40 protein-coding genes and 2 tRNA genes are annotated in these 47,080 nt (G+C 55.5%); 20 read left to right on the top strand and 22 right to left on the bottom strand.

Annotated features, from left to right (window positions below):
* Positions 1 to 376 precede the first annotated feature (376 nt).
* Positions 377 to 1,261 carry a sulfite exporter TauE/SafE family protein gene (locus tag ACXJJY_RS11075; RefSeq protein ID WP_456387739.1) on the bottom strand — a complete coding sequence of 295 codons (885 nt, stop codon included), beginning with the start codon at positions 1,259 to 1,261 and terminating at the stop codon, positions 377 to 379.
* Positions 1,262 to 1,278: 17 nt separating this feature from the next.
* Positions 1,279 to 1,566: a hypothetical protein gene (locus ACXJJY_RS11080; RefSeq protein WP_456387741.1), complete on the bottom strand. Its 288-nt coding sequence runs from the start codon at positions 1,564 to 1,566 to the stop codon at positions 1,279 to 1,281.
* A 264-nt stretch (positions 1,567 to 1,830) separates the two neighbouring features.
* Between ACXJJY_RS11080 and ACXJJY_RS11085 the strand changes: the two genes are divergently transcribed.
* Positions 1,831 to 3,243 (top strand): NAD(P)/FAD-dependent oxidoreductase, encoded by a 1,413-nt coding sequence (locus ACXJJY_RS11085; protein ID WP_456387743.1) that lies wholly within the window; start codon positions 1,831 to 1,833, stop codon positions 3,241 to 3,243.
* A 35-nt stretch (positions 3,244 to 3,278) separates the two neighbouring features.
* Here the strand turns inward: ACXJJY_RS11085 and ACXJJY_RS11090 are convergent, their stop codons facing one another.
* The 3 genes from ACXJJY_RS11090 to ACXJJY_RS11100 all read right to left on the bottom strand — a co-directional run bounded on the left by ACXJJY_RS11090 (position 3,279) and on the right by ACXJJY_RS11100 (position 7,182).
* A complete protein-coding gene (locus ACXJJY_RS11090) occupies positions 3,279 to 3,782 on the bottom strand; it encodes an acyl-CoA thioesterase (protein WP_456387745.1) in 504 nt (167 codons plus the stop codon).
* A gap of 167 nt (positions 3,783 to 3,949) precedes the next feature.
* Positions 3,950 to 6,541 (bottom strand): ATP-dependent chaperone ClpB, encoded by a 2,592-nt coding sequence (gene clpB / locus ACXJJY_RS11095; RefSeq protein ID WP_456387747.1) that lies wholly within the window; start codon positions 6,539 to 6,541, stop codon positions 3,950 to 3,952.
* 305 nt (positions 6,542 to 6,846) lie between these two features.
* Positions 6,847 to 7,182 carry an IscA/HesB family protein gene (locus ACXJJY_RS11100; protein ID WP_326491555.1) on the bottom strand — a complete coding sequence of 112 codons (336 nt, stop codon included), beginning with the start codon at positions 7,180 to 7,182 and terminating at the stop codon, positions 6,847 to 6,849.
* A 301-nt stretch (positions 7,183 to 7,483) separates the two neighbouring features.
* Here ACXJJY_RS11100 and ACXJJY_RS11105 point away from each other — a divergent pair, with 301 nt between their 5' ends.
* Positions 7,484 to 8,569: a 6-phosphofructokinase gene (locus ACXJJY_RS11105; RefSeq protein ID WP_456387749.1), complete on the top strand. Its 1,086-nt coding sequence runs from the start codon at positions 7,484 to 7,486 to the stop codon at positions 8,567 to 8,569.
* A gap of 28 nt (positions 8,570 to 8,597) precedes the next feature.
* Entirely contained in the window at positions 8,598 to 9,242 is a 645-nt protein-coding gene (locus ACXJJY_RS11110; RefSeq protein ID WP_456387751.1) for an endonuclease III domain-containing protein, read from the top strand.
* 269 nt (positions 9,243 to 9,511) lie between these two features.
* Here the strand turns inward: ACXJJY_RS11110 and ACXJJY_RS11115 are convergent, their stop codons facing one another.
* The 5 genes from ACXJJY_RS11115 to rnr all read right to left on the bottom strand — a co-directional run bounded on the left by ACXJJY_RS11115 (position 9,512) and on the right by rnr (position 14,882).
* Positions 9,512 to 10,333 carry an RNA methyltransferase gene (locus tag ACXJJY_RS11115; protein ID WP_456387753.1) on the bottom strand — a complete coding sequence of 274 codons (822 nt, stop codon included), beginning with the start codon at positions 10,331 to 10,333 and terminating at the stop codon, positions 9,512 to 9,514.
* A complete protein-coding gene (locus ACXJJY_RS11120) occupies positions 10,305 to 10,826 on the bottom strand; it encodes a hypothetical protein (RefSeq protein ID WP_456387755.1) in 522 nt (173 codons plus the stop codon). The genes ACXJJY_RS11115 and ACXJJY_RS11120 overlap by 29 nt, the downstream gene beginning before the upstream one ends.
* A gap of 180 nt (positions 10,827 to 11,006) precedes the next feature.
* A complete protein-coding gene (locus tag ACXJJY_RS11125) occupies positions 11,007 to 11,873 on the bottom strand; it encodes a metal ABC transporter permease (protein WP_456387757.1) in 867 nt (288 codons plus the stop codon).
* A complete protein-coding gene (locus tag ACXJJY_RS11130) occupies positions 11,858 to 12,565 on the bottom strand; it encodes a metal ABC transporter ATP-binding protein (protein WP_456387814.1) in 708 nt (235 codons plus the stop codon). The genes ACXJJY_RS11125 and ACXJJY_RS11130 overlap by 16 nt, the downstream gene beginning before the upstream one ends.
* A gap of 106 nt (positions 12,566 to 12,671) precedes the next feature.
* Positions 12,672 to 14,882, bottom strand: coding sequence for a ribonuclease R (gene rnr, locus ACXJJY_RS11135; RefSeq protein WP_456387759.1), 2,211 nt, complete (start codon positions 14,880 to 14,882; stop codon positions 12,672 to 12,674).
* Positions 14,883 to 15,143: 261 nt separating this feature from the next.
* Between rnr and ACXJJY_RS11140 the strand changes: the two genes are divergently transcribed.
* Positions 15,144 to 17,249, top strand: a complete 2,106-nt coding sequence (locus tag ACXJJY_RS11140) for a RelA/SpoT family protein (RefSeq protein ID WP_456387761.1) — start codon at positions 15,144 to 15,146, stop codon at positions 17,247 to 17,249.
* A 292-nt stretch (positions 17,250 to 17,541) separates the two neighbouring features.
* On the opposite strand, the gene aat is transcribed toward ACXJJY_RS11140, so the two are convergent.
* From aat to ACXJJY_RS11155, 3 genes are all read right to left on the bottom strand, one after another.
* On the bottom strand, positions 17,542 to 18,234 hold the full coding sequence (gene aat / locus ACXJJY_RS11145) for a leucyl/phenylalanyl-tRNA--protein transferase (protein ID WP_456387763.1): 693 nt from the start codon (positions 18,232 to 18,234) through the stop codon (positions 17,542 to 17,544).
* Between the two features lie 72 nt (positions 18,235 to 18,306).
* Positions 18,307 to 18,669 carry a PilZ domain-containing protein gene (locus ACXJJY_RS11150; RefSeq protein ID WP_456387765.1) on the bottom strand — a complete coding sequence of 121 codons (363 nt, stop codon included), beginning with the start codon at positions 18,667 to 18,669 and terminating at the stop codon, positions 18,307 to 18,309.
* A gap of 116 nt (positions 18,670 to 18,785) precedes the next feature.
* The gene (locus ACXJJY_RS11155; RefSeq protein WP_456387767.1) at positions 18,786 to 20,426 is read right to left on the bottom strand and encodes an acetolactate synthase large subunit; all 1,641 of its coding nucleotides are present in this window, start codon (positions 20,424 to 20,426) and stop codon (positions 18,786 to 18,788) included.
* 288 nt (positions 20,427 to 20,714) lie between these two features.
* Between ACXJJY_RS11155 and ACXJJY_RS11160 the strand changes: the two genes are divergently transcribed.
* Positions 20,715 to 22,298 (top strand): AAA family ATPase, encoded by a 1,584-nt coding sequence (locus tag ACXJJY_RS11160; RefSeq protein ID WP_456387769.1) that lies wholly within the window; start codon positions 20,715 to 20,717, stop codon positions 22,296 to 22,298.
* A gap of 49 nt (positions 22,299 to 22,347) precedes the next feature.
* Here the strand turns inward: ACXJJY_RS11160 and ACXJJY_RS11165 are convergent, their stop codons facing one another.
* Positions 22,348 to 22,503 (bottom strand): hypothetical protein, encoded by a 156-nt coding sequence (locus tag ACXJJY_RS11165; RefSeq protein ID WP_456387771.1) that lies wholly within the window; start codon positions 22,501 to 22,503, stop codon positions 22,348 to 22,350.
* Between the two features lie 382 nt (positions 22,504 to 22,885).
* Positions 22,886 to 22,961 (bottom strand) — tRNA-Ala (locus ACXJJY_RS11170).
* 389 nt (positions 22,962 to 23,350) lie between these two features.
* Here ACXJJY_RS11170 and ACXJJY_RS11175 point away from each other — a divergent pair.
* The 5 genes from ACXJJY_RS11175 to rodA all read left to right on the top strand — a co-directional run bounded on the left by ACXJJY_RS11175 (position 23,351) and on the right by rodA (position 28,981).
* Positions 23,351 to 24,388, top strand: a complete 1,038-nt coding sequence (locus tag ACXJJY_RS11175) for a rod shape-determining protein (protein WP_456387773.1) — start codon at positions 23,351 to 23,353, stop codon at positions 24,386 to 24,388.
* A 71-nt stretch (positions 24,389 to 24,459) separates the two neighbouring features.
* Complete coding sequence (mreC, locus tag ACXJJY_RS11180; protein WP_456387775.1) at positions 24,460 to 25,320, top strand: rod shape-determining protein MreC; 861 nt, start codon at positions 24,460 to 24,462, stop codon at positions 25,318 to 25,320.
* Positions 25,317 to 25,850: a hypothetical protein gene (locus ACXJJY_RS11185; RefSeq protein WP_456387777.1), complete on the top strand. Its 534-nt coding sequence runs from the start codon at positions 25,317 to 25,319 to the stop codon at positions 25,848 to 25,850. The genes mreC and ACXJJY_RS11185 overlap by 4 nt, the downstream gene beginning before the upstream one ends.
* Positions 25,851 to 25,858: 8 nt before the next feature.
* Entirely contained in the window at positions 25,859 to 27,841 is a 1,983-nt protein-coding gene (gene mrdA, locus ACXJJY_RS11190) for a penicillin-binding protein 2 (protein ID WP_456387779.1), read from the top strand.
* 30 nt (positions 27,842 to 27,871) lie between these two features.
* Complete coding sequence (gene rodA, locus ACXJJY_RS11195) at positions 27,872 to 28,981, top strand: rod shape-determining protein RodA (protein ID WP_456387781.1); 1,110 nt, start codon at positions 27,872 to 27,874, stop codon at positions 28,979 to 28,981.
* Between the two features lie 213 nt (positions 28,982 to 29,194).
* On the opposite strand, the gene hemH is transcribed toward rodA, so the two are convergent.
* Positions 29,195 to 30,160, bottom strand: coding sequence for a ferrochelatase (gene hemH, locus ACXJJY_RS11200; protein WP_456387783.1), 966 nt, complete (start codon positions 30,158 to 30,160; stop codon positions 29,195 to 29,197).
* A gap of 334 nt (positions 30,161 to 30,494) precedes the next feature.
* On the opposite strand from hemH, the gene ACXJJY_RS11205 reads away from it, so the two are divergent.
* The 3 genes from ACXJJY_RS11205 (at position 30,495) to ACXJJY_RS11215 (ending at position 34,962) form a co-directional block, all read left to right on the top strand.
* The gene (locus tag ACXJJY_RS11205) at positions 30,495 to 31,037 is read left to right on the top strand and encodes a cold-shock protein (protein WP_456387785.1); all 543 of its coding nucleotides are present in this window, start codon (positions 30,495 to 30,497) and stop codon (positions 31,035 to 31,037) included.
* A 251-nt stretch (positions 31,038 to 31,288) separates the two neighbouring features.
* On the top strand, positions 31,289 to 33,982 hold the full coding sequence (gene polA, locus ACXJJY_RS11210) for a DNA polymerase I (RefSeq protein ID WP_456387787.1): 2,694 nt from the start codon (positions 31,289 to 31,291) through the stop codon (positions 33,980 to 33,982).
* A 626-nt stretch (positions 33,983 to 34,608) separates the two neighbouring features.
* Positions 34,609 to 34,962, top strand: a complete 354-nt coding sequence (locus ACXJJY_RS11215) for a PilZ domain-containing protein (protein ID WP_456387789.1) — start codon at positions 34,609 to 34,611, stop codon at positions 34,960 to 34,962.
* Between the two features lie 27 nt (positions 34,963 to 34,989).
* Here ACXJJY_RS11215 and ACXJJY_RS11220 read toward each other — a convergent pair whose 3' ends face one another.
* The gene (locus tag ACXJJY_RS11220) at positions 34,990 to 36,294 is read right to left on the bottom strand and encodes a citrate synthase (RefSeq protein WP_456387790.1); all 1,305 of its coding nucleotides are present in this window, start codon (positions 36,292 to 36,294) and stop codon (positions 34,990 to 34,992) included.
* A 309-nt stretch (positions 36,295 to 36,603) separates the two neighbouring features.
* Here ACXJJY_RS11220 and thiE point away from each other — a divergent pair, with 309 nt between their 5' ends.
* Positions 36,604 to 37,299 (top strand): thiamine phosphate synthase, encoded by a 696-nt coding sequence (thiE, locus tag ACXJJY_RS11225; protein WP_456387792.1) that lies wholly within the window; start codon positions 36,604 to 36,606, stop codon positions 37,297 to 37,299.
* A complete protein-coding gene (locus ACXJJY_RS11230) occupies positions 37,292 to 37,963 on the top strand; it encodes a hypothetical protein (RefSeq protein WP_456387794.1) in 672 nt (223 codons plus the stop codon). The genes thiE and ACXJJY_RS11230 overlap by 8 nt, the downstream gene beginning before the upstream one ends.
* Positions 37,964 to 38,102: 139 nt before the next feature.
* Here ACXJJY_RS11230 and hflC read toward each other — a convergent pair whose 3' ends face one another.
* The 5 genes from hflC to ACXJJY_RS11255 all read right to left on the bottom strand — a co-directional run bounded on the left by hflC (position 38,103) and on the right by ACXJJY_RS11255 (position 42,338).
* Positions 38,103 to 39,050, bottom strand: a complete 948-nt coding sequence (hflC, locus tag ACXJJY_RS11235) for a protease modulator HflC (protein WP_456387796.1) — start codon at positions 39,048 to 39,050, stop codon at positions 38,103 to 38,105.
* A 93-nt stretch (positions 39,051 to 39,143) separates the two neighbouring features.
* Positions 39,144 to 40,256, bottom strand: a complete 1,113-nt coding sequence (gene hflK / locus ACXJJY_RS11240) for an FtsH protease activity modulator HflK (protein WP_456387798.1) — start codon at positions 40,254 to 40,256, stop codon at positions 39,144 to 39,146.
* 136 nt (positions 40,257 to 40,392) lie between these two features.
* On the bottom strand, positions 40,393 to 41,346 hold the full coding sequence (locus tag ACXJJY_RS11245) for a rhomboid family intramembrane serine protease (protein WP_456387800.1): 954 nt from the start codon (positions 41,344 to 41,346) through the stop codon (positions 40,393 to 40,395).
* A complete protein-coding gene (locus ACXJJY_RS11250) occupies positions 41,343 to 42,140 on the bottom strand; it encodes an esterase/lipase family protein (protein ID WP_456387802.1) in 798 nt (265 codons plus the stop codon). Before ACXJJY_RS11250 ends, ACXJJY_RS11245 begins: the two co-directional genes overlap by 4 nt.
* A gap of 111 nt (positions 42,141 to 42,251) precedes the next feature.
* Positions 42,252 to 42,338 (bottom strand) — tRNA-Leu (locus tag ACXJJY_RS11255).
* Between the two features lie 257 nt (positions 42,339 to 42,595).
* Between ACXJJY_RS11255 and ACXJJY_RS11260 the strand changes: the two genes are divergently transcribed.
* The 5 genes from ACXJJY_RS11260 (at position 42,596) to ACXJJY_RS11280 (ending at position 46,989) form a co-directional block, all read left to right on the top strand.
* On the top strand, positions 42,596 to 43,558 hold the full coding sequence (locus ACXJJY_RS11260) for a bifunctional riboflavin kinase/FAD synthetase (RefSeq protein ID WP_456387804.1): 963 nt from the start codon (positions 42,596 to 42,598) through the stop codon (positions 43,556 to 43,558).
* Positions 43,559 to 43,717: 159 nt separating this feature from the next.
* Positions 43,718 to 44,353, top strand: a complete 636-nt coding sequence (locus ACXJJY_RS11265) for a tetratricopeptide repeat protein (protein ID WP_456387806.1) — start codon at positions 43,718 to 43,720, stop codon at positions 44,351 to 44,353.
* Positions 44,353 to 45,486 (top strand): DVU0298 family protein, encoded by a 1,134-nt coding sequence (locus tag ACXJJY_RS11270; RefSeq protein WP_456387808.1) that lies wholly within the window; start codon positions 44,353 to 44,355, stop codon positions 45,484 to 45,486. Before ACXJJY_RS11265 ends, ACXJJY_RS11270 begins: the two co-directional genes overlap by 1 nt.
* Before the next feature lie 111 nt (positions 45,487 to 45,597).
* Positions 45,598 to 46,215 carry a tetratricopeptide repeat protein gene (locus ACXJJY_RS11275; protein WP_456387810.1) on the top strand — a complete coding sequence of 206 codons (618 nt, stop codon included), beginning with the start codon at positions 45,598 to 45,600 and terminating at the stop codon, positions 46,213 to 46,215.
* Between the two features lie 117 nt (positions 46,216 to 46,332).
* The gene (locus tag ACXJJY_RS11280) at positions 46,333 to 46,989 is read left to right on the top strand and encodes a riboflavin synthase (protein WP_456387812.1); all 657 of its coding nucleotides are present in this window, start codon (positions 46,333 to 46,335) and stop codon (positions 46,987 to 46,989) included.
* Positions 46,990 to 47,080: the final 91 nt, after the last annotated feature.

A 47,080-nucleotide genomic window follows, 5' to 3' on the forward strand; every position in this document is an offset into this window, starting at 1 on the left:
ACCAATCACATGAATTGATTTCAAGGATTGGACTTCAACAAAAAAGCCTAACCAGCTCTCACCGGTCAGGTTCGTTTCGGCCCGCTTGAATGCTGTTCAGTTTTCAAAGATCAATCCCGCTTGACCAAGTGGTCAAGTGGTTTGCCACTTTTTGCTTGCAGCGGCAGATACTATAAAGAGCTTTTTTTGTTGTGTCAATCAAAAAAGCTCTTGGTCGAAGCTTTTTTTGTTGCCTGCGAAGTCATCCGCAGCAACGAGGCGAGAAGATACATGGGTTGAGGGACCCTGTCAACAGCAAATGTTGAGGTTTTTCTTTTTCTTCTTTTTCGCGTGGTTTCATGAAAAGTTTTTGTTCCGTTATCTTGCCGGAAATTAGTTAAAAAAGGCCAAGGTAGCGACCAGAGGTAAAAAGGATGCATAAGGCAAGAATGATCTTGATCAGCCTGGCGGGAACAAATCGTTGCAGCCTGGCACCGCAGTACATTCCGACAAAACCACCCAGTCCGAAGAGCATTCCGAGCTTCCAGTCTGGAGCTACAGCCATGTCCGGATAGACCGGGGCCAGGATTTCAAAGATCGTTACTCCTGCCACCGAGGTCAAGAGAGTACCCATCAGGGCTGCTCCGGCAACCGTGTAAACCGGCAGGCCGAAAAAAGAGACAAAAAAGGGAGCGATTATCGCCCCGCCACCGATGCCGTAGACACCGCCGATTATGCCGACAATCAGGCTCAATGTCATGATGCTGGCAGTGGATACGCGGTACCTCGATCCTTTATATATATAGGAGATCGACCTCAGGTTTATGGCAGGTTCGCTGACCACGTCCTCGCCTTTCATGGAAACTTCAGTCGATTTTTTGTCCTTTTTGTTCCAGATGTCCCGGAACAGGCGCATCGCAATGTACAGCAGAACCAGGGCTGCGAATCGTTTGAACATTGCCGGGTCCGGAAGGTATTTGATCCTGATGAAGGCGCCGGCTATCACTCCGGGCAATGTGCCGATGACTACAGCCCAGGTAAGAGGCCAGACCATTCGTCCTTCCCTGACATAGCGATAAACACCGCTTGGAATGGCGACGATGTTGAAGATATGATTGGTGGCGCTGACCGCTGGAGAGTCGAAATGAAGCACCGATACCTGGAAGGGCAGGAGCAGGAAGGCTCCTGATACCCCTCCCATGGAGGTGAAAAGGGAAATCACGAAGGCGACCAGGGGGGGGAGCCAGGGATGTACCTCTATGTCAGCAGTAGGGAAATACATTTTTCCCTGGTCATCTTTCAGTCATCATCCAGCCACCTGCTGAGCGTTTTGACAATTTTTTCGGCCTGAGCCGGACTGGAGATATTGAACTTTGATTTGGGAATATACTTGCCGTCCCTCTTCTGGTAGCGTCGGATGGTGAACTTGTCCGGGCCATATTCTCCCTTGCTGCGGTTGAAATCCTGATACCGGAATAAAATGGTTGTCCAGGCACCTTTGGAAAGAATCTCTTTGTCCAGTTCTTTGACGATCAGGGTGCCGTCTTCTTCGTAGTTGATGCTCAGGTCTTCTATATCGCTGCTCATGACATATCTCCAGGCGGGTTGTTCAGGTCTGCGGGACGATATCTTGTCCCGTTGCAGGATATCGTAGTTCTGAGGCCGTTATAGCACAGCGGCAGAAAAAGACAACTATTGCAACTTGTGGTTGCCAGGGCTTCTGTATGCGTTTACAACGCTGTAGCGTGGCTTGGCCGTCTTTTTCTTGGTGAGCGGCCTGGAGAGCTTCAGTATGCCCGGACAGATCCGGGCAGAGCCTGTGCTTGTATTTCATGGAACCGGGAGAATACCATGCAGAAATCAAAGGGATTACCGCAGTCTGCAACACAGTATGATGTCATCATTGTCGGAGCCGGACCAGCCGGTCTTTTTTCCGCTTTCTACTTGTGTGAACATACCAGCCTCAGGGTCCTGCTGCTGGAAAAGGGCAAGGGGCCTCTCAAGCGAACCTGTCCCATCACTGACAACCGTCTCTGTCAGGAATGCAGGCCCTGTAACATTCTCTGCGGGGTCGGTGGGGCTGGTCTTTTTTCAGACGGTAAGCTCAACTATATCCATAAACTGGGTAAGACCGATCTGACCCAGTTCATGCCGGTGGCCGAGGCCCGCACTCTCATCAATGAAACAGAGTCGATCTTCAATCGTTTCGGTATGGATGGGGTGGTCTATCCCACGGATATGCAGGCAGCCAGGAATATCCGGAAGGAGGCCAAGCGGCATGGTATTGATCTGCTGCTCATCCGGCAAAAGCATCTTGGCAGCGACAGGTTGCCAGGCTACATCACCACCATGGCCGATTATATTACTTCCCGGGGGGTGGAACTCCATACCTTGGAATATGCCAGGGACATTATTGTCCAGGATGGCCGGGTGCAGGGCGTGGTCACCGATCGTGGGGAGTATCGGGCCAGATTTGTCATTCTGGCCCCAGGCCGCGGAGGGGCCGACTGGATGGGACAGGTGGCGGAGCGCTACGGCCTGGGGCTGCACCAGCGCGGCATCGAGGTGGGGGTCCGGGTCGAGGTGCACAATGATATTATGCAGGATCTCTGCGAAACAATTTATGATCCCACCTTTTTTATCCAGACCAATAAATATGACGACCAGACCAGAACCTTCTGTACAAATTTCGGAGGGTTTGTGGCCCTGGAAAACTACAGGCGGTTTGTCTGTGTCAACGGGCATGCCCTCCAGGACAAAAAATCGGAAAACACCAACTTTGCCTTTCTTTCCAAGGTGGTGCTCACCGAACCGGTAACCGACAACCAGGCCTACGGAGAATCCATAGGCCAACTGGCAACACTGATCGGCGGTGGCAGGCCGATTCTGCAGCGGTTTGGTGACCTGCGGCGGGGACGGCGCAGTACCTGGCATCGGATCCGCAAGGGGTACATCACTCCGACCCTGGACAAGGTCGTTTGTGGTGATATTGCCATGGCCCTGCCGGAACGGATTTTGACCAACCTGGTGGAGGGGTTGACCAAACTCAATCGGGTAGTCCCCGGGGTGGCCAATGACGAGACCCTTCTCTATGCACCGGAGATCAAATTTTTTGCGACCCAGGTCGAGACCTCAGGTCCATTGGAGACCAGGATCGAGAATCTCTTTGTGGCTGGCGATGGACCTGGGGTGGCCGGCAATATCGTCTCGGCAAGTGCCACCGGACTTATCCCGGCCAGGGAAATCTGTCGTCGGGCGTCCTGAGGCGCAATATGTAACCGGAGACTTCGGCAGTCGCCTCATGTCGTACGTTGCTGTCGGAGCAGCCTGTCCTGTCGGCGCTGCAGCGCTTCCCGGTTGCGGCGGCGGCTGTTTTGGTCCCGGGGCTCGTAGGCCGGGATGGGGGTGGGGAGGCCGTCGCCGTCCAGAGCGACAAAGGTGAGGTAGGCCGAGGCGATGTGGCGTATAACACCGGTTCTCATGTCCTCGCTTTCCACCCGAACTCCGATCTCCATGGAGGAACGATGGGTCATGTTGATACTGCCCTTGAGGGTGAGCAGGTCACCAATATGGACCGGCCGGTGGAAGTCGATCCGTTCGATGGACGCGGTGACCACGTTGGCCCGGGCATAGCGGGTGGCGATGACAAAGGCTGCGTCGTCGATGAGCTGCATGATGACGCCGCCGTTGACATTGCCCGAAGGATTGGCGTGGTATGGCATCATGACATGGGAAATTACGGCAGTGCCGCACTGGTCCGCGTTGGCGGGAGGTACTGCTCCCGCAGAGCTGGTGATTGTCACTGGCAGGAACCTCGTGCAAAGGTGAATGGGGAATCCGTCCGGTTCTCGGGCGCAGGGAGTCGCGTCGGGCCGCCTGAGTGACGGCATGCCGGACAGAGCCGGAGACAGAAAAGACAGAAGGCCCATCCCGGCAGCATCCGGAATGGGCCTTCTGTCAGCATGGTGTTTTACTGTTTTCTGAACACCAGTTTGTTGTTCAGGCCCTTGTCGACCACGATATGGTCGCCTTCCTTGAACTGGCCTTCCAGGATCTCCAGGGCCAGCGGATCCTCGATATGGCGCTGGATCGCCCGTTTGAGCGGCCGGGCACCAAAGGATGGATCGTACCCCACTTCAACCAGGAACTGTTTGGCCTCGTCGGTGAGAGTGATCGTGTACTTGTGCTCAGCCAGCCGCCTGGCCATCCGGCCGATCTGGATATCGACGATCTGGAGCAGGTCTTCCCTGGTTAGTCCGTGGAAGGTTATGATCTCGTCGATTCGGTTGAGAAATTCAGGCTTGAACTGCTTGTGGAGCAACTCGTCGATCTGTCGGTGCATCTCCTCCGGATCGGTCTGTCCGAGCTCCATGATGATGTGGCTGCCCAGATTCGAGGTCATGATCAGAATCGTATTCTTGAAATCCACGGTCCGTCCCTTGCCGTCGGTCATCCGACCGTCGTCCAGGACCTGGAGCAGGACATTGAATACATCCGGATGTGCCTTCTCGATCTCGTCGAACAGGACTACGGAATAGGGACGCCTCCGGACCGCCTCGGTCAGGGCACCGCCCTCGTCGTAGCCCACATAGCCGGGAGGGGCGCCGATGAGCCGGGCCACCGAGTGCTTCTCCATATATTCGGACATGTCGATACGGATCATCGCGTGTTCTGAATCAAAGAGGAAGTCGGCCAGGCTCCGGGCCAGTTCGGTCTTGCCCACTCCGGTGGGGCCAAGAAAGATGAACGAGCCCAGTGGCCGGTCCGGATCCTGCAATCCGGCCCGGGCCCTCCGGATGGCGTTGGCTACCGCCCGGATGGCCTCTTTCTGGCCAATCACCCGCTTGGAGAGCTCCTCTTCGGCGTGGATAAGCTTTTCCCGCTCGCCTTCCAGGAGCCTGTCCACCGGAATGCCGGTCCACTTGGCCACCACGGCGGCGACATCCTCCGCCGACACTTCTTCCTTGAGCATGGGATGGTCCTGCTGGATCTCGGCCAGCCTTTTCTGTTCCTCTTCCAGTTGTTTTTCCAGCTCGACAATCCGTCCATAGCGGATTTCGGCCACCTTGCTCAGATCGCCGGCCCGCTCGGCCCGCTGCTCCTCCATGTGGGCCTCGTCGATCCGGCTCTTGATCTGCCGGATACGCTGGATCACGTCTTTTTCCAGCTGCCACTGGCCTTTCATGGCGTTGAGCTGATCGTTGAGTTCGGCCAGCTCTTTGTGCAGTTTGTCAAGACGATCCCTTGAGGCCTCGTCTTTTTCCTTTTTCAGGGCCTCGATCTCGATCTCCATCTTGATCTTTTTCCGCTCCAGCTCGTCGATCTCCGTCGGCATGGAGTCGATCTCGATTCGGAGTCGGGAGGCCGCCTCGTCGATAAGATCAATGGCCTTGTCAGGCAGGAACCGGTCTGTAATATAGCGTTGCGAGAGTGTCACCGCGGCAACGGTTGCTGAATCCTGGATACGGACTCCATGGTGCACTTCGTATTTTTCTTTGATCCCGCGCAGGATAGCAATGGCATCCTCTACACTTGGCTCCTCTACAAGCACCGGCTGGAACCGCCGCTCCAGGGCGGCGTCCTTTTCAATGTATTTACGGTACTCGTCCAGGGTGGTGGCGCCGACGCAGTGTAGCTCACCCCGGGCCAGGGCCGGTTTCAACATGTTGGAGGCGTCCATGGAGCCTTCGGAAGCACCCGCCCCGACCAGGGTGTGGATCTCGTCGATAAAGAGGATGATTTCACCGGCTTTGTCTTCCACCTCCTTGAGGACGGCCTTGAGTCGGTCTTCGAATTCACCGCGATATTTGGCTCCAGCGACAAGAGCGCCCAGATCCAGGGAAATAACCTGTTTGCCTTCCAGGGTTGCCGGGATGTCGCCATTGACGATGCGCTGGGCCAGCCCCTCGACAATGGCCGTTTTACCGACGCCCGGTTCGCCGATGAGGACCGGGTTGTTCTTGGTACGGCGGGAGAGGACCTGGATCACCCGGCGGATTTCCTCGTCCCGGCCGATGACCGGATCCAGCTTGCCCTGTCGGGCTGCGTCGGTGAGGTTGCGGGCATATTTTTCCAGGGCCTGGTATTTGTCTTCGGGGTAGGGGTCGGTGACCCGCTGGCTGCCCCGGACAGTGGTCAGGGCCTGGAGAAAGGCGTCGCTGGTTACGCCGAGCCGACCCAGTGAATTGTTCACTTTAAGCGAAGAGTCGGCAAGCATGGCCATGAAAAGGTGTTCCTGGCTGACATACTCATCCTGCATATTGGTTGCGATCTTGAACGCTTCGTCCATCAGTTTCTTGAACTGAGACGAAGCATAGACCTGTCCGGCACCACTGCCGGACACCCTGGGCAGGGCCTCGATCAGCTGGTTGGCCTCCGCAAGGACAACGGAAGGCTCAATGCCCATTTTTTGCAGGACCGGTACAACCACGCCTTCGGGCTGTTCCAGGATTGCCTTGAGCAGGTGCTCGGGTTGGAGCTCCTGGTTGGAGTTGTTCTGAGCCAGGGTATGGGCCGTCTGGATGGCCTCCTGGGATTTCAGGGTAAATTTATCAAGTTGCATATGTTTCCTCCTCTCCTGTTCTCAACCATGTTGGGCAGCGCTGCCCGTTTTTTTCATGTATCGTTGTTCATAGTTTCTTACATATCGGGCACTTTATGTGTCTGCGTCATGAATCAGGTTTAAGAACAAGGATTTGTGTGTTCGAGTTTTGTTCACAGGAGAAAATAAGTCTGTTTTTCGAGGTGTCAAGAATATGGCAGGAAAATTGCTTGGTTGGCCGTGAAACTGGTTTAAGCGCAAAAGATAAAAAAAGGCCCCTGCCGTTTCCGGCAGGGGCCTTGTGCTGACGAGCTGTGACAGGGTTATCAGCCGCAGGATCCTGACCCGCAGGAGCCGGAGCTGCATCCTCCTCCACCGCCTACCGGGTTGGTCGAGGTGATGGAGAATCCGGAGCGGTAGCCGGCATCGATAAAGTCGATCTTGATATTGCCACACGAAGAGAGTAGTCCCTGTTCCACAAGGAATGTCAGACCGTCTTCTTCGAACTTCTGATCGTTTTCTTTAGGCTCATCCAGAGCCAGACCCAGCGAGGGACCGGCTCAGCCGCCCTGCATCAGGGCGACCCGGACCGCCGAGTCAATGTTGTTTTGTGAGAGATAATTTTTTAAGTTCTGGATTGCAGAACTTGTCACTTCGAGCATGACATCCTCCTTGCAGTATTGAAAAATTCCAGCATCCTGATTCAGGATGTAGTTGTCTCTATTTTAGACTGTATAAGATACGTCACTTCACTCCGGAAGTCAACTGTAAATGAAAATGATTCCTGCCGTACCCTGGTGAGGTCCACGAAATTTTCCCTCCAGGAATGTTTTTGTGCGGGCAAGATTGCCTTGGGGACGGGCCCTGGCGTAGCAAAAGAGGTTGCCAAAAGGTGGGCTACTTCCTACAATTGAGACAACCATTCGGTATCAGGTATATTTCACATAACATCAAGGGGGAGGCATGCGCAAGATAGTTATTTCCACAGGTGGAGGAGATGCACCGGGTCTCAACGCTGTTATCCATGCGGTGGTCAAGTCGGCTTCCATGCGGGGGTGGGAGGTCTACGGCAGCCGCAGCGGCTACCGGGGCCTGCTTGACTATGATGACCTTGTCCGCCTGACCCCCAAGGAGGTGGAGGGTATTACCCCCATCGGGGGTACCATTCTCGGCTCGACCAATAAGGAAAATCCCTTTGCCATGCCGATTACCAATCTCGCCGGTGAGGTTAAGGTGGTGGATGTCTCCAACCGGGTGATGGAAAACTTTAAACGGATGGGATTCTATTGCCACATTGCCGTCGGAGGAGATGGCAGTCTGGAGATAGCCCACCGGTTTGCCCAGAAGGGGATGCCGGTCATCGGGGTCCCAAAGACCATCGACAATGATCTTGAGGCTACTGACCGGACCTTTGGTTTTGATACCGCGGTGGCCACCGCCACCGAGGCCCTGGACAAGCTCCATTCCACAGCCAAATCCCATGACCGGGTTATGGTGGTAGAGGTTATGGGGCGGGAGTCGGGCTGGATCGCGCTCTACTCTGGGATCTCCGGGGGAGCCGATGTTATCCTTATCCCCGAGATTCCCTTTGATATCGATAGGGTCTGCGAAAAGATAACCGATAACGAACTCCACGATAAACACTATTCCATTGTTGTTGTGGCCGAGGGGGCCAAGGCCAAGGACGGCACGGTTGTCGTCAAGGAAAAAGGGGAACTTGGGCGCCAGGAGGTAGTGTTGGGCGGGATCGGAGAACGGGTGGCCCGGCAGATTCGGGAAAAACTGGGAAAGGATACCAGATCCCTGGTTCTTGGACATCTGCAGCGTGGTGGTTCGCCAACCACTTTTGACCGGCTGCTCGCCCTTCGTTTTGGTGCGGCCTCTGTTCGGATGGCTGAGGCCGGTACTTTTGATCACATGGTGGCCTGGACACCTCCGGTCATGTCAGCAGTACCCCTCGCCGAAGCGGTCAGCTCCCGTAAGATGGTTGACCTGGAGAGCGACAAGGTCCTGACAGCCCGGGAAATCGGTATCTGTCTGGGAGACTGAACCCGGTTGAAAAAACAGGACCTAAAGCATGACGACAGCCCGCCTTCTCGAGGAAATATATACTCGTCTTCTTGACCATTTCGGCCCGCAGAACTGGTGGCCTGGTGATACTCCGTTCGAGGTCATGGTGGGGGCGGTGCTGACTCAGAATACCAGCTGGCACAATGTGGAAAAGGCTGTCACCAATCTCAAGGGTGCCGGGCTGATGAGCTTTGAGGCCATGGCAAACCTGGACAGGGAAAGTCTGGCCGCATATATCCGGCCGGCCGGATATTATAATATCAAGGCCGGGCGGCTGCAGAATCTGTTTGCCCATATCAGGGACAACTGGGGTGGAGACCTGGAGTCTTTTCTTTCTCTGCCCAGAGGACAGTTGCGGGAAGAACTACTCGCGGTCAAAGGTATCGGTCCGGAAACAGCGGATTCCATTGTCCTCTATGCTGCCGGGCAGCCGGTGTTCGTTGTTGACGCCTATACCCACCGTATCCTTTCCCGGCATGAGGTGGTCGATGAAAGTTTCGGCTATTACGAGCTCCAGGAGCTGTTCATGGACAACCTTGATGAAAACGTGGCGCTGTTCAACGAATATCACGCCCTGCTGGTACGGGTGGGAAAAGAATTTTGCAAGAAGTCCAGGCCCAACTGTGCGACCTGTCCCCTGGAAGGGCTCTAGGTTATGTGATTGTCATCAACATTCAGAAAGATATTTTTTTTGATTACCACCGAAACTCAGCACCGGTGCGGAAAAGGATAACATCGCTTTGCCATGGAAAAACTATTTGTCAGGGAGTACCAATGAGAGGCCATTTTTTTCACAGTCTCCGTGAGAATGGCGATATTATCTCCCGGCTCAGCCATTTTCTGAATTTTGATGGTAATCACATATTTTTTTGGACAGGGGACAACCTTTCTCCTGGTCAGGTTGCGTGTTCATCTCAACCGTTATTTCACTGATTCCTTTTCGTGCCAGAGCAGTTTGCGGCAGATGCCGCGGATCATGCTTGCCTCCTTTTTCTTGAGTTTGACCCGGCTCAGGAACTGGCGGATGTTGCGCATCCAGTAGGTACGGTTGGTATCATGGAGAAAGGTGATTCTGGTCAGGGCTTCCTCGATATGCTCATACATGCCCTCGAGTTCAAAGGAGTTGGCATACTCGGCATCCGCAGGCGGATGGCTCATGGTTCCGGTCAGGGCCATGGAGAGTTCGTAGCAGTGAATGGCCACAGCCTGGGCTAGGTTGAGGGAGGAGAAGTTGACAGTGGGAATGGTGGACTGGAACTGGCAGAGATCCAGGTCCTCGTTGGTGAGTCCGGTGTTCTCGGGCCCGAACATAAGCGCTATGCGGTTGCCGCCCCTGACCAGGGGTGCCAGTTCTTCCATGACCTCCCGGGGCGTCTTTTCCAGCACGCGATGTCGGCCCTGGCGGGCGGTGGTCCCGACGATGAACTGGAATGGCTCGGCTGCGGCCGCAGTGGTTCTGGCAAGTTGCAGGGAATGGATGAGATGGGCGGCCTTGTGGGTGGCCATCTTGAGCATCCGTTCCTGCTCAGGTTCTTCCCGGCTGACAACAATAAGCTGCTCGATACCGAAATTGCACGCAATCCGTGCCGAAGCGCCAATGTTTTCCGGGTAGCGCGGGCCGACAAGAATCAGGGCCGAACCGGGAACTATGCCGGGTCGCTGAGCATCAGGGTCCATGGCAGGTGTGGGAGAGTGGCCTTTGGGCAGGGGACTTTCAGGAAGATGCAGGGTCTTCCAGTTCAAGGGTCGATTTCTTGTCCCTGGCCCTGTCTGAGTCACTACCGGTCAGGCTCGTGGAACCCTTGAATCGCTTGAAAAAGGGAATAATGCCTTTCTCGGCATTTTTCATCTCTTCTTCAGCTTCTTTCAGGGTGATTTGCCAGGCCGGAGCAAAGCCGGGCGCCTTTTCGAACATGATGTCGATGGCCTTCTGGTAGATATGGGCCTGGCGGATCTCCTGCTTGCCCGGTTTCTGGTTGAGGACCTGGACCATATTGCGGAGATTGTCCCTTTCCTGTTTGAGGCGCTCCATCTCTTTCTTGCGCCGCTCCATCTCTTCCGAGTCGATTTCCAGCTTGGTGTGCAGGTGTTCGCGCAGTTTCCTGATGTCTCTGTGCAATTTTCTGATGGTCAGCTGACCGCGCAGCCACATGAAGAGCGCAAATAACAGGAGCAGAGTGGGCACCAGGGCATAGGGGTTGGTAATGATTTTTGTGATCCAGCTTGTCTCTTCCATGGGAAGTACCTCTGTCGGAAAAGGAAAATTATCATGCCCATGTCCGGGCGGGTGCTGAACTCTTTTTTCAAAGAGCCGCGGTTCCGAGCGAAAAGTTTCGTCCGGGCACAGGCCGTTTCTCCGCTTCTGAGAAGTCAAGCGGAAAACCACATTCATCTTTATTTGAAAAGCGGATTTTCGTCAAGGCAAAGATCCAGAGAGCTTGCCGTGCCGGAGGCCTAGACGCTTCAGGAGGCCACTGGTTGCAAAGATGGCCGCGCAGACAAGAATGATGGTGGCCCCGGTGGGCAGGTCCGGTCCATAACTCAGGGCCAGCCCCCCGCCGGTGGCCAGCATGGAAAAAAACACGCTGACAAGCATCATGGCCGGTAACCGGGAGGTGAGCTTTGAGGCGGCTGCTGCCGGCAGGGCAAGGAGCGCCACCACCAGGACGATACCCACCACTTGAACCAGAAGCACCACGGTCAGGGCAACCAGGCAGAGAAACAGGGTGTTGTACCGTTCGACCAGGACACCGGTGAGACGGGCGAATTCCTCATCAAAACCAAGGGCCAGCAGGCGCGGGTAGCAGAGATACATGGTTCCCAGGACCAGCAGGTCGAGCAGGGTGATCAGCAGCAGATCGGCGCTGGAAACCATAAGAATGTCTCCAAAGAGATAACTCATCAGGTCCTCGTTGTATCCTGGTGTCCGGGCGATAAAGAGGATGCCAATCGCCATTCCCACGGCCCAGATACCGCTCAGAACACTGTCCTGGCGTGCTCTTGTCCGGTGCTGCAGGAAGGAGATGGTAAGTGCCGCCGCAAGGGCAGCCAGAATGGCGCCCAGGAGCGGGCTGAACCAGTCGATGTCCCGGGTTTTCTGCAGGTAGCGGGCAATACCCATGCCTCCCAGCGTGCAGTGGGCAATGGCCCCGGTGACATAGGTCATGCGCCGGACCGTAACGTAAGAGCCGATGATGCCGCAGGCAACCGAGGCCAGCATGCCGGCCAGCAGGGCATGCTGGAGGAAGGTGAACTGCTGGAAGTCTCTCAGGAACTGGAGCATGAGTGCCCCTCCGGCGAGCAGCGGTGATCGTGGCGGATCAAGGCCATATCCCGTCCGTAAAGATCAATGATGTTGTGGCCGGCCAGTTCGCTGGTCGGATGGATCTGGACCTGCTGGTTGACACAGACCACAGAGGTTATCTGCTGGTTGACAAAGCCGATGTCGTGGGACACCACCAGGATGGTCATTTCCTGGTTGAGCTGGTGCAGTATGGCGTAGAGTTTTTCCCCGGCCCTGGAGTCCACGTTAGCCGTGGGTTCGTCAAAAAGGAGCATCTCGGGCTCCCCGGCCAGTGCCCTGGCGATGAGGACCCGCTGGCGCTGGCCGCCGGAAAGATCGGCAAAAGGATGGTGCGCATATTTAATCAGTTCGACCCGATCCAGGGTCTGCAGGGCTTTTTTCTTCATTTTTCGGGGCAGGGGCCCCAGGCCGCTGCGGCCGGCCAGCCCCATGAGTACCACGTCAAGAACCGAGACCGGGAAACGGTCATCAAACTGCATGTGCTGCGGCACATAGCCAATCCGGTGGGCCACTTTTTCCGGTGGCTGGCCAAAGACCATGATCGAGCCCTGGTCCGGTTTGAGCAGGCCAAGAATGAGTTTGAGCAGGGTGGTCTTGCCGCCGCCGTTTGGGCCGATGATACCAATCATCTCCCGCTCATGGATGACCAGACTTACGTTTTCGAGAATCATCCTTTCCCTGTAGGAAAAGCTGAGATTCCGGATGACGATAACCGGTTTTCCCGGCCGGGCTTTCTTTTTGGTCATGCAGTTCCTCTGCTGGTGGCTGGGGATCGGGTCAGCCCGCCTGTCTGTCGGCGGTGTCGGCAGAGATGGAAAAGGTGAGACGTTTGGCCAGTATATCCACACGATCGAGCCGAACCCGGAGCAGGTCTCCCAGTTGGTAGGTGATACCGGTGCGTTCGCCGATCAGCCGGTTGGCCCGGCTGTCATGGATGTAATAATCGTTTTGCATTTCCTGGACCGGGACCGCGCCGCTGATGAAATATTCCAGCAGCTCCACGAACAGGCCAAAGGGGGTGACCCCGGAAATAATGGCATCAAAGGTCTCGCCAACCCGGTCTTTGAGGAAGAGGGCATTGAGTCGAGACTGGACGTTGCGTTCGATAGTTATCGCGATCCGCTCCCGTTTCGAGAGATACAGGGCCGCATCGGCCAGGGTGGTGCCCTTGGGAACAGGCGGTTTTTTCCTTCCCCCCTTTTTCCTGGTCAGGAGGTGCTGCAGGGCCCGATGGGCGACCAGGTCGGGATAGCGGCGGATGGGCGAGGTGAAGTGGAGATAATACTCTGCTGCCAGTCCGAAATGGCCCAGGTTTTCCGGTGAATAGCGGGCCTGCTGCATGGTACGCAGGAGGAGATTGTTGATGACATACTCGGCCGGTGATTTGTGGGCCTCGTCCAGGATCCGGGCGAACCACGCCGGTTCGTTGGAGGTCTTCGGCAGCTCCAGGCCCAGGGACTGGGCCGCCTCGGTGAATTGCTCCACCTTGGCCGGATCCGGGTATTCGTGTACCCGGTAGAGGACCGGCTCTCCGGCCTCGGCCATGGTCTGGGCCACGGCCTCGTTGGCGGCCAGCATGTACTCCTCGATCAGCTGGTGGGCCTGGTTCCGTTCGGCCCGGGTGATGGAGATGATCTTGTCGCCGTCGAGCTGAACAAAGGGTTCCGGGATGTTGAAGCCGAGGCTGCCCCTGCGCCTGCGGCGATCAAAGAGCAGGGTGGCCAGCCGTCTGGCATTGTCCAGCATGGGCAGCAGGTGACGGTACCGGTTGCGCACCTGGTTGTCCCGCAGGTACAGGATGGCATTTACCGTGTTATAGGTGAACCGCTGGTGGGAGCGGATCATGGATTTTGTATATTTTTCTCCGATCCGGTTCCCTTCCCGGTCAAAGTCGAGAATAGCGGTGAAGGCGGGTCGGTCCTGCTCAGGAACCAGGCTGCAGAGATCGTTGGAAAGTCGTTCCGGGAGCATGGGCAGGACAAGGTTGGGCAGATAGACACTGGTGCCCCGCTTATAGGCCTCTTTATCGATTATCGAACCCGGGGTGACATAATAGCTGACATCGGCAATGGAAACATAGAGCCGGTATCCACTGGTTGTCTCCTCTACCGCAATGGCATCGTCGAAATCCCTGGCTGTTTCGCCATCAATGGTGACATGCTGAATATGACGCAGGTCGGCCCGATCTTCGTCACAGGTGGTCAGGGGTTCGAGAGCTTCTGCAGCTTCCAGCACTTCCTGGGGAAACATGCGGTCCAGCTCGAATTGTTCGATGGCCATCCGGATCTGTACAGGGACAGAAAGCGGATCGCCCAGCACCTTGAGGACCTTGCCCTCGGGAGGGTGACTGCCGGTGCCGTAATCGATGATTTGCAGGAGCACGGCCTCTCCATCTCGGGCGCCGTGTGTCTTGGAGCGCCGGACGGTGACCGTGAAAGGCAACTTCTCATTGTCCGGGGTCACATGGCCCATTTTGCCGGCCGCGGTGTAGATCCCGCAGATTCTGGTCAGACCACGTTTGATCACCTTGACCACCCGACCCTCAAGGCGGCCCCGCGATTTGCCGATGATCCGGACCAGAACCGTGTCTCCGTGGCTGGCACCGTTCATGTGGGACTGGGCAATGAAGATGTCATTTTTTCGCGGTGTTGTATCCTCCACTGTGGCAAAGCCAAATCCCCGGGCATTGACGTCCAGAGTGGCGGTGAGGAGTCCTGCATCGCTGGCCAGAAGAAATTTTTTGCCCTGCTGTTCCAGCTTGCCGGAGCGGACCAGGCTGTCGAGCAGGTCGCGAACAGTTTGTCGCTGCATGCGGGGCAATTCCAGGTCAGACAGGATATGGGCCAGTGAAGCTCCCTTTTTCAGAGAGCTGAGAAAGGCCAGAATTTGATCCGCAAGCTGAATCTGTCCGGAGGCTGTTTTGCCGGAGTGTTTGATTTTGGTGGAAGTGTGGGTGGTTTTACGACGTGATGATCTTTTTCTTGGCATGTAGGGATGTTGTTTCTCTTGATTCTTTTTTATTTGCTGACAGGCAGTGGGGCTATTGGGAATCTTCCGGTAACCGGCCTGTTTTTTCTTTGTTCACCGTCGCTCTTCTGCTACAGTGTGCAGGTTGCGTGGTGTGCTGTTCGTGTCTATTGTACACCATTGGCAGAAATCATGCAGAAGGAATTTTTTCGGGGCAAAACCGTGGCAACCGGCTGAATGGTGCATGATGGTTATTCTATCGATTCGGGTGTGTGGCGGAGTATGCAGTATCGGAAGTTTGATATCGAAAAATATCGTCAGGAGATGGCCTCCTTTATCGGCACCGGGCCAGAGACCAGTGTGTTCTGGGAGGCATTGGATTTTTCCTGTCAGGCCCATGAAAACCAATGGCGCCGCTCCGGTGACCCCTATATCATGCATCCCTGCCATGTGGCCAAGATCCTGGCCGAGGAGCTCGATATCCGCAACGCGGAGATCCTGGCCGCCGCTCTGCTCCATGATACCATGGAAGACGTGGAGTATGTGACCGCTGAGTTACTGCGCAGGAAGTTCGGAGCCAATGTGGAGGCCATCGTCGAAGGGTGTACCAAGGTTACCCATTATACGGGCGACAAGCAGACCTTCAAGAAGCTGGTTCACCGCAAGATATTTTCCGGGGCAGCAGCCAAGCCGGAGGTTATGGTAGTCAAGCTGGCCGACCGGCTGCACAACCTGCGGACCCTGTCATCCATGCCCCGACGCAAACGCCAGAAGATAGCCGACGAGACCCTGGATATCTACGCCCCACTGGCCACCATCCTCGGGCTCTTTGCCATCAAGCGTGAGCTCTACAATCTGGCCCTGGCTTACAAGTTTCCCCGAAAGGGCAACAAGCTCCAGCTTCATATCAACAAGCTGCGTAATGATCCCAAGGTCCTGACTATCCGTGATCAGGTTCAAAAGGCCCTGGACAGAGATGGGATCAACGCCACGGTGACTCTGAGAACCAAGGGGCTGTGGGGCTATTACGATATACGCCACCGAATCCTGATAAAAGAGATTGAAAATCCCCAGGAGTTTCTCATCGTTGCTGCCAGCCGGGGAGAATGCTACCAGGCCCTGGGAACGCTCAACAGCATCTACCCTCCCATACCCCGCACCATCCGAGATTTCATTGCCAACCCTAAACCTTCCGGTTACCAGGGGCTCCATGCCCGGGCAAACATCGAAGGCCGAAAATTTCTTTTCAAGATACGGACCGAGGAGATGGCCCGCCGGGCCCAGCGAGGTCTGGTTCGAGATTGGACCGCAGGTGGTAGGGATCGCAGTCGTTTTGTGCGAGAAATCAAGGAGATGTTTGATATTCTCGGGAGCGAGGACTCGGTGTCCTACCGGGATATGATTGCGGCCAGCGGCCGCAAGGAGATTTACACCTATACTCCCCAGGGTGACCTCATCTGTTTGCCGGTGAATTCCATAGTGCTTGATTTTGCCTTTCGGGTCCATACCGCCATCGGCCACACCTGTCTTGCCGCCCTTGTCGGTAACCGCAGAGTTGAACCGGATACGGTCTTAAAAGACGGGGACGTGGTGAAGATCATCCGCCAGGAGGCTCCGGTTCGCTTTGACCCGGATATTCAGAAACTCTGCCAGACTCCCCGGGCCCGTTCCGAACTGGCCAAGGCCTTCCGCCAGCGTCGTCAGGCTGTTTCCCGCGAGATCGGTCGCTCGGTGCTCGAGCAGGAGATGCGCCGCTACGGCCTGCCTCTGGATGTGGTCAAAAAAAAGGGAATGGCGGATATTTTGGTCTATTTCGGGATCGACTCCATGGAGGATCTCTATCTTCAGGTGGGCGAGGGGAGGGTCCGGCTGCGGGAATTAATCTACGAGATGCGCCACGGGTTATATGCCGGCCGCGAGACCCTGCAGCTTCCCACGGGCGTGTTTAACAGGATCGAACTGTCCACCGTGGATCCGGTGGTGGTCAAGTCCTCGGCCTGTTGCAAGCCGTCACCGCTGGACAAGGGGGTTATCGGTTTGCTGAGCGAACGGGGACTTTCCCTCCACGGCAAAGATTGTCACCGGTTGCAGAAGTTGAAGTTCCAGCGCGAGGATGCAGTAGAGGTGCGCTGGAAAATGCGGGAAACCAGGGTGAGCAAACAGCAGAAGCTCATTATCCTGGCCGCCACCAGGCATAGGCTGTTCATGCTCCTCTCCGTGGCCCCGGAGGAGATGAAAATCGACGATATTGTTGCCCTGGGCGGCACCCCTGGCGGCGAGCAGGCCTGGGAGGTGAATTTTCGGGTGGCCAATCTCCAGTCCCTGAAGAAAATCATCAGGCTTTTCCACCGCTCAAACCTTCCTTACGAGTTCGATCTCGAACAGTAATATATTGAAATCACAAGGTTCGTTCTTGTCTGCCCAGGGAAGTTGTCTTTTTCGCTTGACAGACACAATGTGGTAGTTATAGTAAGAGTGAGTTCGGATATGTAACGGCCTGAAAAGTCAGCGCCGGTACAGGTGTTCTTCCCCCCTTGATCGATTTCGAAAAGACAGGAGCCGGCCAGTTGCTGGAGCGCTCTGGAATTTCGGGAACGTGTTGCCAACTTTTTCAAGGGTAGAGGTAATACCAGCGAACCTCCTCCTTCCTGGCGGGCGCCTGTAGCAGTCGACTTTCCTCCTAGTCGGTCAAGTGCAGGCGCCATTTTTTTTGTGGTCGCAACCCGTCAATATATCTGTCAAGCAGGTCCTGAAATTTTTCTCTGGAGACTTCCCGGGCCCCGAAGCGGAGCAGGTGATCTGTGGTCATCTGGCAGTCAATCATGGCAATTCCGGTGGCGATTGCGTGCTCGACCAGGGCTGCCAGTGCAACTTTGGAACTGTCGCGGATCCTGGTGAACATGGATTCGCCAAAGAAAACCCGGTCCAGACAGACTCCGTACAGCCCGCCCGCCAGGGTATCGTCCTGCCAGCACTCGATGGAGTGAGCGTATCCCAGTTCGTGGAGGAGGCTGTATGCCTCGATCATGTCCCTGGTTATCCAGGTTCCCTCACCGGATTTTTCCCTCAGGGTACCGCAGGAGTTGATCACATCCCGGAAAGCCGTGTCTGCTGTAATCCGAAAGATTTTTCTGCGCATGGTGCGGGCCAGGCGGCGGGGCAGATGGAATTTTTCCGGAAAAAGCACCAGGCGTGGGGCCGGTGACCACCAAAGGAGCGGTTCCCCTTCGGAATACCAGGGGAAAATGCCTTCGCGATAGGCGGCCAGAAGGCGGGTTGGAGAGAGATCGCCTCCGACGGCCAGAAGGCCGTCGGGTTGGGCAAGGTCAGGGGGCGGGAAGAGAGGTTCCTTTGGCAATTGAAAGACAGGCATGGTCGCTGGTGAAGGATGTTCAGGAACCGGAGAAGTCGGCCTGGCGCAGGAAGGACGCTGTTGCCGTAGGTCTCAGGCCAGTCCACAGGTGTGGTTTTCTATGAAACGCAGCAGTTTCTGGCGCTGGTTTGGGGTGAGGTCGACAAATTTGATGGAGCTTCGTTTACGGACAAGAGGAAGAAAACTGACTCTGGAATCTACCGTTTCCTCGTAGACCGTTTCGCCGGTCAGGTTAGTAAGCAGAAAACCGGTTTCGCTGAAAAAGATGCCCATGTCCATGTCCTGGGCATCCTGCATGTCGTTATCGTAATACTCGAATGCCATGCCGCCCAGACTGATGTTGATGACCGGACCGACAATTTGATCATTGATGGCAAGGGTTCCCTCCTTCACAAGAAACCGAGGGTGACGGCGGCGCTCCTGGTCCGGTTGCATACCTGTTCTCCTTGGGCTGGGGGACGGTTGTCGAGCAGAACCTTTAAATGAAATATACCTGCCGGGACCATGGTTGTCAACTGGCTGAAGTCCCATGCCTCCTGCCGGGAGTGGTCTTATATGATGCAGCTTTTCTGTCGCAGTTCCTCTATGAGAACGGTTTGGTTTTCCCGGTAGTCTACCGGCAGGTCGATAAGATGGATCCCAGGGGAATTGAGACACTGGTTGAGCAGGGTGCCGAGCTGCCCTTTCCCGGTCACCCGATGCCCTTTTGCTCCATAGCTTTCCGCGTAACGGACAAAATCTGGATTGCCGAAGTCAAGGCCAAATTCAGTCAGGCCCATGCCCGCCTGTTTCCAGCGGATCATACCCAGTCCGTCGTCGCGCAGGAGGAGAACCGTCAGGTCGAGTCCCAGCCGAACCGCGGTCTCCATTTCCTGGGAATTCATCATGAAGCCACCGTCTCCGCAGACCGCTACCACCTTCCTGTCCGGGTTGAGCATCTTGGCTGCAATGGCCACCGGCAATCCGGCCCCCATGGTGGCCAGCGCATTGTCGAGCAGGACCGAGCAGGAGCAGGTGGCCCGGTAATTCCTCGCGAACCAGATTTTGTACATGCCGTTGTCCAGGGAAAGAATGGAATCCTCGGGCATGATGGCCCGGATCTCAGCCACCAGGCGCTGCGGGGTATAGGGGAAAAGATAGGGTGGCTGTGCCTGATAGACGTTTTTTTCTATGGCCAGGCGAATACGCTCGAAATAACCGTCCCCGCCCAGTGAATCCGGGCGGATGAGCGCGCTCAGTCCGGTCAGGGTGTTGCATATGTCTCCGATGATTTCGTGCTGGGGAAAATAGACCTGGTCAAGGGCCGCGCTGAAGTAATTGAGATGGATGACCCGGACGCCGTTTCTGGTCATGAAAAAAGGTGGTTTTTCCACCACGTCGTGGCCAATGTTGATGATGACATCGGCATGGTCAATGGCACAGTGGACATAATCCTGGTCAGAGAGGGCCGCACAGCCCAGGGACCGCTGATGATATTCGTTGACCACGCCCTTGCCCATCTGGGTGCTGAAAAAATAGATCCCGGTCCGATTTATGAAGTCCTCAAGGGCTCTGCATGTCTTGCGGCGGTTGGCCGCGGCTGCAATCAGGAGCAGGGGATTTTTGGCCTGCTGGATAATGTCCGCCACTTCTGCCAGAGCCTCTGGACCGGCCTGGGGCGGTCGGGGCCTGGTTACAGGAAAGACATCGGACTCGGCAGGTTCGGAGGCGATATCTTCGGGCAGCTCCAGGTGGACCGGACCCGGTTTTTCCTCCACCGCCACCCGAAAAGCCTCCCGGACCAGGGCTGGAATGGAGTCGGCTCCGACGATCTGTTTGGTCATCTTGGTGATAGGTTCCATCATGCCTACCACGTCGATGATCTGAAACCGGCCCTGTTTGGATTTTTTGATTGGTTTCTGGCCGGTAATAAACAGGACCGGCATGCCGCCCAGCAGGGCATAGGAGACCGATGTGACAAAGTTGGTGGCCCCGGGGCCAAGGGTTGCAAGGCAGACTCCGGGCTGGCCGGTGAGCCGGCCCCAGGTTGCGGCCATGAAGCCGGCAGCCTGTTCATGTCGGGTCAGGATCAGTCTGATCGAGGATGTACGCAGGGCATCGAGAAAGGCGAGATTCTCCTCCCCTGGGATGCCGAAAATATGGGTAACCCCTTCGTTTTCAAGGGATTTTACAAGTAGTTGGGCGCCATTCATTTACTGTCTCCAGTCATAAACTGAGGTTTTTTCAGGATACATTCCCAAAACCCATTGTACACGGAAAAGGGCTGAACGAAAACCGGTGGAGGAATAAATCTCAATTTACAGTCCCTGTCCAGGAGGGTTGGTAAAAAACAGAACTCTGAGGAAAATTGTTTACAGAGTACGATAATTTATTGATAATTACCCATAGAATTGCCTGGTTCGGCAGGTGAGGTTCCGGCAGCAGTCGGGGCCGGATCGTCCAGAAAGAAAGCTGCAAGCTGGAGTAAGGTGCGTGTTGTCATGTATATTGAACATTTTCAACTGAACAAGTCTCCGTTTCAGGAACCGCCTGATCCAGAAGTGTTTTTCCCCGGCGCCGGCAGGGACGCCATTCTGGAATCCCTGGTGACTGATATCGAATCCGGCAGGCTGCTGACCAGGCTTGTCGGCAGTGAAGGGTCCGGAAAAACACTGATCTGTAAGATTCTGGCAACGAGGATTGGTGATAAGGTTGATGTGGTTTATCTCGACAATCCGGTTGGTTCTTTTGACGATCTGATGCGGGTTGTCTGTTATGACCTGGGGATGGTGCCGGCCGAAGATCCTGATCGCGATTTGATCCGGGAGTTTCGTGTCCAGCTTGAGAGTCGGAACAGGGCAGGTAAGCGGGTTGTTATTATTATCGATGAGGCGGAAAAACTTTTTCTTGCCACCCTTGAGCGCCTGCTCAAGGTCCTCTGTGAGGCTGAGGAGAGCGGTGTTCTCTCCATTTTGCTGGCCGGCCGGCCAGGGCTTGATATCAACCTTGAGCAGCTTACAGTTGTTTGTTCGGGTATTGATATAAATGACAGATATTTTCTTGAGCCTCTCACCCGGGAAGAGACGGAACAGTATCTGAAATTTCGCCTGCAGGCAGCAGGGCTGCCCGATGAAGTGCAACAGGATATTTTTACCGAAGGAGCAGTCGACAAGATATTTTCTGCTGCCAAAGGGAACCTGCGTCTGACCAATATCCTCGCTGAAGAGGCGCTGCAGACATCCTGCAACGAAAAATCGTTTCTCGTGTTACTTGATCATGTCAAAGATGGCCGCAGTGGGTCGGTAAAAGAGAAACAGAGCGAAAGGAACAGGAAGAAAATTTTTCTTCCACTTTCCCTGCCTCCGGAAGTTTTCAAGGACAGAAAAATTGTATGGGCCGCAGGGGCAGCGCTTTTTGTGCTGGTTCTGCTTATATTTTTGTCTCGCGGCGGCGATGATACGTCACTGGTTTCAATGGGACCGGAAGCCCCTGGTGTACCTTCAGCAGCCAGTGAAAAACAAATCGCCACGCCTGAAGTGGTTGATTCAGAAAAAAAGGGTGGGCCAGGGCAGGAACTTGTTGCCAGAGAAGCAGGCAGGAACAGTGGACAGGGCAATGACCGGACAAATCAGGACGAGATGGACACCGGGATTTGGCCACGGACGGACAATGCGCAGCTTTTTTTGCCGGAAACGGCTGGCAAGCAGCAACCTGAAGAAAAGACCGGTGCGCCGGTTGCAGGCCGCAGCGGAGAGGATTTGTTCCGGGAACGTCTGGGAGCCACTGCTGGCTGGGTGGCAGGTGCCTATCGCAACAAGTATACCATTCAGCTGATGATGTTGACGTCGGCGCGGGCAGAAGAAAATCTTGAGCAGATGCTTGCCGGGGACGATTATTACTCCATCAAGGATCAACTCTATATTGTACGCAAGAAGACCACACCGCCGGTGCTCTTTGTCTTTTATGGAACCTACGATACCATGGAACAGGCTCGACAGGCGCGGAACAGGATGCCCGTTTTCCTGCGCAAACATCATCCTTATGCACTGTCCATTGGCGATGCTCTGAAAAAGGCCGAGGATTAAGACCGCCTGGCATTCAGTGCGTGAAGATTGCAGGCCGGTTGATCAGTTCCTACCAGCTCGCACCGGGCCGGGTGATCGGATGGGTGTATTTGTTCTCCCTGTCTACCCCTGTACTGACATAATAAATACCGTAGCACAGGGCGGCAAATGCGATCAGAGCAACGGCAAGCTTGAGCAGGTCCCGTTTGATGTTTTTTTTGCCCAAGGAACTTCTCCTTCGTATTTTTCCAAAAAGTTAACCACTCTTCATCTTCAAACAGTTTAATGGATCTGGAAACTGTGTCCACTATTTCCGTCATTTTTCATCGAAACCGGTCCCTGCTGCGCCCGGAATTTTGTTTGTATTCTCCTCAAAAAAGCTCTGTTGATCCCTGCAGGCGGTACGCGCAGGCACTGGTTTTGAACAGATTGAGCGCAGGAGAGCAGGGTATCGTTCAACGACAGGGGACAGGTTTTTTTGAGGCGGGTATGACGGGGTGGTTCTTTTTCTCGTTGAGTTGATGAGTTCAGGATCAGGGCAAAATGTGACCCGGTTACGGGCCAATAAAAAAAGGTTACGAGATGAACTCGTAACCTTTGTCTTTTTTTGGTGGAGCTAAGCGGGATCGAACCGCTGACCTCTTGAATGCCATTCAAGCGCTCTCCCAGCTGAGCTATAGCCCCATATGTTAAACAGCGACTCAATTACCATGATCCGAGTCTGGCTGTCAAGTGTTATTCACTTCTTTTCTCTTCGGTTGGGGTGGGTATATCTGTTGCCAACATCGAGCCCCGTTGGTACAATACATATTTTACCAGACAGCGAGCGAATCGAGACCTGCGAAAGTTCGATATACAGGTAAGTAAACGGAGTGGAACTCCGAGACGTACATATGGTAGTCGAGCATTGACCGTACCCGCTGCAACGCCGTAGATCGGACTTTTTACGACTCCATCAAAATATATCTTTTGTAGTCGGTTCCCTTTGTGGCCGCAATCCGGCAAACATACTTCTGCGTACAGGTTAGGCAGGAGGCCTCGTACCATATATGGCTCTTTACAGGTGATTTCGGATGTTTTCTCCGTTTAATTTTTTGTTTGGCTGGATGTCCAACGATCTGGCCATAGATCTGGGCACAGCAAATACTGTTCTCTACGTCAAGGGAAAGGGGATAGTACTGCGTGAACCATCGGTGGTGGCCGTGCGCCAGGATATACGTGGTTCCAAGGTGCTGGCTGTGGGCAAGGAGGCCAAGGAAATGCTTGGCAAGACGCCGGGTAATATCGCTGCTATCCGGCCAATGAAAGACGGCGTTATCGCTGATTTCGAGGTCACCGAGGCCATGCTGCGCTATTTTATCAACAAGGTGCACAACCGGCGGACCCTGGTCCATCCGCGGATCATCATTTCGGTTCCCTCCGGCATCACCCAGGTGGAGAAACGTGCAGTCCGGGAATCGGCCGAATCCGCCGGCGCCCGGGAAGTGTATCTCATCGAGGAACCCATGGCCGCGGCCATTGGCGCGGACCTTCCCATCACCGAACCCACTGCCAATATGATTGTTGATATCGGCGGCGGTACCACAGAGGTGGCGGTGATATCCCTGGCCGGCATTGTTTATGCCAAGTCGGTCCGGGTGGCGGGCGACAAGATGGATGAATCAATTCTTCAGTATATAAAACGTAAGCACAATCTCGCCATCGGTGAGCGTACCGCCGAGCTGATCAAGACCACTATAGGTAATGTACAGCCTGAAGAACCCTATGAGACCATGGAGATCAAGGGACGTGACCTGGTATCCGGTGTCCCCAAGACCTTGACCATCTCTTCCAAGGAAATCCAGTCTGCCATTGCCGAGCAGGTGGAGGTGATCGTTGATGCGGTCCGGGTGGCCCTGGAGGTGACCCCGCCCGAGCTTTCCGCGGACATCGTCGATCAGGGGATTGTCCTGACCGGCGGCGGCGCTCTGCTCAAGAATCTGGATAAATTGCTTAAAGATGAGACCGGCATGCCCATCATTGTCGCCGACGACCCGCTCTCGTCGGTGGTTCTCGGGTCTGGTCAAGCTCTGGATAATCTTGAGATCCTAAAGGAAATTGCCATTGACTGATCCGGTGCCCCTTCAGATTTTGAAGCAGCCCTGTCCGCTTCTTTTTGTAATCATTTAAGACGCCTGGCCCTATGCGTAAAAAGGGGAGCAGGAAGCGTAACAGTCGCTCCAGGGCAATCAGGATAGTTGTCCTCAGTGGACTGCTGTTGACGCTTGCCCTCATTCTTATTGTCTCCACCCTGGGTCCCCAGCGTTTCGGCCTGCTGCACAAGCTGGTGGCCGAGGCCACCGGCCCGGCCCAGAAATACCTGACCGGGGTCACTGGTTATTTCAGTGATCTCAAGTCCCGCTATGTGGACCTGATCGGGGTCCGGGAAGAAAACAAGCGGTTGTGGGCCGAGTTGCGGGAATGCAGGGCGGCCGCCTATCGCAGTCGGGAGGCTGTGGCCACCAATGCCCGGCTCCGGAAACTGCTTGACTTCAAGATGAGCCACGACCTGCCCATGGTGGCGGCCACCATTGTCGGCAAGGATCCATCGCTCTGGTTTCGGACAGTGGTGATTGACCGTGGAACCTCCGATGGTGTGATGAAGGGCATGCCGGTGGTGACCGGAGACGGTATTGTCGGGCAGATCTTCACCACCTCGCCGAACTATTCCAAAGTGCTGCTGGCCATTGCCCCTTCGAGTGCCCTGGACGTCCTGCTCCAGGAATCGCGGGTCCGGGGGATTCTCAAGGGAACCGGCACGTTAAGGTACCAGCTTAACTATATTCTGAAGACCGTGGATGTTAAGGAGGGGGATCATGTGGTGACCGCCGGCTATGGCGGCCTCTTTCCACCTGGTCTGCCGGTGGGGGTTGTGTCCAAGGTCGTCCGCCGCCGCCGGGGCATGTTCCTGGAGATAGAGGTCCGGCCGGCAGTGGATTTTTCAACCCTTGAAGAGTTGCTGGTTATTGAGAAGGACACTCCATTTGTCGACGAGCGGCCATGAGTGTAGTCGTCTATATAGCGATTGGGCTGCTGCTGGTTGGTCTGCAGACCACGGTGTTCATGCCCGGTCCCACCTGGCCGGCCGCCCCGGATCTCTACTTTGTCCTCGTTGCCTGGCTTGCATACCGGTTGGATCTGCTTCGGGGGTTGATCGTTCTTCTGCCACTGTGCTGGATGCTTGATGTGGTTTCAGGGGTGGTTATCGGAACCTATCCCGGTATCTGTATTGGCGGTTTTTTCCTGCTTCGTTTCATGTCCGAGCATATGCCGGTCAAGGACTCCCTGTATCGTATTCCGTTGATCGGCGTGGTCTATCTGTTCGTCTCCTGGATTGTCTACCTGATGCTCAATCTCTTTGAGCCCGATGCCCTGATTCCCTGGTCCTGGCTGTTCATGTTCCTGCGGGCTTTCCTGGTGGCCCTGTTCGCCCTGCTTCTGTTTCGTTTCTTTGAGTTTATCAAGGGGCGCCTTGAAAAGGGAGGGAACCCGTTGCAGAAGCTTCGGGTCCGGTCCGCTAACCGGTACCGCTGAACCCCGTCATGAAAAACCTCAGAAAAACAAGGAAAAACAGGAAGCGGGAAGATTCGCTGAAACAGGCGGCCAGCAAGCGTGATGCATCGCTTGGCAAGATTACTCCCCGGGACGAGGGTGAGCTTGATTTTCTCCGCAAGCGAACTCTGGTCGCCTCGATTGTGCTTGTTACCTTTTTTTCCATCCTCATTGCCCGTCTCTGGTATCTGCAGATCCAGAAAGGCGAGGAGTATGCCCGGATGGCCGACAGCAACCGGGTCCGCTATGTGGAGGTGGCCGCTCCCAGGGGCAATATCTTTGACCGCAAGGGACGGGAGATCGTTACCAACCGGCCGTCGTTCAACGTGGTATGGCTGCGGGAAGACAACACTATCGACGATGAGCTGTTCAAAAAGGTCTCGCGGATCCTTGAGGTGGACTCCTCGGAACTGCTCAAGCGGGTTCGACGGATGGCAGCGGCACCTGGCCATATCCCCATCCGGCTGGCAGAAGATATAAACTGGGAAAAGGTGGCCTATATTGAGAACAACCGCCTGGAGCTGCCCGGAATCAAGGTCGAGGTGGTGCCTCTGAGGGTCTATCATTACGGCAATCTGGCCTCCCATCTTATCGGCTACCTTGGAGAAATCAGCAAAAAGGAGCTGGCCCGGTCCGAACCAGGCGTCTACCGGGGTGGTGACCTGATCGGCAAGATGGGGCTGGAGAAAATACGGGAAAAGGACCTGCGGGGAGAAAAAGGCCGCCATTACATGGAGGTCAATGCCCTGGGGTTTGAACAGAAGAATCTCAAGGGTATTGAACCGCTGCCCGGTAATGACCTTCACCTGACCCTGGATGTGGATCTCCAGCAGACGGCCGAGCAGATCATGGAGGGCCAGGATTATTCAGGAGCTGTGGTCGCCATCGAGGTCAATTCTGGACGGCTGTTGGCTGCTGCCAGCTCCCCGGCCCTGGCCCTGGACAAATTTATCGGTGGTATTTCCCACAAGGACTGGCGGGAGATGCTTGAAAACCCACACAAACCCCTGCTCAATAAAGTGGTCCAGGGAGAGTATCCTCCTGCCTCCACGTACAAGATCGTCACCGCCATTGCCGGACTGGCCGAAGGGGTGATTACTCCGGATACCATCATCTACTGCCCTGGTTATTACCGGTTGGGGAACCGGACCTTCCGGTGCTGGAAACGGGCCGGGCACGGAGCGGCGAATCTCAAGCGGGCCCTGGCCGAGTCGTGTGATGTCTACTTCTATCAGGTGGGACAGCGGCTCGGAGTGGACCGGCTGGCTTCTTATGCCTTCCGGCTGGGGCTGGGAAAAAAGACCGGGGTAGAGATTGAGCATGAACGCCCGGGCCTCATTCCCACCGCGGCCTGGAAAAAAAGGAAGAAAGGTAAGAGCTGGCAGGAGGGGGAAACTTTGTCGGTGGCCATAGGCCAGGGTTTTGACCTGGCCACACCGCTGCAGATCGCGGTCATGACCGCCACTGTGGCCAACGGCGGGACCCAGTACAAGCCCGCCCTGATCGAACGGGTTGTGGACCCGGAGGGTAATGTGCTGCAACAGTTCGAGCCCAGGGTCCGAGCCCGGTTCGCCGGTCAAGGTGGTAACCTGCGTATCATCCGTCAAGCCCTGGTCGAGGCTGTCAACGGCAAGCACGCCACCGGCCGGCGGGCCAGACTTGAAAATATCACCGTGGCCGGAAAAACCGGAACCGCCCAGGTGGTGCGCCTCAAGAAGTACCAGCATCTCAAGGAAGAAGACATTCCCTACAAGTACCGTGACCATGCCTGGTTTACCTGCTTTGCCCCGGCTGAAAATCCGGAAATCGCGGTCACTGTCCTGGTGGAACATGGTCTCCACGGAGGTTCGGCGGCTGCACCGGTGGCCCGGGCTGTGCTGGAAAAATATTTCAGGGGTCGGTCGCAGGATCCGGACAAGGTCAGCATGGTGGTTCTGCCGACCGGGCTTGTAGCCGATATGGCTGAACGGTAATCTTAACTTAAGGGCTTGAGCCTGTTACCCATGTTGCGCTTCGATCGTCGTCTTATACATCATTTCGACTGGGTTATGCTGGTCATGCTGCTGCTGGTCGCCGGCATGGCCCTGGCCAACCTGTACAGCTCCACCTGGAACGGCGGGCCGGATCCGTCGTCCACCTTCTACAAACAGTTGCTGTATTATGGAGTCGGGCTGGGACTGATTGCTATCCTGATCAGTTTTGACTACAGAGAGCTGGAAAAGCTGGGTTATGTCTTCTATGGGGTGGTGCTGTTGCTCCTGCTCTATACCGACTTTTTTGTCTCCTCTGTGGCCGGGACCCAGCGCTGGATCAATCTGGGTTTTTTTCATCTCCAGCCCTCGGAGCCGGCCAAGCTTGTGCTGGTGATAGTGCTTGCCGCCTGTTACTCACGAACAGAAAACCAGGATGGCTACCGGATACGGGATCTGATCCGCCCGGGCCTTCTTACGGCGTTGCCCTTTGTTCTGATCATGATCCAGCCGGACCTGGGAACCGCGCTGATGCTGGGAATCATCTTTGTCTCGATGACCTTGTTTGTGAAGCTGCGCTGGACAACCGTGGGAATTCTCAGCGGAACCGGGATTTGTGCCGGGATTATCATCTATCGTTTCCTGTTGAAACCCTACCAGCGCCGTCGGATAGAAACTTTTCTCAATCCCGAGTCCGACCCCATGAACCACGGCTACCAGATCACCCAGTCCAAGATCGCGGTGGGCAGCGGCCAGATTTTCGGCAAGGGTTTCATGGAGGGTACCCAGGGACATCTTCATTTTCTGCCGGAGCGGCATACGGATTTTGCTTTTTCGGTCTGGGCCGAGGAGTGGGGTTTTGCCGGCAGTCTGTTTTTCCTGAGCTGCTATTTTTTTATGCTGCTCTGGGGGCTTAATATCGCCATGACCGCCCGGGACAGGTTCGGGGTTCTCCTTGCCTTTGGTCTGGTGATGCTCATTTTCTGGCAGGCGGTCATCAACCTGTTCATGATCATGGGCTTTCTCCCGGTAGTGGGGATTCCTCTGCCGATGTTCAGTTACGGCGGCTCTTCCCTGGTTACCAGCCTGTTCAGTCTTGGCATCCTGATGAATATCCGGATGCGGCGATTCCAGGAAAAATAAAAACAGAACTCTCTTTTCTGTTTATTGGATCTCGTGACCTCTGCTCTTGCAGTGTCGAGTGTCCTGACAGGGAGAGTCAGCCCCCTGACAGTTCGCTCCCGCTTCCAGGTGAGTGTTGACCGCGGGTGTATAAGATGCAGAGATGGTTGGTGGTTCTGAGAGAGGACCTGGTGCCACGAGTGGCTGGCAAGCAATGGTGTTTTCCGGCGATGGTCACATGGCGGTGGGAGCAGTGGGCTGGCTGAGCACCAGATTCCGCAGCGCTTCAATGAATTCCGGGTCGTCGTTCAGGGCGCTGGTGGAGCGCAGCTCCATGCCCAGTTCTGCTGCCATCTCCCGGTAGAGCATGTCGATCTCGTACAGGGTCTCCACATGATCTGAAACAAAGGATATCGGCACCATGAGGATGTTTCTGCAGCCCGAGGAGGCAAGTCGGCGGAGCATGTCGGGGGTGGATGGCTCAAGCCACTCAACCGGCCCGCTGCGGCTCTGGTAGCAGAGATGGCCCTGGATGCCGGTGATTTTTTCCAGAGCGAAAATGGTTTTGTGGAGGTCATCGACATAGGGATCGCCTTCGTCGATAAATTTCTGCGGCAGGCTGTGGGCGCTGTACACCACCTCGGGTGTGCTTTTGAATCTGCCGAGCCCCTCTCGAACCCGGCCTGCCAGGCAGTTGATATATTGCGGCTGGTCCGGCCAGGAACGGATCTCCTGGATGGGGAAGGCCAGGTCCAGTCTATCGGCTGTCCGGTGCAGGTCGGTGAGGGAGGAGCCGGTGGTGGCCACCGAATACTGGGGATAGAGAGGGAGTGCGATGATCCTGCCGACACCGTCCCGGGCCAGTTCCGGCAGGACCTCGTCGGCAAAAGGGTGCCAGTATCGCATGCAGATTCGCACCAGGTAGTCGCCACTGTCCTTCAGGGCTTCTTCCAGGGCACTGGCCTGCTGCTTCGTGATGGCAAGAATAGGAGAGCCGCCGCCGATTTTCCGATAATTTTCCCTGGAGCTGGGAGCCCTCTTGCGGGCGATCCTGCGGGCGATGAATTTCTGCAGGAACCAGGGACCAAGACGGATGATCTGACGGTCGGAAAACAGGTTGTACAGAAAGGGTTCCACATCCTCCTGCTTTTCCGGTCCACCGAGGTTGAGCAGCAGGACGGCTGTCTTTTTTGTATGCATGGCCGGAGAGTACCCGGATTGATCCACGGTCGTCAAGAAAATGTCATGCAGACCTTGATTTCATCCGCAGGCCATGACTATAATTAAAGCATGGTCAATGGATATTCTTTTGATGATGCCCTTATTTCTTTCTCCTTTCACCTCTTCTCTGCCCGTATCCGGGCCTTCTGCCGGTTCGAAAAGATATGCAGATTGTGTACTGCCTGCCGGCAGATTTCTTTCTTCAGGAAAGACAGCGAGCGGAAATACAGGGTCCGTAGCGGCGATTCATGATTTTTTCGCGTTAAGGCAGTGGCATGGTGCCACTGACGCTTGATAACAGTGGAGGATCTGTATGGAACTGAAAGTTGAGGCCAGAAATCTCGACATGCGGAAAGGATGGCTGGAAAAGATCGAAGAGGAGAAGGCAAAGCTTGTTCGTCATTATGCCAACTTCGTGCTTCATCTTCGAGTGACCATCGAAGCCACCCCCGGCTATAAGGAAGGTGGTTATGAAGTCCGGCTGGTCGCTTCTGTGCCCAATGACACTGTAGTGGTCAAGCGCTGGGGTGAGAAGGTGCGTCCGATTCTGGTGGAAGCCTTTGATGTTCTTGGACTCAGGCTCAAGGAGATCGTCCGCAAGAAACAGAACCACAAAAATGTCAAGGTGTCTGAGGCTATTGTGGCCGGCAATGTGCCGGGGACCATAAAAAAACTCTTTCCAGACGATGCCTATGGTTTTATCACTACCCCGGATGACGATGAGGTGTTTTTCCATGAAAATGTGCTGCGCGATGTTTCCATGAACCAGCTCAGCGAAGGTGATGCCGTGATGCTGGCCATCACCAGTGGAGACAAGGGGCCCCAGGCCAGCTGGGTTCGGACGGCCAAGGCCTGATTGAGTCACATACCGGGTTGAATAAAAAACCCCTGCCGCAAGGCAGGGGTTTTTTTGTTGTAGACAGCAGGAAAAACAGGTTTAATCAGGTCCCGGTTGGCCTGGAAACAGCACGGGGATGAAGGCTCCGGTCCCAGGCGTCCCTGTTCTCCTGCCCCGATCGGCCAATCGAGGTCCGAAATACCAGTGCCAGAATCGGTGCAATATCCGGCAGTGGACAATGCTGCCTCCTTTTTCACAGAAACACATTCATGGTCTCTCAGGAAAATTCCCGGCAGGTCTATCTGGTCGATGGCTCTGCCTATATTTACCGGGCTTATCACGCCATCAGGCCCCTTGCCAACTCCAGTGGCCTGCCGACCCATGCCGTCTATGGCTTTACCACCATTTTGCGTCGTATCATCCGGGAAAAGCAGCCCCGGTGTCTGGCGGTGGCCTTTGATACGAGGGGCCCGGTGTTCCGGCACCGAATCTATCCCGAGTACAAGGCGAACCGTCCACCCATGCCCGATGATCTGCAGCCGCAGATCCCCTATGTGCGGGAAATCGTCAAGGCTTATCATATCCCTGCCCTGGAACATGAGGACATGGAGGCTGATGATCTGATCGCCTCGGCAGTGGACAGGCTGGTGGAGGCCGGCTGCCGGGTGGTTATCGTTTCCGGGGACAAGGATCTGCTGCAGCTTGTGTCCAGGCAGGTGGTGATGTGGGATCCCATGAGCGATAAACTCATGGATGTGGACGCGGTTCTTTCGAAATATGGCCTTGAGCCGCATCAGCTGCTCGACTACTTCGCCCTTACCGGCGACAGTTCTGACAACATTCCCGGAGTGGTGGGAGTGGGCCCCAAGACCGCCCAGAAGCTTATCCGCGAATACGGGACCCTGGAAGGTATCTTTGCGGCAGTGGACTCCATGAAAAAGTCCAGGCTCAAGGAGCGGCTGATCGCTCACAGAGAGGACGCTTTCCTTTCCCGGGAACTGATCCGGTTGCGTCATGACGTGGATGTGCCGGCCGATCCCGAAGCCTACTGTGTCCAGGCCACGGAAAGCGAACGGCTGCGCGAACTGCTCACAGAACTTGAGTTCTACTCCCTGCTCAAGGCCGATGCCCCGGCCGTTGCCGTGGATACTGGAAATTTTAAGCTGGTGCAGGACAGGGAAAGTCTGGCTCGGTTAGTGATCGAGCTTGGTCGGGCCGATCTTCTGGCCCTGGACACCGAGACCACCTCGCTTGACCCTTTGCGGGCCAGGCTTGTGGGGATCTCGCTTGCCACATCCGCTGACAGGGTCTGGTATCTGCCCTGCGGCCACCGGAACGAAAATGGCGAACCAGTGGCCGGCCAACTGGAACAGGAAGAACTTTTGAAGGCGCTCAGACCCTTTTTCGAGGATCCCGAGCTGCCCAAGGTGGGCCATAATCTCAAATACGACTACTCGGTGCTGGTCGACCCCAAAAACGGCACCATCGAGCTTGCAGGTCCGCTTTATGACACCATGGTGGGGGGGTGGCTGCTGGATCCCGGCCGCCGGTCCTACGGGCTCGATGACCTGTGCCAGGAGATTGATCTGCAGATGACCTCCTTTGCCGATGTGGTCGGGAGTGATAAGCGAGAGGACGCGTTTGCCCGGGTGAAAATCGAGCAGGCCAAAAATTACAGTTGCGAGGATGTTTACGGATCCCTGCAGCTTTTTGAACTCCAGAAGCCCCAGCTTGAGAAGCTTGCGCTCTGGTCCCTGTTTGCCGACCTGGAAGGGCCGCTCATTCCGGTACTTTCCCGAATGGAGCGTGCCGGAATCGAGGTGGATATGGACCTGCTTTCCGCCCTGTCCACTGAATTTGCCATGAAGCTGGAAAAGCTCAAGGATCAAATTTATGCACTCGCCGGTGAGGAGTTCAATATTAATTCGACCCAGCAGCTCGGGGAGGTCCTTTTTGAAAAACTTAAATTGCCGCGGGGGCGCAAAACCAAGACCGGCTATTCAACCGACGTCAAGGTGCTGGAGCGGCTTGCAGGCCAGCACGAGTTGCCTGGGTTGATACTTGCATACCGCAACCTGGCCAAGCTCAAATCTACCTATATCGACAAGTTGGCCAGGCTCAGGCATCCGGACACCGGACGGATCCATACCTCGTTCAACCAGTGCGGCACCGCCACCGGTCGGCTCAGTTCCAGTAATCCCAATCTCCAAAATATTCCGATACGCTCCGAGGAGGGGCAGCGGATCCGTTCCGCCTTTGTGGCTGCCGACGGCTGTCTGCTGCTCTCCGGGGACTATTCGCAGATAGATCTCAGGGTTTTGGCCCATTATTCCCGTGACGAGGCCCTGCTTGAGGCCTTTCGCAACGGCGAGGACATCCATCGGCGGACTGCGGCGGAGATTTTTTTCGTTTCTCCGGAATTAATAACCCCCGAGATGCGGCGAGTGGCCAAGACGATCAATTTCGGAATTGTCTATGGTATGTCCAGTTACGGTTTGGCCAGTCAGCTGGAGATCAGTCGCAAGGAGGCCCAGACCTTTATAGACCGGTATTTTGAACATTATGCAGGGGTCAGGAAGTTCATGGAGGAAATCGTTGTCAGGGCCCGTGAACAGGGTTTTGTGACTACCCTGCTTGGTCGTCGGCGGCAGTTGCCTGAAATCAACAGCCGGAACCGGACCAAGCGGGAGTTCGCCGAGAGGACAGCCATCAATACCCCCATCCAGGGAACGGCGGCCGATATCATCAAGCTTGCCATGCTGCGGGTGGACCGGGAATTGCGTGAGCAGAACCTGGCAGCCAGGATGATCCTGCAGATCCACGACGAACTGGTACTTGAAGTACCGGAAAGGGAGCTCTACGTCACCAGGGATCTTCTGCAGCAGGCCATGGAAACGGTTATGGAGCTGGAGGTTCCACTTTCGGTCAACATGACAGTAAGCAAAAACCTTGGCAAGGCTTAGCAGGTTGTTGAAAAACTACTGTGCTTGATGATACTGCGTCAAAATTCGGCTCAGGTAAGCGAGCCCGAAGTCTGTGCTTGTCTGCGAGACTCCGAAATGCTCATGTACTTCATATACACTGCGCTTTTTCGCCTCATTTTTCCTTGTCTCGTCATCGTTCGTTACGTTTTTCAACATCCTGTTAGGGTGCGGGCTGGTTTTACCTTGCAAAAGAGCTGATTTGTTGTAGAACAATCAAGGCCTGAATTTCGCAGATAATCAGTGGGATACGCGCATTGTTTTCCGGAAAACTGGCCACCTGTAGCCTCTTTTTTCCGTTAAGCAGGAAAAAGAGCTCCGGTTGTGTTGGCGTTTGGCAAGGTGTGGCGTAAGTTACTGTTTGCGTGTGTTTAGGATTTGGCACTATTCTTGCTTCAATGTGAGGCAAGAGAAATCATTTTGGAGAAAGATATGAACCCAAGGGAAGCCATTCGCATACTGATGTTGAGTCCGTTCTATTTTCGAATGCGACCCGCGGAACGGTGGCAGCTGGTTAAGGAGTATTGTCAGCTTGTTAATCAGAGCTATAACGCGCTTGACTGAGCAGGAGTGAGCTGTTGGCTGGGCAACATCAGGACGTGCCGCCTGTGAGAGATCGCCGGCGATTTCCAAGATACCGGGTCAAGGATGGGGCGCTCGCCTTTATCGGTACTGTTCCCGGTGCTATTGTCGATATCAGCGAAGGCGGTATGGCCGTGCACTATGCGGTATTCGGTCGGGAACCGAATCGCAATCTTCGCCTGGATATCTTCCTGGGCAGTGATGATTTTCTGCTCAAGGATATTCCCGCCTCTATTGTCAACGACACGACGCTTGACCCGGACGCACCTTTCAGGGCGGTTCAGGTCAAGCGTTTTTCTCTGCGATTCGGTGAGCTTACGGATCAGCAGAAATCCTCTCTGAGATATTTCATCCTCCACAATACCGTCAGTGAGGCCTGAGTTTTCAGTGCCACAGCCGCGGGGGGTTCAATTCCGTTTTTCCAGCGGGATAAAGGGGCGTTGCGGCTCGCCGACGTAGACCTGCCTGGGCCGGCCGATCTTGGTGCTCGGGTCCTCCCGCATTTCTTTCCACTGGGCGATCCAGCCCGGCAGTCGACCCAGGGCGAACATAACCGTGAACATGTTGGTGGGTATGCCTATGGCGCGGTAGATGATTCCTGAATAGAAGTCCACATTGGGGTAGAGGTTGCGCTTGATGAAATACTCGTCGTTGAGAGCGATCTCCTCGATTTTACGGGCAATGTCCAGTAGTGGGTCGGAGATGTTGAGGACCGTGAGTATTTCGTCACAAGCCTTTTTGATGATGGTCCCACGTGGATCATAGGTCTTGTAGACCCGGTGGCCGAAGCCGGAGAGTCGGAAAGGATCGTTCTTGTCCTTGGCCTTGTTGATATACTTTTCAAAATCATTGTTGTCGGCGTGGATGGCCTCAAGCATCTGGATGACTGCCTCGTTGGCACCGCCGTGCAGGGGGCCCCACAGGGCGTTGATACCGGCGGCGATGGAAGCGTACAGGTTGACCCCTGCGCTGCCCACCAGACGGACGGTGGAGGTGGAGCAGTTCTGCTCGTGATCGGCGTGAAGGATGAGCAGTTTGTTGAGGGTGGCCACCACCTCGGGGCGAACCGTGTAGGGTTTGACCGGTTTGTCAAACATCATGTTCAGGAAGTTTCCGCAGTAGGAGAGGTCATGCCGCGGATAGACCAGTGGATGACCCATGGATTTTTTGTAGGAGAAGGCGGCAATGGTCCGGATTTTTGAAATGAGACGGGCTGCGGTCGTGTCGATGTTCTCCAGGGGATCATCGCTCATTTCGGGGTAGTAGTTGCAAAGCGAGTTGACCATGACCGAAAGGATGGACATGGGCGAGGCATGGGAGGGAAAATGATCAAAGAAGTGGATCATGTCCTCATGTATCAGGGCAAAGCGTTCCAGCAGCGACTTGAAGGCGTTGAGTTCATCGGTGTTGGGGAGCTTGTCATGGATCAGGAGGTAGGCCACTTCGACGAACGAACATTTTTCAGCCAGTTCTTCGATGGCGTAGCCCCGGTAGCGGAGAATTCCCTTGTTGCCGTCAAGGTAGGTGATGGTGCTGGCACAGGAACCGGTGTTTTTGTACCCGGTATCAAGGGTCATGTAGCCGGTCTCCTGGAGTAACCGGCTAATATCGATGGCCCGGTCACCCTCAGATCCCTCGATGATGGGCAGGGTATATGTTTTGCCGTCAATTTTTAGTTCAGCGGTACGTTCAGTATGAATTTTTCGGGTCATGGCTTTGTCCTTGTCAATTGGTCTCGTGATGTCGGGCCGGTGGTCGAAAGAGTCGGGATATAAGTTAGCAGCGGCCGGTTTGGGTAAGAGGGGCGAGCCAGGAAAAACGATGCGCGAGATGACCTGTTGGGGTACAGTGAGGCGCTGCGGCAGCAGGGCAAGACCGACTGCAGAGGTTCCCGGGTCAGATAGAAGCAGTGTCTCCTGAGAAAAACTGCACTTCTTTATTTATCCGGTTTTCAGAAAAAAATCAAGATCAATGGGGATCGACCCTTCTTTCCCCATAAGAAAGGTAGTGTTATTATATCCATGAACAGCGAAGTGTATCACCGCCGAATACGGCAGTTTATCGAGGATGTTACTCTCTATCCGGTTTCATGTGAACGGCTGGCCTGCGGGAGGAGCGACGAGCAGTGGCTTGACAGCGTACTGGCCGGCGGAGCAAAGATCGTCCAGCTGCGGGACAAAGAGTCTTCCGACCGCCGGTTGCTGGAAAAAGCCCGCTATTTCCGCCGGAGAACGACCGAGGCCGGGGCACTCTTTCTGGTGAACGATCGGCTCGATATCGCCTTGATGTCCGGGGCGGATGGACTGCATGTCGGGCAGAATGATTTGCCCCCGGAAGAGATACGCCGCCTGGCTCCGGACCTGGTCATTGGTCAGTCATGCAACACCGAGGAGCAGGCCATGCGCCTTGGTCAGCTGGAACAGCGGGGCGAACAGGTTCTTTCATACTTCAATATTGGACCGATCTATCCAACCGGTACCAAGGAAGGTCTGGCTGAGTTTATCGGCCCGGAGGCCATAAGAACCTGTTCCAGGCACTGTTCACTCCCCTTTACGGTGATGGGAGGGATCAAGGAGCATCACGTCGAAGAGCTTGTCCGTGCCGGTGCCAGGCGTATAGCTGTGGTTACCGCCATCACCGGTGCCGAAGACATGGCAGCTGAGACCGCCCGCCTGGTAAGTCGGATCGCCACGGCCCTGGAGGAACGAGATGGATGAATTGAGAGAGCAGTGGGAAAAGATTCGTCTGCTGATGGAGTACGCGGTTCCTGACGAGCGTCTGCGGGAGGCCAGAGATCTTTTGGACGAGTATCGGGACGACCGGATCGCCCTGGATCTCCTGCACGAGTTTTACAGCTACCTGCCCGAGGCCCGTGACGACTGGGCCCGGGACATCCGGCTGGTGGGGCGGTCCCGGGGAGTGTTTCTGCTGGCCCTTGTCACCGGTCACAGCGGCTATCTCTACCTGGTTTCCAGCGAGGGTATCGAGTTTCACGGCAGACTGGCCGATGGTTACGTCAACAGGAAAGTTCTGGACTTTTTCAACCTTCCCGGGCCCGAGGAATTCAGGCAAATCTGTGCCGAACCGGGTTCTTTTCCGAGTTACGAGCCGCTGGGTATGGACCGTGATGTGTGCCCGGCCTGTCACGCTGTCACCGGCGAGGTTCATGAATTCGGTTGTCCGGTGGAGGTTTGTCCCTGGTGCGGTGGGCAGCTTATCCACTGCAACTGCCGTTTTGACAGGCTTGAGGTCGACGAGCTTGTTTCAGAAGAAGACCTGGACCGGTTTCTGAAGCTGGTGGAGGAGAAGGGAAGGATTCCTTACGCGCCCGAGCAGCGGCCGACCTTTGCCGACGAGGGGCCCGGGGTGGTGATCGAGTAGGGTTTCTGGTTTCTGTTTCCGGTCATCTGTTGACCCTTTGTATGCATGGCCTGAAAGAAAAAAAGAAAAAAAGAAAAATCCTGTTCCCGGCTGGAAACCGGGAACAGGTGCAATGGTTTTATCAATCCTGATGTTTATGCTATTTCTTGATCGGATCTATGGACTCCAGGTAGTGGAACAGGTCGGAATCAGATGACAAAATCAGCGAGGTATTGTTGTTGATAATATCACGGTAGCTTTCCAGGGTTTGCTGGAAGGCATAGAATTCAGGATATTTTGAAAATGTCTCACCGTAAATCCGGGTAGCCTCGGCGTCTGCCTTGCCCTTGATGGTCGTAGCTTCACGCCTGGCCGAGGAGGTGATCTCCTTAAGTTCCCGGTCCACGCGGCCCAGTATTTCAGCCTTGCGTCCTTCGCCCAGGGAGCGTTTCTCTGCCGCTATCCTTTTCCTTTCCGAAATCATCCGGTCATATACTTTCTGTCGGACCGATTCAATATAGTTTACCCGTTTAAACATTACGTCGATCAGTTCGATCCCGTATTGCGGGGTGACCTTGGAGGCGGAGGCCAGGACCATCTCGCTGATCTTGTCACGGCCGTACTTGGGCGGCTGGACCACGGCGTCTCCGGTCCGGACGCTGGAAACCATGTAGTCTGGAGACCAGTCCGAGCTGCGAATGATTTCGATGAGGTTGTTCTTGTTCACCAGGTCCCGGACAGTACCGTTGATGATATCGTCAAGCAGGCTTTGGGCACGGTTTTCAGTACCAACGGCCTGGAGAAAGCGCAGGGCATCTGAAATACGCCAGCGGGCGGTGTTGTCAATGTAGATAAAGGTCTTGTCATTGGTTGGAATCTGGTTTGGATCACCGTCCCAGATCAGAATTTTCTTTTCAAAGAACTGGACATGCTGGATGAAAGGAGTTTTCAGCTTCAGACCTGCTTCGGTGACCGGCTGTCCCACGGGACGGCCAAACTGGGTCAGGACAGCCTGCTGCCCCTCCTTGAGAATGTAAAAACCATCCCAGACAGTGGCGATCATGGCACCGATGAGAATAATTACAAAAACTTTTGCGAGCTGTTTCATGATATTTTTTCTTTTTCCAATCTTGGGTTAGAGGCGGCCGTCAGTACCCCGGGACCGCGGAAGCCGGTTGCGGTATTATGGGACCGGCCGGCCTTATTTACCGGTGACCTCTTTCATGTCCGTACGGGACAGGTTGAGAAAAGGCAGTACATTCTGCTGTTTTTTGTCCATTACATAGACATGGGCAACGCCCGGCAGAATATCACGCATGGCCTCAAGGTACATCCGGCGGCGGGTCACCTCTTTGGCCTGCAGGTACTCTTTGACTATTGCTTTGAAGCGTTCGGTTTCACCTTTGGCCTCATTGATTCTCTGAACTGCGTAACCGTGAGCTTCTTCGATGATCTGCTTGGCGCTTCCCCGGGCTTTGGGGATGACACGGTTGTAGGTTTCTTCGGCTTCATTGACCAGTCGCTTCATGTCCTGGTCAGCCTCGTTCACCTCGTTGAAGGCTGGTTTGACCGGATCGGGAGGATTGATATCCAGCAGCTGCAGGGTTACGATGTCCACCCCACATTCCAGGTTGTCCAGCTCGCCCTGCAGTTCTCGTTTGGCGTCGGCGGCAAGGATCTCCCGGTTTGAAAGGACATAGTCGAAGTCCATGTTGCCAACGATGCGCCTGGTCACCATTTCCGAGGCATCCCGGACCGCCTGGGGGATGTTGCGTACCTTGAACAGGAAGTTGACAGGATCTGCGACCTTGTACTGGACAATCCAGGCCACGTCGATGACGTTCTTGTCACCGGTCAGCATGAGAGATTCCATATCAAAGCCGCGTCTGTTGAAGGTGGTTGTCTTGCCCGGGGTTCTCGTTCTGAATCCGAACTCTTCCTTCCGGACCGACTCCACGTCAACTTTGATCAACTCTTCCATGTAGGGAAGCTTGAAGTGCAGGCCGGAGGGGGTTGTACGGTTGTATTGGCCAAACCGCAGGATAACCCCTACTTCACCGGGGTTGATGGTGAAAAATGATGAATAGACTACCTGGACCAGTATGATGGCGCCAATGAGCATGGCGACTTTGCTCAGTCCGGCAAAGAAGTTGGGGTCCTTGCTCGACGGAGAGGGACCATTGTCCGGCTGGCTGCCGGGCGGCTGTTTGGGACCGCTGAAGTTGTCACGGATTTTCTGAATCAGGGCCGCAAGAAACTCTTCGGGAGAGGAAGGTCCCTTTTTCTGGCCCCACGGTGGTTGTTGTCCATTCATGGAAATAGGCATCCTTGGTTGTTTAATGGGTTAGGTTGGGAGTGAAGCCGCTTATCCCTATTGTCATCTGGCCTAATTTTGACATGGATGGACCAAACGTACAACGAATATCGGCATGATTCTGTTTATTTTGTTTTCAGGGCAGTGAACCGGCCTGATAAAGTGCCAGGAACCAGAAAGCAATGACCAGACCAAGTGATGTCAGGTAGAGGATGAGCTGGGTTAAGGTGCGGTTGCTCCATCCCGGTACAACCTGCAGTACGTGGCGGACCAGGATGCCTGCTGCCAGGCCGCAGCCGAATCCGAACAGGTGAGCCCCCAGGTCGGTCTGTTTCCCCCCGGTACCCAGGAAGGCCAGCAGGCTCGCACCGGCCCCCAGGGGGAGTATCAGGCCTCTGGCCCAGCCCCAGCGGCCGGTCATGAGTTGCAGGCCGCTGAAGATGCCGATAGTGGCAAACACGGCGGTGGAAAAACCAACCGAATAATGCGGGGTGGAGCGGAAGACAATATTGAGGTAATTGGCCACAGTTCCTGTGAGGATGATGAGAGCCCAGGCCGAGCCGTAACCGATAGTCCGGCTGAGGAGGTGGACCATGAAACCGCCGATCAGGCAGTTACCTGCCAGGTGGTTGGGGTCGGCATGCAGGGTCATGGCTGTAACCAGGCGCCACCACTGGCCACCCTCCAGGATGGCACGGCTGTCGATGGCTCCGGCCCTGAACCATGTGGACCCGGCCTCCCAGGGTCCGGTTATCCAGTAGAAAATGGCGAGCGCTCCGATGGTCAGCAGAGTAGGCGGGTTGTCGGTAGTCCTGGGGTGTTGCTGCAGATAATTGGGAGGAGGGGGCCAGTCTCTGTTTTCTTCGATCCATTGCCGAAGATGATACCTGGCCCGGGCTGCGTCCGCAGGCGGGACCAGGAGGGTCCGGTCCTGGAAATTGACCTGGTGAGCTGTGGATGTGGCGCTGAGAACCAGGGAGCAGTCCAGGAGGTAGTCAGGGGGACCGGTGCAGATTGGTACCAGCTCGTTCTGGCGCGTATCCTGTTTTTCACCGGTTTTGTCCGGCAGGGGAGGGCGATTCTGGTTCATGTTTCTTTATTGCCAGGAAACTGCGAAGGGCCGGAATGGTCAAACCGGCCATGCTTGAGAAAAAAAATCGTCTGGCGGATCACTTCTCTATTATTCATGATAAAGGAATGGCTGGCCGGAACAACCAGGAAGTCGCGCATCCCCTCCACCCGGGCCCGTTCAACCGCGACCTTGCCGTCGTTTTCGCCCGGGATCAGCCGGGCGAGCCAACGATCGTACAGCCCAGGTCGGTTGCCGGTAATAACCCCGGTTGGCCAGCGGACCGGTCCCAGTCTGTTTGGCAGGCTGTCCGGCCTGGTACCCAGTTCAGCCCCGGCCGGTCCGTTGATGGCCCTGAAAAGCCACCAGTCATGGAAACGATCGACGATCTCGCTGCCCTGGTTGGGCGGGCTGAGCATGACCACCCGGCCCAGGTTGTCCGGCAGCTGCTCTGTAAAGACAAAGCGCAGAACAATGCCGCCCAGGGAGTGGGTGACGAAGTGAAGGGTTGTCGTCTCCATGGCTCTGTAGCGGGCAATGGTCTGCTGGACGGTGACGGCCGCGGCAGCAACACTTTTCCGGCGCGAAGGATAGCCCACCGTGCTCACCAGGTATCCCGCGTCGGTAAGACGCTTCCCCAGGCGGCGCATGGAGAGCGAGGTCCGGGCCAGGCCATGGAGAAGAAGGACCCGCTCCCGGCTTAAGGTTTCATCGGAATAGTCCCGTATCGCGGCGCGGGAGGGCGCCGGGCTTTGAGGACGAAAAGAGGTGGTATGATGTGACCAGACATGGGACATGCCATAATCTATAAGCATTCTGGGACGGTTTGCCGCAAGATTGGCGAAAAAAGAAAACCAGGCATGTGCGGAGGTCCTGAAACGAAAAAGGGCCGCAACCTTGATGGTTGCGGCCCTTTATTTATCCGATGGTGCCGAAGGGGAGAGTCGAACTCCCACGAGCATACGCCCACTAGACCCTGAACCTAGCGCGTCTACCAGTTCCGCCACTTCGGCACTGACGCATGCGAATATGCACTTCCCGGCCATTTTTGTCAAGAGTTTCTTTAGGGCAAAAGACAGAAAAAACACATTGTCGTTTTTGGGGTCGGACCTCGTATGCATGAACTGTTTGCGAGTTTTCTTCGGAAAGGGTACATATCCCGCTTTGTCTTCGAAGAAACGTGGATTATAGTAGGACGGCATCCGGAGACCGGTCTCCGGTCCCGGTACTGCCTGCTTTGTCAACCTGAAAGATATGTTCAGGACATCCCATGGAAATATATACTGATCTTTCCCAGATACAAAAGCCCTTTCCCGGGGCTTGCGTGACCATAGGCAATTTCGACGGGGTTCACATCGGGCACCAGATACTGTTTGCCGAGGTCATGGGCCGGGCATTCCGCAGCAAGGGAACCAGCGTGGTTGTTACTTTTGATCCCCATCCCTTGAAAGTTCTGCGGCCCGAAGGGATCAAGCTGATCTCGACCCTGGAACAGAAAAAGGAACTGATTGCCCAGGCCGGTATCGATGTGCTGATCATCATTCCCTTTGATCGCCGGTTCGCCACCACTACGGCCCTGGATTTCGTGGACCGGATCCTGGTGGAGACCATCGGGGTGAGCGAGTTGGTGGTCGGGTACGATTATGCTTTTGGCAAGGGGAGGCAGGGAAATATCGATTTTCTCAGGGAGCAGGGCAGGCTCAAGGGTTTTCCGGTCGCGGTGGTTGAGGCCCATTACGAAAACGGTATGCTCGTCTCCTCAACCAGGGTCAGGGAGCTGGTTGCGGAGGGACGGATGCAGGATGTGCGTCAGCTGCTCGGCCGCTGCTACCAGATCCGGGGTACTGTTCAACAGGGAAAACAGCGCGGTGGACCGGTGGTCGGTTTTCCCACCGCCAACCTCCAGCTCAATGAGGAGGATCTCTGCCCGAAACGGGGCGTGTACGTAACCCAGGTTGTCTATGACGGCAAGATGTATGGCGGAGTCTCAAATATCGGCTATAATCCAACCTTTGGAGACAGTGCACTGGTGGCCGAAACCCATATTTTCGATTTCAGCAAAGATATCTACGGCAAGCCCATCAAGCTCAATCTGCTTAAACATCTGCGGGGGGAGAAGAAATTCAGTGGTCCATCCGAGCTTGCCGCCCAGATTCGTCAGGATATCGAAATCGCCCACCAGGTTCTCGAGGAGGTACGGAGGGAGCGTATTCTGAGTTGCGAAGAGGGATAGTTTTCATGCCCTGGCGCAGCGGCCGGACCAGTTTTTGTCTTGATCCGGTTGTATTGATGATTACAATGTTACAGTTAAACAGTTGAACAAGATATGAAAGGGTGGTGGGATGTCCGCCTCCACCTTAAAGTAAGGAATTTCGAATAAAGGGAAGATTTTATGTCTGATGTACAGAAAACCGTGGATCTCAACTCTGTTATCGAAGAGTTGGAAAAGGTGGTGGCGGAAAAGCCGGAAAACGTGATCGCCCATCACCAGCTCGGCCTGGTCTACCGTCAGGCCGGACGGGTCGATGAGGCCATCCGGGAGCTGGAACGGGCCATCGAACTCGATGAGCAGGCTGTTGAGAGCTATATCAATCTTGGCGCGATTTACTTTGACCAGGGCGATGTGGACAAGGCCCTTGAACTCAATGAAAAAGCCCTGAAGATAGCGCCCAATATGGCCGAGGCCCATGCCAATATCGGCCTGATCCACCAGCAGCAACAGCGCCTCTCCGAGGCCATCGAGAGCTTCACCCGGGCCATCCAGATCGACCCGGAACTGGTCACCGCCTGGATCAACCTGACTTCGGCCTTTACCATGAACGAGGAAGATGACAAGGCAGTGGAGGCGGCCCGTCAGGCTGTAACCCTGGAACCTGATTCTGCCATGGCCCGTAATAATCTGGCAGTGGCGCTCTATTTCAAGGGCGAGTACCAGGAGTCGAAGCAGAATCTGGAAAAAGCGCGTGAGCTTGGCTATTCGGTGGATCCCCGGTTCGTCAAGGCGCTGGAAGACAAGCTGGTTGGCTGATGAGTAGCAAGGAAAGCGGGGAAACCCTCAAGCCGTGGTGTCCGTTCTGCGGTATGGATGTGGGACGGCCCACCGAGGCGGCCCAGCGGAAGATGACCGAGTTCCCGGTCGGTCGCTGTGACTGCGGCGCCGTTTACGTCTGCGATGCCACTGGCCACAACATCGGTGCCGCCATGGTGGAGTGCCTGGTCTATGCCTGCAATGACGAGTGGGATCTGGCCTGGGAGCTGATGCCCGAGGATGATTATCTCACCGGCCGGGTGGAAGATTATGACGATGTGACTCATCAGGTCGTGCCCAAGCGCAACCTGGATGGCCGGGCGGTTCGCGGGGTCCTGTACTTTGTCCGGTTGCACAAGGAAGTGTCCGAGATCGCCGAACGATTCCGCGAGAAGCAGGAGACCCTTGCCCGGCAGGAGGATGCGGCCGGCGGGACTGTTGTGGAGCCGGTCCCGGAACCACACCGGGATCCCAAACGCCGGAAAATGCGGGCCAGCAAGCAACAGGTGCGGGAACTGGCTGCCAGGGAAGAGATTGACGTGCTGGTGAATCTCTGTCTGGACGATGGCCGTGCTCTGCGTTTTCTCCAGCGGTTACTCTATGATCCCGTGGAGGCCAGCCGGTATCATACCGCCTGGGTTATAGGTCAGGTCGCAGCCAAAGTTGCCACCCGGGAACCGGGTCAGGTTGCCGATCTGCTCCACCGACTGTTCGAGGCCTGCGCCGATTCGGCCGCCACTCCCTGGGGGATGATCGAGGCCATTGGCTCCATCGTTGCCGCACGTCCGGATATCTTTGGCGCCTTTACCAGGCACCTGCTGGGCTTCATGGGCGATCGTTCCACCCAGGAAGCAGTGATCTGGGCACTGGGTGAGATTGCCGCCGTCCGCCCCGATCTGATCCGCAAGACGCCGTTTTATTCCACCTTCCATTTTCTGGGCCACGACAGCCCGACCATGCGCGGGCTCATGGCCCGCCTGCTCGGGCGCATCAAGGCAAAGGAGGCTGTCTTTCAGGTGATGGGACTGCAGGGCGACCAGGCCCCGATAATTATCTATGAACATGGACGGCCGCAGGAGACCACGGTGGGTGAGCAGGCAACCCGGGCGGTGGAGCTGATAAACAGCACCTGATCAGGCCGTCTGCCTGGTAAGGAAAAGCTGGTTTGGCCAGGGCAGGCAGATGAGGCAGCGAGGAACTTAGAACATCGGAACGCAGGTGTCCGACAACACAGGAGTAGTTTTATGGTAAGCGAACAGATTCAACCTCTGAACTCTCTTGGCCCGGTGGACGGTAAACCGGCGGGTCAGGAAGAAGAGATTATCAAGGATCCAGCCAAAAGGGATTATAAGGAAGGCCGTGATTTTCTGAAGAATGGTGAGCTGTCCCAGGCGGCTGTTTGTTTTCACAACGCGCTCAAGGGGTTTGAAGAGCAGAATGATGAGCTGGGGATTGCCAATGCTTCGGACCGGCTCGGAGATGTCTGCCTGGAAAAGGAAGAGTATCAGATGGCTGTTGATCACTACCTGCGGGCCCGTGCCATCTGCGAGAGAAAAGATGATTCCTTTTCCGCTTTGGCGCTGAACAAGAAACTTGCGGTCTGCTACCGGCGCATCGGCCAGCTGGACAAGGCTCTGGAAGTGCTCTTTGACATCCTTGACCACTACAAGATGGTCCGCAATCCCCAGGGAACCGTGCAGATTCTGGAAGTCATCGCCGATGTGTACATGGAAAAAGGTGATAATTCCGCGGCCGCCGATGCTTACCGAACCGCAGCCTCCATCCATGCCAACTTCAGGCATAAGCGGCTGGCAAGGGAGTTTGAGGAGCGGGCTGATCAGGTTGAGCAGGGGCAGGGCTGATAAAAAACAGGCATCCGTTGGCGTTGTTCGCGCGGGTGTCCTGGTCCCTGGGCTACGGGAAAGTTTTCTGGATGAGGCAGTTCTCCTGGCAGCCCAGGAACAGAAAAAGGGAAAAACATGTTTACCGGTATTGTTCAGGGACTTGGCACGGTGGTGGAAAAACGGCCTGCAGGCCGAGGGATGGTTTTCTGCCTGGAGGCGGATTTTGACCTGACTGACCCCGAGGAAGGAGAGTCCATTGCTGTCAACGGAGCCTGTCTCACGGCCCGGGATATCAAGGGGCGCAGGTTCATGGTCGATGTGTCGCCCGAGAGTCTGTCGCGCACCGGACTTGGTGAGCTGCAGGTGGGCAGCCGGGTCAACCTGGAGCGGGCCCTGCGCCTGGCCGACCGGTTGGGTGGGCACTTGGTGTCCGGTCACGTTGATGCCCGGGCCCGGGTGGAAGAGCGGCAGGCGGTCGGTGATTTTACTCTGTTTTCATTTTCTTTACCCCCAAGTCTGGCAAAATATGTTATTGAGAAAGGTTCCATCGCCATCAACGGTGTCAGCCTGACGGTGAACTCCTGCAGGGGGAACCGGTTTTCCGTTTCCATTATCCCCCATACCCTCGAGGTGACAACCCTGGGCAGCCTGGGGCCGGGAGACATGGTGAATATCGAAGTGGATATTATCGGTAAGTATGTGGAGAAGCTGCTTGCCGCAGGAGTTGAACCCGGTGGAGATGACGGCGGGATCAATCCCGCCTTTTTGGCTGAACACGGATTTTTACGATAAACTGCTGGGAAAAGGCCCCGGGGAGTTTGGCGGAGTGGAAAAGAAAAGGAAGATGCCAAAAGTAAAAGGTGGGGAGAAAAACGGGAGGGAG

It is taken from the genome of Desulfolithobacter sp. (assembly GCF_054025815.1).

Excerpts from the sequence above, each read along its gene's own strand:
- ACXJJY_RS11075 (WP_456387739.1), bottom strand. The coding sequence starts at position 1,261 with ATGTATTTCCCTACTGCTGACATAGAGGTACATCCCTGGCTCCCCCCC.
- ACXJJY_RS11080 (WP_456387741.1), bottom strand. The coding sequence starts at position 1,566 with ATGAGCAGCGATATAGAAGACCTGAGCATCAACTACGAAGAAGACGGC.
- ACXJJY_RS11085 (WP_456387743.1), top strand. The coding sequence starts at position 1,831 with ATGCAGAAATCAAAGGGATTACCGCAGTCTGCAACACAGTATGATGTC.
- clpB (WP_456387747.1), bottom strand. The coding sequence starts at position 6,541 with ATGCAACTTGATAAATTTACCCTGAAATCCCAGGAGGCCATCCAGACG.
- ACXJJY_RS11105 (WP_456387749.1), top strand. The coding sequence starts at position 7,484 with ATGCGCAAGATAGTTATTTCCACAGGTGGAGGAGATGCACCGGGTCTC.
- ACXJJY_RS11110 (WP_456387751.1), top strand. The coding sequence starts at position 8,598 with ATGACGACAGCCCGCCTTCTCGAGGAAATATATACTCGTCTTCTTGAC.
- ACXJJY_RS11120 (WP_456387755.1), bottom strand. The coding sequence starts at position 10,826 with ATGGAAGAGACAAGCTGGATCACAAAAATCATTACCAACCCCTATGCC.
- ACXJJY_RS11125 (WP_456387757.1), bottom strand. The coding sequence starts at position 11,873 with ATGCTCCAGTTCCTGAGAGACTTCCAGCAGTTCACCTTCCTCCAGCAT.
- ACXJJY_RS11130 (WP_456387814.1), bottom strand. The coding sequence starts at position 12,565 with ATGATTCTCGAAAACGTAAGTCTGGTCATCCATGAGCGGGAGATGATT.
- rnr (WP_456387759.1), bottom strand. The coding sequence starts at position 14,882 with ATGCCAAGAAAAAGATCATCACGTCGTAAAACCACCCACACTTCCACC.
- ACXJJY_RS11140 (WP_456387761.1), top strand. The coding sequence starts at position 15,144 with ATGCAGTATCGGAAGTTTGATATCGAAAAATATCGTCAGGAGATGGCC.
- aat (WP_456387763.1), bottom strand. The coding sequence starts at position 18,234 with ATGCCTGTCTTTCAATTGCCAAAGGAACCTCTCTTCCCGCCCCCTGAC.
- ACXJJY_RS11150 (WP_456387765.1), bottom strand. The coding sequence starts at position 18,669 with ATGCAACCGGACCAGGAGCGCCGCCGTCACCCTCGGTTTCTTGTGAAG.
- ACXJJY_RS11155 (WP_456387767.1), bottom strand. The coding sequence starts at position 20,426 with ATGAATGGCGCCCAACTACTTGTAAAATCCCTTGAAAACGAAGGGGTT.
- ACXJJY_RS11160 (WP_456387769.1), top strand. The coding sequence starts at position 20,715 with ATGTATATTGAACATTTTCAACTGAACAAGTCTCCGTTTCAGGAACCG.
- ACXJJY_RS11175 (WP_456387773.1), top strand. The coding sequence starts at position 23,351 with ATGTTTTCTCCGTTTAATTTTTTGTTTGGCTGGATGTCCAACGATCTG.
- mreC (WP_456387775.1), top strand. The coding sequence starts at position 24,460 with ATGCGTAAAAAGGGGAGCAGGAAGCGTAACAGTCGCTCCAGGGCAATC.
- ACXJJY_RS11185 (WP_456387777.1), top strand. The coding sequence starts at position 25,317 with ATGAGTGTAGTCGTCTATATAGCGATTGGGCTGCTGCTGGTTGGTCTG.
- mrdA (WP_456387779.1), top strand. The coding sequence starts at position 25,859 with ATGAAAAACCTCAGAAAAACAAGGAAAAACAGGAAGCGGGAAGATTCG.
- rodA (WP_456387781.1), top strand. The coding sequence starts at position 27,872 with ATGTTGCGCTTCGATCGTCGTCTTATACATCATTTCGACTGGGTTATG.
- hemH (WP_456387783.1), bottom strand. The coding sequence starts at position 30,160 with ATGCATACAAAAAAGACAGCCGTCCTGCTGCTCAACCTCGGTGGACCG.
- ACXJJY_RS11205 (WP_456387785.1), top strand. The coding sequence starts at position 30,495 with ATGGAACTGAAAGTTGAGGCCAGAAATCTCGACATGCGGAAAGGATGG.
- polA (WP_456387787.1), top strand. The coding sequence starts at position 31,289 with ATGGTCTCTCAGGAAAATTCCCGGCAGGTCTATCTGGTCGATGGCTCT.
- ACXJJY_RS11220 (WP_456387790.1), bottom strand. The coding sequence starts at position 36,294 with ATGACCCGAAAAATTCATACTGAACGTACCGCTGAACTAAAAATTGAC.
- thiE (WP_456387792.1), top strand. The coding sequence starts at position 36,604 with ATGAACAGCGAAGTGTATCACCGCCGAATACGGCAGTTTATCGAGGAT.
- ACXJJY_RS11230 (WP_456387794.1), top strand. The coding sequence starts at position 37,292 with ATGGATGAATTGAGAGAGCAGTGGGAAAAGATTCGTCTGCTGATGGAG.
- hflC (WP_456387796.1), bottom strand. The coding sequence starts at position 39,050 with ATGAAACAGCTCGCAAAAGTTTTTGTAATTATTCTCATCGGTGCCATG.
- hflK (WP_456387798.1), bottom strand. The coding sequence starts at position 40,256 with ATGAATGGACAACAACCACCGTGGGGCCAGAAAAAGGGACCTTCCTCT.
- ACXJJY_RS11245 (WP_456387800.1), bottom strand. The coding sequence starts at position 41,346 with ATGAACCAGAATCGCCCTCCCCTGCCGGACAAAACCGGTGAAAAACAG.
- ACXJJY_RS11250 (WP_456387802.1), bottom strand. The coding sequence starts at position 42,140 with ATGCTTATAGATTATGGCATGTCCCATGTCTGGTCACATCATACCACC.
- ACXJJY_RS11260 (WP_456387804.1), top strand. The coding sequence starts at position 42,596 with ATGGAAATATATACTGATCTTTCCCAGATACAAAAGCCCTTTCCCGGG.
- ACXJJY_RS11265 (WP_456387806.1), top strand. The coding sequence starts at position 43,718 with ATGTCTGATGTACAGAAAACCGTGGATCTCAACTCTGTTATCGAAGAG.
- ACXJJY_RS11270 (WP_456387808.1), top strand. The coding sequence starts at position 44,353 with ATGAGTAGCAAGGAAAGCGGGGAAACCCTCAAGCCGTGGTGTCCGTTC.
- ACXJJY_RS11275 (WP_456387810.1), top strand. The coding sequence starts at position 45,598 with ATGGTAAGCGAACAGATTCAACCTCTGAACTCTCTTGGCCCGGTGGAC.
- ACXJJY_RS11280 (WP_456387812.1), top strand. The coding sequence starts at position 46,333 with ATGTTTACCGGTATTGTTCAGGGACTTGGCACGGTGGTGGAAAAACGG.